This is a genomic window from Sporolactobacillus shoreae (assembly GCF_004684935.1).
Taxonomy (GTDB): Bacteria; Bacillota; Bacilli; order Bacillales; family Sporolactobacillaceae; genus Sporolactobacillus; species Sporolactobacillus shoreae.
On sequence record NZ_SRJD01000001.1, the window covers coordinates 1 to 57,671 of the forward strand.

49 protein-coding genes, 1 pseudogene and 1 other annotated feature (1 of these 51 running past the window's edge) are annotated in these 57,671 nt (G+C 43.4%); of the genes and pseudogenes, 32 read left to right on the forward strand and 18 right to left on the reverse strand.

The genetic code is table 11. The features are described 5' to 3' along the window. The first annotated feature begins 414 nt into the window (after positions 1 to 414). Positions 415 to 2,106: a M3 family oligoendopeptidase gene (locus E4665_RS00005; protein WP_135347098.1), complete on the forward strand. Its 1,692-nt coding sequence runs from the start codon at positions 415 to 417 to the stop codon at positions 2,104 to 2,106. Positions 2,107 to 2,218: 112 nt separating this feature from the next. On the opposite strand, the gene E4665_RS18630 is transcribed toward E4665_RS00005, so the two are convergent. After that, complete coding sequence (locus E4665_RS18630; protein WP_135346749.1) at positions 2,219 to 2,962, reverse strand: lytic transglycosylase domain-containing protein; 744 nt, start codon at positions 2,960 to 2,962, stop codon at positions 2,219 to 2,221. Then, positions 2,962 to 3,552 carry a CYTH domain-containing protein gene (locus E4665_RS00015; protein WP_135346750.1) on the reverse strand — a complete coding sequence of 197 codons (591 nt, stop codon included), beginning with the start codon at positions 3,550 to 3,552 and terminating at the stop codon, positions 2,962 to 2,964. Before E4665_RS00015 ends, E4665_RS18630 begins: the two co-directional genes overlap by 1 nt. Before the next feature lie 255 nt (positions 3,553 to 3,807). Between E4665_RS00015 and yjbM the strand changes: the two genes are divergently transcribed. The 3 genes from yjbM (at position 3,808) to E4665_RS00030 (ending at position 6,354) form a co-directional block, all read left to right on the forward strand. Continuing rightward, positions 3,808 to 4,431 (forward strand): GTP diphosphokinase, encoded by a 624-nt coding sequence (yjbM, locus tag E4665_RS00020; RefSeq protein ID WP_167815067.1) that lies wholly within the window; start codon positions 3,808 to 3,810, stop codon positions 4,429 to 4,431. A 64-nt stretch (positions 4,432 to 4,495) separates the two neighbouring features. After that, positions 4,496 to 5,341 (forward strand): NAD kinase, encoded by an 846-nt coding sequence (locus E4665_RS00025; protein ID WP_135346751.1) that lies wholly within the window; start codon positions 4,496 to 4,498, stop codon positions 5,339 to 5,341. An 89-nt stretch (positions 5,342 to 5,430) separates the two neighbouring features. After that, on the forward strand, positions 5,431 to 6,354 hold the full coding sequence (locus tag E4665_RS00030) for an RluA family pseudouridine synthase (RefSeq protein ID WP_135346752.1): 924 nt from the start codon (positions 5,431 to 5,433) through the stop codon (positions 6,352 to 6,354). Between the two features lie 14 nt (positions 6,355 to 6,368). On the opposite strand, the gene E4665_RS00035 is transcribed toward E4665_RS00030, so the two are convergent. Next, positions 6,369 to 7,532, reverse strand: a complete 1,164-nt coding sequence (locus E4665_RS00035; RefSeq protein ID WP_135346753.1) for an FtsW/RodA/SpoVE family cell cycle protein — start codon at positions 7,530 to 7,532, stop codon at positions 6,369 to 6,371. A 278-nt stretch (positions 7,533 to 7,810) separates the two neighbouring features. Here E4665_RS00035 and fabI point away from each other — a divergent pair, with 278 nt between their 5' ends. Together fabI and E4665_RS00045 are read left to right on the forward strand one after the other, a co-directional pair. Then, the gene (fabI, locus tag E4665_RS00040; RefSeq protein ID WP_135346754.1) at positions 7,811 to 8,587 is read left to right on the forward strand and encodes an enoyl-ACP reductase FabI; all 777 of its coding nucleotides are present in this window, start codon (positions 7,811 to 7,813) and stop codon (positions 8,585 to 8,587) included. A gap of 158 nt (positions 8,588 to 8,745) precedes the next feature. Next, positions 8,746 to 9,045 carry a hypothetical protein gene (locus E4665_RS00045; RefSeq protein ID WP_135346755.1) on the forward strand — a complete coding sequence of 100 codons (300 nt, stop codon included), beginning with the start codon at positions 8,746 to 8,748 and terminating at the stop codon, positions 9,043 to 9,045. A 75-nt stretch (positions 9,046 to 9,120) separates the two neighbouring features. Here the strand turns inward: E4665_RS00045 and E4665_RS00050 are convergent, their stop codons facing one another. Both E4665_RS00050 and E4665_RS18025 read right to left on the reverse strand, forming a co-directional pair. Continuing rightward, entirely contained in the window at positions 9,121 to 9,798 is a 678-nt protein-coding gene (locus tag E4665_RS00050) for a DUF421 domain-containing protein (protein WP_174845421.1), read from the reverse strand. Between the two features lie 311 nt (positions 9,799 to 10,109). After that, positions 10,110 to 10,262: a hypothetical protein gene (locus E4665_RS18025; RefSeq protein WP_167815068.1), complete on the reverse strand. Its 153-nt coding sequence runs from the start codon at positions 10,260 to 10,262 to the stop codon at positions 10,110 to 10,112. A 200-nt stretch (positions 10,263 to 10,462) separates the two neighbouring features. Between E4665_RS18025 and E4665_RS00055 the strand changes: the two genes are divergently transcribed. Further along, positions 10,463 to 11,062 carry a phosphatidylglycerophosphatase A family protein gene (locus E4665_RS00055; RefSeq protein ID WP_135346757.1) on the forward strand — a complete coding sequence of 200 codons (600 nt, stop codon included), beginning with the start codon at positions 10,463 to 10,465 and terminating at the stop codon, positions 11,060 to 11,062. Between the two features lie 326 nt (positions 11,063 to 11,388). After that, on the forward strand, positions 11,389 to 12,003 hold the full coding sequence (locus E4665_RS00060) for an RBBP9/YdeN family alpha/beta hydrolase (protein ID WP_135346758.1): 615 nt from the start codon (positions 11,389 to 11,391) through the stop codon (positions 12,001 to 12,003). 111 nt (positions 12,004 to 12,114) lie between these two features. Here E4665_RS00060 and E4665_RS00065 read toward each other — a convergent pair whose 3' ends face one another. Continuing rightward, positions 12,115 to 12,273, reverse strand: coding sequence for a Fur-regulated basic protein FbpA (locus tag E4665_RS00065; RefSeq protein ID WP_135346759.1), 159 nt, complete (start codon positions 12,271 to 12,273; stop codon positions 12,115 to 12,117). A 265-nt stretch (positions 12,274 to 12,538) separates the two neighbouring features. Here E4665_RS00065 and E4665_RS00070 point away from each other — a divergent pair, with 265 nt between their 5' ends. The 5 genes from E4665_RS00070 to cydC all read left to right on the forward strand — a co-directional run bounded on the left by E4665_RS00070 (position 12,539) and on the right by cydC (position 19,434). Further along, on the forward strand, positions 12,539 to 12,871 hold the full coding sequence (locus E4665_RS00070; RefSeq protein WP_135346760.1) for a MerR family transcriptional regulator: 333 nt from the start codon (positions 12,539 to 12,541) through the stop codon (positions 12,869 to 12,871). Positions 12,872 to 13,468: 597 nt separating this feature from the next. Next, a complete protein-coding gene (locus E4665_RS00075; RefSeq protein ID WP_135346761.1) occupies positions 13,469 to 14,872 on the forward strand; it encodes a cytochrome ubiquinol oxidase subunit I in 1,404 nt (467 codons plus the stop codon). After that, entirely contained in the window at positions 14,805 to 15,872 is a 1,068-nt protein-coding gene (cydB, locus tag E4665_RS00080; protein ID WP_167815069.1) for a cytochrome d ubiquinol oxidase subunit II, read from the forward strand. The genes E4665_RS00075 and cydB overlap by 68 nt, the downstream gene beginning before the upstream one ends. 77 nt (positions 15,873 to 15,949) lie before the next feature. After that, entirely contained in the window at positions 15,950 to 17,683 is a 1,734-nt protein-coding gene (cydD, locus tag E4665_RS00085; RefSeq protein ID WP_135347100.1) for a thiol reductant ABC exporter subunit CydD, read from the forward strand. After that, positions 17,680 to 19,434, forward strand: a complete 1,755-nt coding sequence (gene cydC, locus E4665_RS00090; RefSeq protein ID WP_135346763.1) for a thiol reductant ABC exporter subunit CydC — start codon at positions 17,680 to 17,682, stop codon at positions 19,432 to 19,434. The genes cydD and cydC overlap by 4 nt, the downstream gene beginning before the upstream one ends. A gap of 53 nt (positions 19,435 to 19,487) precedes the next feature. Here cydC and E4665_RS00095 read toward each other — a convergent pair whose 3' ends face one another. After that, on the reverse strand, positions 19,488 to 20,798 hold the full coding sequence (locus E4665_RS00095) for a hemolysin family protein (RefSeq protein ID WP_135346764.1): 1,311 nt from the start codon (positions 20,796 to 20,798) through the stop codon (positions 19,488 to 19,490). A gap of 170 nt (positions 20,799 to 20,968) precedes the next feature. Next, positions 20,969 to 21,157 (reverse strand): YjcZ family sporulation protein, encoded by a 189-nt coding sequence (locus tag E4665_RS18635; RefSeq protein WP_135346765.1) that lies wholly within the window; start codon positions 21,155 to 21,157, stop codon positions 20,969 to 20,971. Positions 21,158 to 21,360: 203 nt separating this feature from the next. Here E4665_RS18635 and E4665_RS00105 point away from each other — a divergent pair, with 203 nt between their 5' ends. Both E4665_RS00105 and E4665_RS00110 read left to right on the forward strand, forming a co-directional pair. Further along, positions 21,361 to 22,260, forward strand: a complete 900-nt coding sequence (locus E4665_RS00105) for an SDR family oxidoreductase (RefSeq protein ID WP_135346766.1) — start codon at positions 21,361 to 21,363, stop codon at positions 22,258 to 22,260. 164 nt (positions 22,261 to 22,424) lie between these two features. Then, positions 22,425 to 23,060, forward strand: a complete 636-nt coding sequence (locus E4665_RS00110; protein ID WP_135346767.1) for a hypothetical protein — start codon at positions 22,425 to 22,427, stop codon at positions 23,058 to 23,060. A 66-nt stretch (positions 23,061 to 23,126) separates the two neighbouring features. Here E4665_RS00110 and pfkB read toward each other — a convergent pair whose 3' ends face one another. Further along, positions 23,127 to 24,056, reverse strand: a complete 930-nt coding sequence (gene pfkB / locus E4665_RS00115) for a 1-phosphofructokinase (RefSeq protein WP_135346768.1) — start codon at positions 24,054 to 24,056, stop codon at positions 23,127 to 23,129. Between the two features lie 371 nt (positions 24,057 to 24,427). On the opposite strand from pfkB, the gene galU reads away from it, so the two are divergent. Genes galU through E4665_RS00130 form a run of 3 tightly spaced genes read left to right on the forward strand, consistent with a single transcriptional unit; the run spans position 24,428 to position 26,778 of the window. Further along, a complete protein-coding gene (gene galU, locus E4665_RS00120; protein ID WP_135346769.1) occupies positions 24,428 to 25,312 on the forward strand; it encodes a UTP--glucose-1-phosphate uridylyltransferase GalU in 885 nt (294 codons plus the stop codon). Positions 25,313 to 25,366: 54 nt separating this feature from the next. Next, the gene (locus tag E4665_RS00125; protein WP_135347101.1) at positions 25,367 to 26,356 is read left to right on the forward strand and encodes a glycosyltransferase family 2 protein; all 990 of its coding nucleotides are present in this window, start codon (positions 25,367 to 25,369) and stop codon (positions 26,354 to 26,356) included. Beyond that, complete coding sequence (locus tag E4665_RS00130) at positions 26,353 to 26,778, forward strand: GtrA family protein (RefSeq protein WP_135346770.1); 426 nt, start codon at positions 26,353 to 26,355, stop codon at positions 26,776 to 26,778. The genes E4665_RS00125 and E4665_RS00130 overlap by 4 nt, the downstream gene beginning before the upstream one ends. Positions 26,779 to 26,828: 50 nt before the next feature. On the opposite strand, the gene E4665_RS00135 is transcribed toward E4665_RS00130, so the two are convergent. Genes E4665_RS00135 through E4665_RS00155 form a run of 5 tightly spaced genes read right to left on the reverse strand, consistent with a single transcriptional unit; the run spans position 26,829 to position 32,359 of the window. Next, the gene (locus E4665_RS00135) at positions 26,829 to 28,871 is read right to left on the reverse strand and encodes a DUF6270 domain-containing protein (protein WP_135346771.1); all 2,043 of its coding nucleotides are present in this window, start codon (positions 28,869 to 28,871) and stop codon (positions 26,829 to 26,831) included. A gap of 55 nt (positions 28,872 to 28,926) precedes the next feature. Further along, a complete protein-coding gene (locus E4665_RS00140; protein WP_206663544.1) occupies positions 28,927 to 29,262 on the reverse strand; it encodes an EamA family transporter in 336 nt (111 codons plus the stop codon). Further along, positions 29,255 to 29,599, reverse strand: a complete 345-nt coding sequence (locus E4665_RS00145) for an EamA family transporter (RefSeq protein WP_135347102.1) — start codon at positions 29,597 to 29,599, stop codon at positions 29,255 to 29,257. Before E4665_RS00145 ends, E4665_RS00140 begins: the two co-directional genes overlap by 8 nt. A gap of 1 nt (position 29,600) precedes the next feature. Further along, positions 29,601 to 31,409, reverse strand: coding sequence for a DUF6020 family protein (locus E4665_RS00150; RefSeq protein WP_135346772.1), 1,809 nt, complete (start codon positions 31,407 to 31,409; stop codon positions 29,601 to 29,603). Next, on the reverse strand, positions 31,409 to 32,359 hold the full coding sequence (locus E4665_RS00155) for a glycosyltransferase family 2 protein (RefSeq protein WP_135346773.1): 951 nt from the start codon (positions 32,357 to 32,359) through the stop codon (positions 31,409 to 31,411). The genes E4665_RS00150 and E4665_RS00155 overlap by 1 nt, the downstream gene beginning before the upstream one ends. A gap of 231 nt (positions 32,360 to 32,590) precedes the next feature. Here E4665_RS00155 and E4665_RS18760 point away from each other — a divergent pair. The 3 genes and pseudogenes from E4665_RS18760 to E4665_RS00165 form a co-directional block, all read left to right on the forward strand. Then, a pseudogene (locus E4665_RS18760) lies at positions 32,591 to 33,088 on the forward strand (glycosyltransferase family 2 protein); the annotation flags it as partial. A gap of 435 nt (positions 33,089 to 33,523) precedes the next feature. After that, entirely contained in the window at positions 33,524 to 36,091 is a 2,568-nt protein-coding gene (locus E4665_RS00160) for a CDP-glycerol glycerophosphotransferase family protein (RefSeq protein ID WP_241654564.1), read from the forward strand. 408 nt (positions 36,092 to 36,499) lie between these two features. Continuing rightward, a complete protein-coding gene (locus tag E4665_RS00165; RefSeq protein ID WP_241654565.1) occupies positions 36,500 to 38,074 on the forward strand; it encodes a hypothetical protein in 1,575 nt (524 codons plus the stop codon). A gap of 46 nt (positions 38,075 to 38,120) precedes the next feature. On the opposite strand, the gene E4665_RS00170 is transcribed toward E4665_RS00165, so the two are convergent. Beyond that, positions 38,121 to 41,639 carry a bifunctional glycosyltransferase/CDP-glycerol:glycerophosphate glycerophosphotransferase gene (locus tag E4665_RS00170; RefSeq protein WP_167815070.1) on the reverse strand — a complete coding sequence of 1,173 codons (3,519 nt, stop codon included), beginning with the start codon at positions 41,637 to 41,639 and terminating at the stop codon, positions 38,121 to 38,123. A gap of 271 nt (positions 41,640 to 41,910) precedes the next feature. On the opposite strand from E4665_RS00170, the gene E4665_RS00175 reads away from it, so the two are divergent. From E4665_RS00175 to E4665_RS00200, 6 genes are all read left to right on the forward strand, one after another. Next, complete coding sequence (locus E4665_RS00175) at positions 41,911 to 43,494, forward strand: glycosyltransferase (protein WP_241654597.1); 1,584 nt, start codon at positions 41,911 to 41,913, stop codon at positions 43,492 to 43,494. A gap of 206 nt (positions 43,495 to 43,700) precedes the next feature. After that, on the forward strand, positions 43,701 to 44,099 hold the full coding sequence (tagD, locus tag E4665_RS00180; RefSeq protein ID WP_135346777.1) for a glycerol-3-phosphate cytidylyltransferase: 399 nt from the start codon (positions 43,701 to 43,703) through the stop codon (positions 44,097 to 44,099). 7 nt (positions 44,100 to 44,106) lie between these two features. Further along, entirely contained in the window at positions 44,107 to 45,321 is a 1,215-nt protein-coding gene (locus tag E4665_RS00185) for a CDP-glycerol glycerophosphotransferase family protein (protein ID WP_241654568.1), read from the forward strand. Between the two features lie 86 nt (positions 45,322 to 45,407). After that, the gene (locus tag E4665_RS00190; RefSeq protein ID WP_277752196.1) at positions 45,408 to 46,583 is read left to right on the forward strand and encodes a CDP-glycerol glycerophosphotransferase family protein; all 1,176 of its coding nucleotides are present in this window, start codon (positions 45,408 to 45,410) and stop codon (positions 46,581 to 46,583) included. Positions 46,584 to 46,733: 150 nt separating this feature from the next. Further along, positions 46,734 to 47,171, forward strand: a complete 438-nt coding sequence (locus E4665_RS00195; protein WP_135347105.1) for a universal stress protein — start codon at positions 46,734 to 46,736, stop codon at positions 47,169 to 47,171. 405 nt (positions 47,172 to 47,576) lie between these two features. Beyond that, positions 47,577 to 49,775 (forward strand): ATP-dependent Clp protease ATP-binding subunit, encoded by a 2,199-nt coding sequence (locus tag E4665_RS00200; RefSeq protein WP_135346780.1) that lies wholly within the window; start codon positions 47,577 to 47,579, stop codon positions 49,773 to 49,775. 190 nt (positions 49,776 to 49,965) lie between these two features. Here the strand turns inward: E4665_RS00200 and def are convergent, their stop codons facing one another. Beyond that, complete coding sequence (def, locus tag E4665_RS00205) at positions 49,966 to 50,523, reverse strand: peptide deformylase (protein ID WP_135346781.1); 558 nt, start codon at positions 50,521 to 50,523, stop codon at positions 49,966 to 49,968. Positions 50,524 to 50,714: 191 nt separating this feature from the next. Beyond that, positions 50,715 to 50,930 (forward strand) — a binding site (T-box leader). Between the two features lie 55 nt (positions 50,931 to 50,985). Between def and tyrS the strand changes: the two genes are divergently transcribed. Together tyrS and E4665_RS00215 are read left to right on the forward strand one after the other, a co-directional pair. Next, positions 50,986 to 52,236, forward strand: a complete 1,251-nt coding sequence (gene tyrS, locus E4665_RS00210; RefSeq protein WP_135346782.1) for a tyrosine--tRNA ligase — start codon at positions 50,986 to 50,988, stop codon at positions 52,234 to 52,236. A 185-nt stretch (positions 52,237 to 52,421) separates the two neighbouring features. Beyond that, positions 52,422 to 52,655, forward strand: a complete 234-nt coding sequence (locus E4665_RS00215) for a YtxH domain-containing protein (protein WP_135346783.1) — start codon at positions 52,422 to 52,424, stop codon at positions 52,653 to 52,655. Positions 52,656 to 52,720: 65 nt separating this feature from the next. On the opposite strand, the gene E4665_RS00220 is transcribed toward E4665_RS00215, so the two are convergent. Further along, a complete protein-coding gene (locus E4665_RS00220) occupies positions 52,721 to 53,413 on the reverse strand; it encodes a metallophosphoesterase family protein (RefSeq protein ID WP_135346784.1) in 693 nt (230 codons plus the stop codon). A gap of 175 nt (positions 53,414 to 53,588) precedes the next feature. Between E4665_RS00220 and fumC the strand changes: the two genes are divergently transcribed. Continuing rightward, a complete protein-coding gene (gene fumC / locus E4665_RS00225) occupies positions 53,589 to 54,977 on the forward strand; it encodes a class II fumarate hydratase (protein WP_135346785.1) in 1,389 nt (462 codons plus the stop codon). 41 nt (positions 54,978 to 55,018) lie between these two features. Here the strand turns inward: fumC and E4665_RS00230 are convergent, their stop codons facing one another. Beyond that, a complete protein-coding gene (locus tag E4665_RS00230) occupies positions 55,019 to 55,522 on the reverse strand; it encodes a hypothetical protein (protein ID WP_135346786.1) in 504 nt (167 codons plus the stop codon). Between the two features lie 332 nt (positions 55,523 to 55,854). Between E4665_RS00230 and E4665_RS00235 the strand changes: the two genes are divergently transcribed. Both E4665_RS00235 and E4665_RS00240 read left to right on the forward strand, forming a co-directional pair. Beyond that, on the forward strand, positions 55,855 to 57,075 hold the full coding sequence (locus E4665_RS00235) for a C40 family peptidase (RefSeq protein ID WP_135346787.1): 1,221 nt from the start codon (positions 55,855 to 55,857) through the stop codon (positions 57,073 to 57,075). A gap of 321 nt (positions 57,076 to 57,396) precedes the next feature. Beyond that, positions 57,397 to 57,671, forward strand: partial view of a hypothetical protein gene (locus tag E4665_RS00240; RefSeq protein ID WP_135346788.1) — the 5' end (the start) only. Its footprint extends 385 nt past the window's final position; the window shows 275 of its 660 coding nt (coding positions 1–275); it begins with the start codon at positions 57,397 to 57,399; its stop codon lies beyond the right edge, outside the window.

Sequence of the window (57,671 nt, forward strand, 5' to 3'; positions counted from 1 at the left end):
ATTTATCAACTTCGGTCGGAGCTGAGCTACATTCTGTGAAACATGAACAAGAAGAGCCGTGTGCGTAAATAGCGCACGCACGGTTCCGTGAGGGGACAGAAGATGTGAATCGCTGTCCTACTCGACAATCTGGCCAATAAAACAGTGCCTTGGATGAGATTCAAAGCGGTGTGAGATGCCCGCGGAAAGCGAAGAGCCGAAGCGTTGATCTAACACCTCGATAACACAGGGTCAATGATTAGGGACCGGGCTCGCCCAGTTTTTCTTAGAATAAAGGTCTAAATTCAAAAGTGGATCAGATGTTTCTCCTGCTTCTGAGATCCGTTGCTCAGTTTAATTTAATTGAAAAATATGGTATGTTAAATAATATTGGAAAGCGTTTTTTTCAGACAAGGCGAAGGGGTGCTGAGAGTGGTGACATTTGAAGATTACAAGTATGAGCGTCCTGATGTGGATGCATGTGAAAAGGCGTTTTCGGCGGCATTTGCTGCTTTCAAATCGGCCTCAACGGTTAAAGAGGCCATCGAAGCGGCAGGCACAGTCAATAAGCTGCGTAAACACCTGGATACGATGTTTAATCTGGTTGAGATCAGGCATACAGTGGATACGAATGATGCTTTTTACAAGGCGGAAAATGATTTCATGGATGAAGCCATGCCTATTTTTGAAGGAAAGACCACTGAATATTACAAACTACTTCTAGAGTCCCCATTCCGGGAAGAACTTGAGAAAGAATGGGGCAGTCAGCTTTTCGCGCTCGCAGAAGCTCAGCTGAAGTCATTTTCGCCTGAAGTCATTCCATTGATGCAGATGGAGAACAAATGGACTTCGAAATATACAAGACTCATTGCCGCAGCGAAAATTTCTTTCGACGGTGAGGAGAGAACGATTGCACAACTAGGGCCGTACACTGAATCGGAAGACCGCGTGATTCGCGAAAATGCTCAGAAAGCCCGTTTCGGTTATTTTGCGGAGCATGAGGACGAATTTGATGATATTTATGATCACTTGGTGAAGATCCGCACAGATATCGCTCATAAGCTTGGTTTTAAGAATTATGCCGATCTCAGTTATTTCCGGATGGCCCGAATTGGCTATGACAAAGCGATGGTCAAGGATTATCGGGAGCAGATCCGCAAGTATGTTGTTCCGGTCGCAACCCGGCTTTATGAACGTCAGCGGAAGCGGATCGGCGTGGATGAACTTAAGTTTTATGATGAACCCTTTAACTTTAAAACCGGAAATGCGAAGCCTAAGGGTGACTCAGACTGGATTATTGAAAACGGCAAAAAGATGTATTCAGAACTCTCTCCTGAAACCGGCGAATTCTTCCGTTTCATGCTGGACCATCATCTGATGGATTTGATCGCGACAAAGGGCAAGGCGGGTGGCGGCTACTGCACCTACATTTTTGATTATGAATCCCCTTTTATTTTTTCAAACTTTAACGGGACATCCGCGGATATTGACGTGCTGACTCATGAAGCTGGTCACGCGTTCCAGGTTTATTCGACACATTCCGACATTCCGGAGTATCGTTGGCCTACCTATGAAGGTGCCGAAATTCACTCAATGAGCATGGAATTCTTCACTTGGCCATGGATGAATCTGTTCTTTAAAGAGGATACAGAAAAAAGGAAGTTTGCTCATCTGAGCGATGCGCTGCTCTTCCTGCCATACGGAGTCAGCGTCGACGAATTTCAGCACGTCGTTTATGAAAACCCCGAACTGACTCCCGCGGAACGCAAGCAGGCGTGGAAGGAAATCGAGAAGAAGTATCTGCCGCACAGAAATTATGACGGGCTGGATTATCTGGAGCGCGGCGGTTTCTGGCAGCGCCAGAGCCATATTTATGAATCGCCGTTTTATTACATTGACTACACGCTTGCACAGGTATGCGCGTTTGAATTCTGGAAAAAATCCCAGGAAGACTACAAGTCGGCATGGAAAGATTATATCCATCTCTGCCGGCAGGGCGGCAGTCAGTCTTTCCTTGACCTTGTTAAAACGGCGGGACTTGTTTCCCCGTTCAATAAAGGCTGTGTGGAATCAGTTGTCAACGCCGTTTCTTCCTGGCTTGACGATGTTGACGACAGTAAATTTTAAAATGAAGTAATAAACGGTCCGGCTGATTTTGTCCAGCCGGGCCGTTTTATATATAGGATGCATCGATCATTTTTTTTGTGTGATGAGCGGTTCCAAAAACAGAGGATTATAGTTAGATGCTGTATTTTTGCAACTTCCCTAAGATATTTCTAACGTACGTCTGCGTTTCAGGGAAGGGGGGGATCCCGCCATATTTTGCGACGCTTCCTGACCCGGCATTGTAAGCGGCCAACGCAAGAGGAATACTGCCGTCATACTTATCAATTAACTGACGCAAATATTTGGTTCCACCTTCAATGTTTTGCGCAGGATCCAATGCGTCGGTGACACCGAGCGCCGCCGCTGTGCCGGGCATGAGCTGCATCAGCCCAAGGGCTCCCGCGGGGCTGACCGCAGCTGAGTTCCCGCCGGATTCCGCAGAGATTACAGACTCAATCAAACGAGGATTGACAGAATACTTTTGGCTCATTTCATTAATGATTTTACTGTAATCTGAAATTTTGTCAGAACCCGCGTTTTCCAGGTCGGAAGAGGTATCTACAGTAGCAGGCAATGTTCCGTTTACGCCTGATGCCAAACTCAAAGGTGAAGCAGATGCCATCTGCTGCCAGAGCAGAGCGTCAGAATCGGCCGTACTGTTTCCTGTGGTCCCTGATGGCGTAGCAGAAGAACCGCTGTTCGGCAGACCACTGTTTATCCCGGTGTCCCGTTGCATCATTAGCATCAACAGGCTTAATAAGTCTGAGAAATTACTGCCCGAAGCTGTGCTTGAAGATAAGAGGTCACTCTGATTTTGGAAACTGTCCATTGCGTTCATTGAAATGAGTTTTGATAAAGTGCCCGGATCAAGTGCCATTAAGCTCCAGCTCCTTTTTCTTTTAATGCTTCATAGAGCCGTACTATTTTACTTTTTGACGGCTGGGGGGAAAGGCCCGATTCAAGAAGAAACGACTGAAATATTGCTCCTCCAGAAATGGGATCCCCCGCCTCATATTCGAGCTCATAATCATGGTGATCCAGATAACTGCTTTGATCGAGAAACAGTTTTCCGTTTTTATAAGGAATTTCTGTGCGTTTCGTCATCAGTTCACCGATATGGAGCAGCTGATCCACGTCAATACCCAGATACGCGATGGCCTGCTCCACTTCGCCCGCCGGCATAATGCCATATTGGATCAGATTTTTGCTCTCATCATCGGAAAGATCCTGATGTGTCTCAAGCACGGCACCGTCATGGGGTTGTTTCAGCGTGAAATCGTGCCGGCCGTTGACATGCCGGATGCGTAAAGCAGATTTTTTGCCTTTAAGCCCGAAAGTCGGTGTGTCAAAATAATCATTGACCTGCTTGAAAAAAGAGGCGTCGGTTAAGCCGAACCTTCGGCAGAGCACGTTAAATTCTTCTTTAGTCAGCATATTTTTAAATTCAATTTCCAGTTCACGTGGCATCCAAAGTACTCCCGTTCATAGGCTCCCAGTTAGATAAGAACCGGAAGACTCGTAACTTCGTATAAATTATGACATAATGATGATGAAGAAACAACTAGTGAAATAATGATTTCTTTGAAGGTGCAGCTGACAGATTTATTTGCATTTTAATCAAGTATAAAATTTAAGAAATTAGAGTTTAAGCACTATTGAGGCTTGGCTTCGACAGATTTTCTATAGAGGCATGCTGTCTCATGAATAGATGGAGTGAAGATCATGGAATGGGATATTTTCCTGGCCCCCTATAAACAGGCCGTTGATGAATTAAAAGTTAAATTGCGCGGCTACAGGGATTTACATGAAGTCTCGGGGAAAAATTCTCCGATCGAGTTTGTTACCGGAAGAGTCAAGCCCGTGCCCAGCATTCTGGATAAAGCGAAACGAAAAGCGATTCCACTTGATCAGCTGAATACTCAGATGCAGGATCTGGCGGGTATACGCGTGATGTGTCAGTTTGTAGACGACATTATGAAAGTGGTCGGACTGATTCGCGGCCGGACAGATCTGACCGTCGTTGAAGAGCGGGATTATATCAGTGAAAAAAAGAAAAGCGGATACCGTTCCTACCATATAGTTGTTCAATACCCGGTTCAGACGGTGGACGGAGAGAAAAAAATTCTGGCGGAAATCCAGGTACGTACTCTGGCTATGAATTTCTGGGCGACAATTGAGCATTCGCTGAATTACAAATACAAAGGTAATATTCCAACAGACGTGAAAGCGCGTCTGATCAGGGCGGCTGAAGCAGCATTTCGCCTGGATGAAGAAATGTCACAGATCCGCGAAGAAATATGGGTTGCGCAGCAGCGCTTTTTACAAAAAAATGCGGATAAAGATTAATCAATTATCGCCGGAGCGGCTATAAATTGGGTCTATTACTGATATGAAGGAGATTACGACAGGAATGAATGATAAGGACGAAACCACTGTTGCAGATGATATTGCCGCGGGAAGCCTCAAAACGTTTGCGATTGAAACCCGGGGAGACTCTTTTTCCAATACACTTCAGGAGCGCATCAAGGGAGATCTGCTCGCTTATCATCTGACCTATGATGAAACAGAACCCGACATCGTTATCTCTGTTGGCGGTGACGGCACATTGTTGCAGGCATTCCACAGGTATTCATACTGCCTCGATCATACGGCATTCGTTGGTGTCCATACGGGTCACTTGGGATTTTATGCGGATTGGACTGCTGAAGAAGTTAAAAAGTTGGTTGATTGCATTGCCGGAGAGAGTTTCAATATCGTGGAATATCCGCTCTTGCGGGTTACAGTCAGTTATAGTGATAAAAATGAACAGAAAACTTATTTAGCTCTTAATGAATGCACCATTAGAAGTAGTGAGGGACTGCTTGTCGCCGATTTAATGATTAAAGGAGAGAAGTTTGAAAGTTTCAGGGGCGACGGCCTCTGCTTCTCCACGCCGACTGGATCAACCGCATACAATAAAGGGCTTGCCGGGGCAATAGTCCATCCTTCACTGGCATCCATTCAGTTGACGGAAATAGCGTCCATTAATAATCGGGTGTTCCGGACGCTTGGCTCTCCACTCATTCTTCCCAAACATCACAGTTGCCAGGTTAAGCCTGTAAATGAGGATCGTTTCATTGTTACGGTGGATCATTTGTCAACACTTCATGAAAAAGTGGAACTGATTGAATCTAGCGTTGCTGAGGAAAAAGTCCGTTTTGCCAGATTTCGTCCGTTCCCTTTCTGGCGGCGTGTGCGTGATTCTTTTATCGGTTGAATACAGAAGAAGAGGGAGGCCCTCGGCTTCTCTGCGTCATTTAAGTAAAGGATGTGAAGTAAAATTCCTGAACCGGGAATTAAAGATCAATGGAAAAAAAGTGCTATCAGCTTGTCAGAAGAATCAATTCGGCGTATCAAGATATTTCGCTTCGTGATTATTTAAATAGAGAGATGCACCTATCACATCGGACGTTGTCTGCCATCAAATATAAGGGGGGACATTTGCTGATTGATGGGGAAGACAGAACTGTCCGCCATATCCTTCGGGAGGGCGAAGTTCTGACGATTGTCCTTCCGCCGGAAATTCCGAGTGATTTTCTGGTAAGCGAGGAAATGCCCCTTGATATAGTATATGAGGATGATTTTTTGGTTGTCGTTAACAAGCAAGCGGGAATTCCGGTCATTCCTTCACATCAGTATCCGTCCGGTACTCTGGCTAATGGACTGCTTGCTTATTTTGAAAAAGAAAATCTTGCGTCAACGGTACATATCGTAAATCGGCTGGATCGAAATACTTCAGGGCTCATGCTTGTCGCCAAACATCGGTTCAGCCATGAGCGATTTTTTAAGATGCAGAAACAAAAAGAAATCCATCGGCGTTATCTTGCTCTTGTCAGTGGCCATGTGAATGATGAGGAAGGTTTGATCGATGCTCCGATCGGGAGAAAGGAGGGCAGTGTGATTGAGCGCGAGGTCGACTGGCTGAAGGGAAAACGTTCGATCACACATTATAAAGTCCTAAAACAATTTTCTGACTGCACTCTTGTTGCAGTCAGACTTCAAACGGGACGGACGCATCAGATCCGTGTTCATTTTTCATTCATCGGCCACCCACTCCTTGGGGATGATTTATACGGGGGGCGGGTAGAGAAAATGGAGCGTCAGGCACTGCACAGTTTTGAACTGAGCTTTATCCATCCCTTCACAGGCGAATTCTTCCATCTGCACCAGCCCTGTCCGGAAGATATGGCGCGACTTGTGGATGGTTCGGTCGATATAACGAAAATCTGAGTTCGTCGGCAAAATCAGGTGAACATCATGTTCTGACTCTGCATACGGATACTTTGAACAAGCCCAATGCAGAGCATGCTGGATAGCAGGGAGCTGCCGCCATAGCTGAGAAAGGGTAGTGTGATTCCTGTGATCGGCATGACCTGTATTGTCATGCCGATATTTTCAAAAACCTGAAACATAATCATACCGATGATACCGGTGCAGATATATGTTCCGAAGGGATCGTGGGTGCCTATAGCTGTTTTCACGATCCTCGATATCATGAGGAAAAACAGCAGAATAACAGTAACCGAACCGATGAACCCAAAGGTCCCGCCAATCACGGAGAAGATGAAATCGGCATAAGCTTCAGGAAGCGAGATAGACGAGTTAAAAGAATGATTGAAGAATTGCCCGGATCCTATTGAATTTAATGACTGAACAAGCTGGTATCCTTCCTGATTCTGATACTGATAAGGATTCTGCCACGCGATAAAACGGTCCTTCTGGTGGGCCTGCAATACGATATTTATTACGGATGGAAACTTAAACCAGCTAATTGCAAAAAATGTCAGAGCCGCAATGATCATCGCCATAATTCCCGTGATATATTTCCAACCGATGCCGCTGACAATAGTCATCGCGAGAATGATACTGAAAATGACAAGTGCGGAGCCAAGGTCAGGCTGCATATTAATTAATAAAAATGGAGGCAATGACACTAGAGTAATTTTTCCAAGAAGCAATAAATCTTCACGGCTGCTTCTGATTGGATTTAGTTCATTATGTCTGTCAATAATGGACGCAAGCGAAATGATCAGAAATAGCTTCATAAATTCTGAAGGCTGCAAGTTCCCGACTCCAGGTAATTTATACCAGCCCCATGCCCCGTTAAGTTGTACAGCAAGCGGGACCGGAAAACCATGTTTCGCCAGCACAAGGCCGAGCAGCATGAAGATACCGATACCATATAAAATCCAGTGCATCCGTTTCAGCCGGTCATAGCCAAACGCTATGACAAGCGCGCAGGCAATGGTACTGATGACATACCACATAATTTGCAGTTTTACTGATTTAAGGCCGCCTCCTCCTGTATCTATTGGCGCGTAGTAGAGCGCAACACAACTGATACAGGCAAGCGCAAAAATAATGAAAAATAAAGTAATATCTAATTTGTATAAAGAGTCTCTGTCCATAATGACGATCCTTCTGTATTGTTATCGATGGTCAAATAAAGCGGCGGGCACTTAAATAATGATAGCCTAATGGCGTAAAAAAAGAAACAAATTATATATACCGTTCAGTTTCAGACCAATTATACTATATTCGTCTGCTCCCATGATTTACTGTGTGCCGTAAACGGTAAATCATTTCGATAAAACATGGCTTCGGAGGAATATAGAGGCCTGCGACTTATGTTTTTTTTCATGGTATAATATCCGTTGGAAAGAAAAGATAATCAGGGGGTCAAATGATGAATTTAACTTTAGAAGGAAGCACCTACGTCGTCATGGGTGTTGCCAACAAAAGAAGTATTGCGTGGGGTATCGCCCAGGCATTGGACAAGGCGGGCGCCCGGCTGATATTTACGTACAATAATGAAAGGTTCCGCGAACCGGTGGAAAAACTCGCAGCCACACTGGAAGGAAAAGACAGTCTTTTCTATCCATGCGATGTAACCAGTGATGAGGAGATTAAAGACACGTTTGCAAAAATAAAGAAAGACGTCGGTAAAATTCAGGGACTCGCGCATTGCATCGCTTTTGCCAAGAAGGAGGAATTGGATGGGGATTATATGAATACGACCCGTGAAGGATTCCTGCTGGCTCAGAACGTTAGCTCCTATTCCCTTACTGCTGTGCTGAAAGAAGCGAAGGGGCTTATGACCGACGGAGGCAGCGTTGTTACGATGACTTATCTTGGCGGCGAACGGGTTGTCAGAAATTATAACGTTATGGGCGTTGCTAAGGCAAGTCTTGACGCTAGTGTGAAGTATCTGGCAAATGATCTGGGTAAGGACAATATCCGGGTTAACGCTATTTCGGCTGGCCCTGTACGCACCTTGTCCGCAAAGGGTATCTCTGATTTCAACAGTGTGCTTAATCTGATTGAAGAAAAAGCACCGCTGCGCCGGTCAATCAGTCCCGAGGATGTTGGAAATACCGCACTTTTCCTGTTCAGTGACCTTTCGAAGAACATTACCGGCGAGACAATCCATGTAGACGCCGGATTTAATATTGTCAGCATTTAAATTCTTGAGGTGACCGACAGCTTTTGTTCCGCATGGGACAGAAGCTGTTTTTTGCTGCCCTCTTTTTTGTGAGGAAGCCCTCCTTGGCTATTTTAGCTGCACCTAATGCGAAATCAATGCATATAGTGTCACGAGAACAATCCAGGAGGAGATATCAGATGTCAGAAGGAAGGAAAAAGGAACCCAAAGTTATCCGTGTAGATAAGTTAATTATAAAGGCAGATGAGGTGATCTTTCAGCCCGAAAAGAATCATCCGGATCTAAATCAGCCGCTGGCACCACAGGAACCACATGTACCACAGGAGCCACACGTACCACACGTTGAAAACCGCCCGCCGATCCAGCGTGACTTTTGGGGATTCCCACTGCCGCCAAGGTTTATTGGACCTGAGAATAGTCCAGAGGCGAACCAAGGTTCAGATGAGAAAGAGGAACATAAAGAGGATCAGGAAAAATAAGGCGTACATTTTCCCTTAATAAGCCGGGACCGGACTTCGGCCCCGGCCTCTTTTATGAGCGAAAAATTCGAGGCTTTATTTTGTCTGAAGGAATAGGCCGTCTTCGTCCCGCCATTCGGCAAGCATGACTTGGCTTGAGTTTTCAATCGAGCGTTTTGCCAGCTCATCTTTAAGCCAATTTTCCGTTTTTCCGGCTTCTTTAAGGTTCTTTCTAATAATGACACCATCACTGATTAAAGTCACTGGGACGGAGACAGCATGAACGGGAAGACTCAGATCATTTCGATTGACTGTTCCATATTCCGGTTTTTTGATGACAGAAACTTTACCGTTTGGTTCAAGTATGGCAAAGCTAATTTCACGTATTGAAAAGATTTCCCGGTCGCGCAGAAGCATTTGCAGGTGATTGATATCCACTTTGTTTTTTTTCAGCGCCATTCTGTCAATGATACCATTTCGAATGACGATTACCGGCTGGCTCTCAAAAAAAGCGCGCGTCTTGTGTAGTTTCAATGTAATAAAATCAATCATATAGATTAATATTCCCCAGAAAAATATCGCGAACAGGACTTTCAGAATATGCGTCTCAGGGTCATAAATGGCGTCACTGACAAAATCCCCGACGACGATCATTGAGATAAAATCGAACGGTGTCGCTTCGGACATTGACGCTCTGCCCATTACTTTAGTAAGCAGCAGCAGGCCGAATAACCCGACAGTCAGTTCGATGGCAATAGATCCTATTGACTCCAATTGTTCCGTCATCCCTTCGGCTGTCCAATGAAGTTGAAATGATGAGCAAAATAAATACAGTTATATCATGTTACGGACATGGAATTTTATTCGGAAGATTGGGTCGAAACAATGGGGAAACCGTATTCTTGCTTTGCGAGACGGATTTGAGCTATGATAGCGATGCGGTCAGTGTCCGTATCTTTCGAGAATGGCAAGACGGAGATCGGGCTGCCAGGCACTCTAATTATGGTTGCCGTCTGTTTCATGGACAACGCTCGATGTAGTTTGATGTTGTGGCCAGAAAACCCTCAATTTTACCCCAAGTCGTTTCACTTCGCCCGCGATTGATGGTACACAGAACGAGGGATGTTGCCTGAAACTTTGCTTGTCAGCCGCTCGAATGGAATGTTGTCTTGCCCATCCTTCACGATCAGAAGCGGATATTTTTTCCTGCGGATTAAATTCAGGCGGAAGATATTCAATCAATGGAAACATCCGGTTTAGGATCCCGCTATTCGATGGCATATTCCTCATTTTCCTGAAAGTTTCACGCGGTGTTCACTTCCCGTAGTGATTTTTACGTTTATCGTAGCATAATATGGACAAAAGGGAGTCTGTACGGCTGAATGTTTTTTAGAAGAAAAAGTGTCAGTAAGAGTCCGCTTTCGGAGGAGGTTTTTATATGAATGAAGATCATTTTTCAAAAAGCATGACCTACGCACCCGGCCTGCCGGAAGGTGCAACCTTTTATTCGGCGCATAAGAAAAGAGTAACGTCCATGGCCATTTCTGCAGCGGTAGAACGGGCGCTGAAGGAAAGGGGTGTGGAGGTTGATGATATTGCTGAAATTGTTTTCGATCTGCAGCGGCCTTTCATGCCCGGGCTGACGATTGAAACATGTGTGGAAAACGTAAAGGGTGCGCTGGCAAAAAGGGAATTGCAGCACGCTATTTTGGTCGGCATCGAGCTTGACAGGCTTGCGGAGCAGAAAATGCTTTCCGAACCGCTTCAATCCCTTATTGATCAGGATGAAGGGCTGTTTGGAGTCGATGAAACGATTGCGCTTGGAGCCGTGTCCAGCTTTGGCAGCATTGCGGCGACTACATTTGGCTATCTGGACAAGGTTAAACCAAAGATCATTGGCAAGCTTGATCTTGCAAAACATGGACGCGTCAATACTTTTTTAGATGACCTCGTGGCGAGTATCGCGGCGGATGCGTCAAGCAGGCTCGCACACCGGGTCAGGGATGAGGAAGAAAAACGTCTTTCAACGAATAATTAAGTTGTATCGAAACGGGTTCGGATTGTTCGAACCTATTTTTTATTTTGGCTTTGTTAACTTGTCTGTTGTTTTTCGCCCAGGAGTTCGCTTTCCGCGGACGATCCGTGAGCCTCCTCGCTCGTTACCCTCGCTGCGAGGCCAGAAGGCTCGCTGATCCCGCAGGAGTCTCGCGCCTTCCGCTCCAATCAACGGAGGGGCAAAAGCAACTTAAAATTTAAACTTAGCTTAGTTAATTGACGAGGGTATGCTATAATAATTTCAATTCCTAGTAAATTGATTAACAAAGTATAATTATAATCGTTTACTCTATGATTGAGGTGCTGGAAATGACAAGCTTTCTGATTTTGCACGGTTTTGGCGGAAGCACTGACGGACATTGGCAGGAGTGGCTTAGTGAACATCTGTACGAAAAAGAATTGAATGTGTATTTTCCTCAATTCCCTGACTGGAACCGTCCTCGGAAATCGGTCTGGCTTCAGGTTCTGAATGACACAATAAATCGGATCCCCGAAGACGAAAATCTTGTCGTTGTTGCGCATAGCCTGGGCTGCATCCTATGGCTTCACTATGCAGCCCAGAAAAAGAGGAGACATGTCAATCGCGTGATCCTTGTATCGCCGCCTTCAGACTCGCCCGGGCCTGACACTCTGAACTTTTTCTTCCCTGAGGAATCAGAGCAGAAACATCAGGCTGAAGAAGCGATCCAAAGCTTCTATCCATTTCCCGCCGACAAAAATTCCCTTTCAACTGCTGCAGGCAAGACGCTAATCATAGTCTCTACCACTGATCCTTTTCTGCCCGGATCTTCTGTCCTTAACTTTCGTACATATAACGTGCCGATTATTTTGCTGCCTGATATGGGTCATATTAATGTCCGCTCCGGTTATGGTCCTTGGCCATGGATTTTAGAGGCTTGTTTGCATCGTGCCTTTCCGTTCTGAATGTTGAATGTATGATTTTTAAATAAAAGGTCAGATTTTTCCGGATTGTGAAATCTGCCGGGACGCAACAAAGCCGGTGGTACAATCCACCGGCTTTGCCATGCCCCCTGTTCAATTAGCCTTTGACAAATTGAAGTAGGTGCTTTCCAATTCCCTGAGAGAGAGTTCATAGAGCTGCTGGTTTTTTGATTTATATATGCCAAGATCCAATAGTTTTCCGATAATCACGTCTTTTTCTTCCTCATTGTTACTTGCAAACGGTTCATGCATGTGCAACTTCCCCTTTATCCATTTAATCTTCCCGAAGTTCAGGCAACGGTTAAAAGGTGACTGATTCCTTAGATAGGTTAACAATTCCAAGTATGGCCAGATCAGATTTCATCCTACCAATCACATATTTATTTTACTGTGGTTGATTAAGAAAATCCATCACTGTGTCGCCTTATCTAACATTAATATTGTGATTCATCAAAAAATGATGTAATATTATCTTACAACAACGAAACGGTTTAAAAGGCGAGAGGAGGAAACGTGAATGGCAGCACACTCCCAGAAAGACGCTTATCTCTATAAAAAGGTGATTTCTATCGGTACGGTTTGTGAACTGACGGGTCTCAGTGAAAGGCAGATCCGGTACTACGAGAAAAGAAAACTCATTTTTCCCGAACGTGCGGACAAAGGAAATCGAAAATATTCATTTTCCGATGTGGAAACCTTGATGGATATTGCCAATAAAATGGAAGACGGCATGCAGACCTCAGAACTCAGAAAAGAGATGCAGAATAAACAAAGCAAACGGTATGACAGCAAACTTCGTGAAAGAATGATTAAGGGTCAGCTGAACGCTTATTTTAACAAAAGAGATTGATGAGCACCAGTATCATACAATGACTCACGGCGGTCGCAGAAAAAGCGACCGCTTTTTCTTTTGACAATCTGAAAATAGAAACAAACGCGCGGTAACCATTCGAAAAGAAACTTTGAAATGTTGTCTTCCTAAGGAAATGGCGCTGTTAATCAAGGATAATACTGATCCATACAGTCACCGGATGAAGATGGGTTAAAGGTAATCTAACAGAAAAAGGCCAATTTTCAATTCTTGTATGTCACAAATACGACACATTATAGACAATAATTAGTCACTAAATTGGCACTTTACGACCACCGTTACCTGGTAAAGAAGTTGTAAAGTAATAAATGAAGTGTGACATCTGTTACACTTGGCATGGATTACTGAAATGAGCGCTTGAGTCAGAGCAGAGAGGGTTTTCCGGATCAAAGCATTAAATCTTAAGTGGTGAAAAACTGAAGAGTGATCGCTTCCAATCCGGGGGGCTGTGTAATGCTTTTCCCCTTTCGGGCGTCATGACAGAGCAACATGCGAGGTTTGTAAAGTCAGCATTTATAACCGCTTACATAGCGGAACGACCATTCCCACGACTACACAAAGAAAAGGGGAGAATGTATGGATGTATTAAGTTTGGCGAGATTTCAGTATGCGGCAACAACTATTTTTCATTTCTTTTTTGTGCCATTATCAATCGGTCTGGTCCTGATCGTATCGATTATGGAAACGATGTATGTTGTCAAAAAAAATGACATTTACAAAAAAATGGCGCAATTCTGGGGGAAACTGTTTCTGATTAACTTTGCGATTGGCGTAGTTACAGGTATTCTCCAGGAATTTCAGTTTGGCATGAACTGGTCGCAGTATTCCAGATTTATGGGTGATGTTTTCGGGGCTCCACTGGCCATTGAAGCGTTGCTCGCGTTTTTCCTTGAATCAACTTTTATCGGAATCTGGGTTTTCGGGTGGGATCGGCTTAAAAAAGGTGCCCATCTGGCCTGCATCTGGCTTGTCACTGCAGGTACAAGCCTGTCGGCGTTATGGATTCTGACAGCTAATTCATTTATGCAGCACCCTGTTGGTTTTGCGGTTCAGAACGGAAGAGCAGTGATGACCAATTTCGGTGCGCTACTGGCTAACCCGCAGCTCTGGGTGGAATTCCCGCACACAATATTCGGGTCGTTTGCAACGGGAGCTTTTGTTGTTTCCGGAATCAGTGCTATCGTTTTGTTAAAGAAAAAAGATATTGAGTTCTACAAAAAATCATTCAAAATTGGTATCATTGTTGGACTGTCATCAGGAATTCTCCTTGCGTTTTTCGGTCATTTCCAGGCACAGTACCTTGTACAGACACAGCCGATGAAGATGGCTGCGAGCGAGGCGCTCTGGAAGGACAGCGGCAGTCCTGCTGCTTGGACAGTTGTTGCTAATATTAATACAAAGGATCATCAGAATAGTGGTGAAATTAAGATTCCGTATTTGCTCGATTATCTGTCTTACGGCACATTCAGCGGCAATGTCAAAGGCATTGACACGTTGCAGAAAAAATACACAGTCAAGTACGGGAAGGGTAATTACATTCCTCCAGTTAAGACCACGTTCTGGAGCTTCCGAATTATGACAGTCATGGGCGGCATTTTGTGTCTTCTCGGGATTGTCGGAGCGATCCTTCTTTGGAGAAATAAGCTTGTTGAGAGCAAATGGTTCCTGCGCTTGATGGTTGCTGCAATTGCTGTCCCATACATTGGCAGCACCACGGGATGGCTGATGACCGAGATCGGCCGGCAGCCCTGGACGGTATTCGGCTTTATGCAGACAGCCGCCAGCGTTTCGCCAAATGTGTCGGCGGGTGAGCTTTTGTTCTCGATTATCGCTTTTATTGGAATGTACTCCATTCTTGGTGTTGTAATGATTTATCTGTTCAGCCGGGTGATCAAGCAGGGACCATCGCTGAATGCTGAAGAGACGACACATTCTGACGATCCGTTTGACGGGGAGGCGTATCACGTTGTTACTGAGTGAGTTGTGGTTTCTATTAATTGCTGTTCTGTTCATCGGTTTCTTCTTTCTTGAAGGGTATGATTTTGGCGTGGGCATGGCCACACGCTTTGTCGCAAAAAATGATTTGGAGCGGCGCGTGCTGATTAATACGATCGGACCTTTCTGGGATGCCAATGAAGTCTGGCTGATTACCGCCGGAGGTGCAATGTTCGCGGCGTTTCCTAATTGGTATGCCACACTTTTCAGCGGCTTTTATGTACCGCTTGTGGTGATGCTGCTTCTATTGATTGCACGTGGTACGGCTTTCGAGTTCAGAGCGAAGGTCGCTCATCCGAAATGGGGAGAAACCTGGGATTGGGCTATTTTCATTCCAAGCCTGCTTGTCCCATTCCTTTGGGGCGTGGTATTCTCTTCACTTGTTTATGGGCTTCCTATTGACAGTAAGATGAATATGCATGGTGTGTTTTCAAGCTTTGTCAACCCGTACACCGTCCTCGGCGGTCTTCTGATAACGCTGCTTTGCCTGTATCACGGGCTCGTTTATCTATGCCTGAGAACAACAGATGATTTGCGTGATCGGGCGCGGACGCTTGCAAAACGAATTTTCTGGATCCTTGCGGCGGCAGCAATTGCTTTTGTCGTGGTCACCTTCTTTGTAACTGATCTGTTCACTCGCAGAGGCGGGTGGCTGTATCCGATCTATTTGCTGGATGTTGCCGCGTTGATTCTGTCCGTTCTATTTCTTGGTAAAAAGCGGGATGGTTGGGCTTTCGGAATGAATGCAGGAGTCATTTTGCTTACCGTTGCCTCTTTGTTCATCGGACTTTTCCCGAGAGTCATGGTCAGCAATATCAAACCGGCCTATGATCTGACGATTTACAATTCGGCGTCAGGTTCGTATTCACTAGGTGTCATGACAATTGTCGCGGTCACGCTTTTGCCTTTTGTTCTCGGCTATTCGATCTGGAGCTATACTGTTTTCAAAAAAAGGGTTTCGAAGAAAGAGCATCTGGAATACTAATTATGATTTGATAGAAAAGAAGGGACGTGAACGCTTGGCATCCTGACAAAAGTCGCGGATTTCTGCCAAGCTTGTCTATGGATCGCGAGATTTTATCTTACCAAGGTGCCAAATTGCTGTTTGCTTTAATTTCTTTTCTGACTTTGATTGAGGGGCTGTGTATCATCGGGCAGTCGGTTTTTCTTGCCGGACTTATTTCCAGCCTTTTTTCAGGGCGGTCTTTTTTCTCTGAGGGAGATCAGATCGTTCTTTTTTTTATTGCCGTCACTGTCAGATATTTGTGTGTTTTGCTCATTCGAACAGCAGCTTATCGCTTTGCCGACCGAACAAGTTCCGATATGCGACGGATTTTTTTGGACAGGCTGTTTCAGGTAGGGCCAAAAGCAGTAAAAAGAGAAGGAACGGGCACTCTGGTTTCTCTCTCTCTGGAAGGTGTTTCACAGGCGCGTCAATATCTGGAGCTGTTCATTCCGAAATTGGCCGCGAATGGAATCCTTCCCGTTATGATTCTTGTTTTTGTTTTTCTTAAAGACCCGATTTCAGTACTTATACTTTTGATTACAATGCCTGTGCTGATCCTGTTCATGATTCTTCTGGGACTCGCTGCGCAGAAGAAAATGGATGACCGCTGGACTTCTTACAGGATTTTGTCCAATCATTTTCTGGATTCACTCCGTGGTCTTCCCACATTAAGGTATCTAGGCTTGAGCAAAATCCACGCGAAAAGCATTGAGCGCGTAAGCGACAGGTACAGGAAGATGACAATGGGGACGCTCCGCCTTGCTTTTTTGTCTTCATTTGCTCTGGACTTTTTTACAATGCTTTCCATCGCCTTTGTGGCTGTATCACTCGGTCTCAGGCTTGTTGATGGCCATATTCTCCTGGATCCGGCACTCACTGTCTTGATCCTAGCCCCGGAATATTTTCTCCCCGTCCGCGAACTGGGACAGGATTACCATGCGACGCTTGACGGAAAGGAAGCGGCTCATAAACTTAGCCATTTAAACAATCATCTCCAAAAGGAGCCGACGAATGATAATGCGGTTTCTTTTCCTGAAAAAGAGTGGGGCACTGGGTCGACGATGGTATTTGAAAATATTTCTGCTGCCTATAGTGACGGAAACGGGAAGGAAGCACTTAAAGGTATTTCTTTTAAAATTAATGGTTTTGAAAAAATCGGTATTGTCGGTGCAAGCGGCGCGGGCAAATCGACGTTCATTGACGTGATCAGCGGTTTTCTTAAACCATCTTCAGGATGCGTCACAATAAATGGAAGTCAGGTCACGCTTGAGGACAGCGACTGGCATGACCAGATCACCTATATTCCACAGCATCCTTACCTTTTCAGTGGATCACTTAAAGAGAACATAGCGTTCTATGCACCGCAAGCGACAGACAGTGAGATACATTCTGCGCTTCAGGCTGCCGGTCTGGAATCTCTTGTCGATCGCCTTCCGCGAGGGCTTGAAGAGAAAATTGGCGCCGGCGGACGTACGCTGAGCGGGGGACAGGAACAGCGTGTTGCGCTGGCGCGCGCTTTCCTTTGCAACAGGCCGATCCTGCTACTTGATGAACCAACGGCGCACCTTGACATTGAGACAGAGTATGAGCTGAAGGAGACAATGATCCGGCTCTTCGAAAATAAACTTGTTTTCATGGCAACACACCGGCTTCACTGGATGGATCAGATGGACCGGCTGATTGTCGTTGATGACCATACAATAAAAGAATCCGGCACTCAGGATCAGCTGATTTTGAAAAACGGGACTTATGCGGCACTCGTCCGCTCTCAATTGGAGGGAATTCTATGAGCGACTGGTTTTTTCCCTATCTGAAAAAATATGGGCGGAGACTTTGCCTGTCGGCTGTACTGAGCGTCTTAGCACTGGTGTGCGCTGCGGGACTGCTTTTCACATCAGGCTATCTTATATCGAAGGCGGCACTCCGGCCTGAAAATATCTTGCTGATCTACGTTCCGATTGTCGGTGTCAGAACTTTTGGCATTTTTCGGGCGGCGCTCCAATACGCCGCGCGTCTCACCAGCCATGACGCAATACTGCGCATTCTCTCCGAGATGCGCTCACAGCTGTATGCCAGGCTTGAACCTGCAGCTCTGTTTATCCGTTCCAGGTTCAGAACTGGAGATATACTGGGGGTACTCTCGGATGATATTGAACATCTTCAGGATGTTTATTTGAGGACAGCCATTCCAGGAGCCTCCGCGGTTGTAATCTATGGTCTCTGGATTGCACTCATAGGCTGGATGGACAGTCTTTTCGCGCTGTTTATGGGTCTGTACCTGATTATCCTCCTGATCGTTTTTCCGCTGCTGTCACTCTTGAGGACTGAGAAAAGCCGTAAACTTTTTTCTGAAAACAGGCACCTGATGTTTGAAAAGCTGACCGATGCAGTCCTCGGTTCTGCGGACTGGATGATGTCGGGCAGGCAATCCTCATTTCTCAGCAGCTATGACCAATTTGAGCGCCGAACAGCCTTAATTGAAAATCGGCTGCACGTGATCAGAAGGTGGCGTGACTTCTTCAGCCAACTGATTATTGGAGGCAGTGTCATTGCTCTTTTGTACTGGGCGGGAAGTATGTCGGCTGACGGGCACATGTCTCGGACATTGATTGCCGCGTTTGTTCTCACTGTATTTACAATTTCAGAATCGCTGATTCCGGTTTCCGAAGCCGTTGAACGAATTCCTCAGTACAAGGAGGCGTTTACCAGACTGTCTCAGATTAAAAGTGCTATACCTGGAGAATCGGAGAAGAAGGTTGGTGAAAAATGGACGAGGACGGCAGACAGACTGGATATTCATATAGAGGATCTGTCATTCAAATACAACGATGATGACGACTGGGCTGTTAGAGATGTGGCATTTAATGTAGCTCAGGGTGAGCGGGTTGCATTGATCGGCAGGAGCGGTGCCGGTAAAACAACTTTGATTCATCTGATCTATGGCGCACTGAAGCCGGTTCGGGGTAAAGTTTTGATTAACGGGGCTCCTGCGGATTTTATTGGATCGGATCTGTCGCATCAGATCTCTGTGCTGAATCAGAATCCACATCTTTTTGACACATCGGTGCTGAACAATATCGCGCTCGGAAATGAGCATTCTACAAAAGAGGAGATTGTCCGTGCAGCAAAGCTTGTCAGACTGAATGAATTAATTGAAGCACTTCCTGAAGGTTATGACACACAGATGCATGAAGCAGGCGACATTTTTTCAGGCGGTGAGCGGGAACGGCTGGCGCTTGCACGAATTCTGCTGCGAAACTCGCCGGTTGTGATCCTTGATGAGCCTACCGTTGGTCTTGATCCCGCTACGGAAAAGAATTTGCTTCAAACGATTTTTAAGACGCTTGAGGGTAAGACTCTGATCTGGATTACTCATCATTTAGTTGGAGCGGAAAAAATGGATCAGATCATTTTCATGGAAGAAGGAACAGTACGTATGAAAGGGACACATGAGCAGCTTTTCCGCGAGAATGCCAGATATCGCCGCCTCTATCAGCTTGATGTTCCCGAACATCTGAAACAGGCAATAAAGAAGTATTAGTGCATACAAAAAAATGTTGGCCTGATGATGATCCATATATGTCATTCATTAATTTATTGCTGCTGTTCATGCAGCGTTTTTTGTCTGCTGATCTTTATTTTTTTGATCTGATGGGCATCCATTTCAGTAACTTCAAAAGAAATATGATCATGTTGCAAAACGGATCCGGTCTTAATATTTGGATCTTCAGCAAGCATCCAGCCGCCAATCGTGTCCAGCCCTTCTTCTTCGATATCAGTCTGAAACTGGGTGTTGACGTGTGAAATCAGAAGCTTGCCGTCGACAATGGCCTGATCCGCATTGATGCGCCTAATGAGAGGTTCTTCGCCTTCATCAAACTCGTCCCGAATTTCACCCACAATTTCTTCCAGAATATCTTCAACCGTCACGATTCCTGAAGTGCCGCCGTACTCATCAGTGAGTACGGCCAAATGCATACTTTCTTTCTGCATTCTTTCAAGAAGCGAACGGATCGGTGTTGTTTCTATAACAGAGAGGATCGGACGAATATATTCATCCAGTGAATGTACTTCTTTCGTTAATATATCTGTGAAAATATCTTTAATATTGATCATGCCAATAACATGGTCTTTATCTTCTTCGACCACTGGGAACCGAGTGAATTTTTCCTGGTGAAGAATTTTAAGTGATTCTTCGAAGGAGTCTTCTTTGTAAACACAAACAATTTCCGTCCTCGGCACCATAATCTCCCTAGCTGTCCGCTCATCAAAATCAAAAATGCGGTTCATGTAGCGGAGTTCACCTTGACTGATTTGCCCACTCTTAAAACTGTCAGACAGAGTTAGCCGCAGTTCGCCTTCTGTCAATGCCGAATCATGGGCAGCATCAGGATGGATGCCGAAAAGCCGCATGACACCGTTCGACAGGGAGTTAAGCAGCCAGACAAAAGGGAACAGCAGGCGGTGGGTCCAGATCAGCGGATAGGCGATCATTAAAGTAATCTGCTCAGCCTTCTGAATCGCTATCCCTTTTGGAGCCAGTTCACCCAGAACGACGCTGAGCATGGTCACGACAAAGAAACCAACCAACGTGGACAAAGTCACAATAAAAGTACCGTTCAGCCCCATCCACTCAAAAACTGGATGAAAAAGGTGAGCGACCGCTGGTTCTCCGATCCAGCCAAGCAGCAATGCTGTAACTGAGATACCCAGCTGGGTTGTCGAAAGATATGAGTTCAGATGATTGACAATTTTTTTTGAAGCCCTGGCCCGTTTGTTTCCGTGTTTCATCAATTCGTCCAGTCGGGTTGTTCGGATTTTTACGATGGCAAACTCTGCAGCAACAAAAAAAGCCGTCAGCAAAATTAATAAGAGTACAGTCAGCAGCCCAAGGGTATTGTCCAAATGGTTCCCATGCATCATCAGGTATGCATGGGTGTCACCTCCGCTTTTTTTTATCAGGAAAAGCTTAATAATTATATTATACAATAAAGGGGGCTTAATATTGAACGGATATCTTCAGAAGCTGAAAATGCCCGGACGGAATCAATCCGCCGGGCATTTTTGCCGGACACTCAGCAAACAAAAGCAGCGCCAACAATGATTAACAGGATGAATAGAACTACAATCAGCGCGAACCCGTTGCCACAACCGAAGCCGCCTACAGGATATTGAGGGTATCCGCCGCAACCGCAGCCACAGCCGTCGCTGACACCACCATAAGCAGGATTTGACGGATAGCCGCCGAAACCAAAATTGCCCATTCAGGTCACTCCTTTATCTCGAGATATGATATTCTATGATTTCCGCGGGCAAATGGCTATGATTAAATGTCCCGTCGGCAAGAGATGTGCTTTCGCCTATTTTTTCCTGAACCCGTGCTAAAGAATGATTCGTTCGGGCATGAATAAAATGTCATGAAATCATGTGTTGAAAAACGGGCCCGGCCCTAAAAAGGATGATGCCAATGTATCCGTATTACCCAATGTATGGTAAAAAAATGGTGACGAAAGAACAACTGCTTTCTTTTCCTGATCAGCATCAGAAACGGATGCCGGGTTTTGAATTTGAAATGAACCCGCTCCCAATATCGGAAAATCCCGGTTACCAGGGAAGCCGGAAGCTGATCGGAAAAGTGGCTGTAATTTCAGGAGGAGACAGCGGCATTGGCAGGGCTGCAGCTCTGGCGTTTACAAAGGAAGGCGCAAAACTGGCGATCATTTATCTTAATGAAGATCAGGACGCAGAGTGGACGAAGCAGCGGATCGAAACGTTAGGCGGTGAATGTCTGCTTATCCGGTCGGACCTGAGAGACCCGGACGCATCGAAACAGGCGATCGCACAAACGGTCGAACACTTTGGCAAATTAGATGTAGTGGTTAATAACTGTGCCGTTCAATACGTCCAGCAGAGTCTGTTGGACATTAGTGACGATCAGCTTCTGACTACTTTCCAGACTAATATCTTCTCATTTTTTTATGTGACAAGAGCGGCGCTTCCGCATCTTAAATCCGGTAGTTCGATTATTAACACAGCTTCTGTAACGGCATATCGCGGCTCGAAAGACCTGATCGACTACTCCGCGACAAAAGGGGCCATTGTATCCTTTACTCGTGCGCTCTCACAGAATCTGGTGGGTCAGGGCATCCGTGTGAACGCTGTTGCGCCAGGGCCAATATGGACACCGCTCATACCGGCAAGCTTCGCGGCTGAGAATGTGGGGACCTTTGGCACAGATATGCCGATGAAAAGGCCAGGGCAGCCATTTGAACTTGCCCCGACCTATGTTTATCTTGCTTCGGATGATTCCAACTATGTGACCGGACAAGTGCTGCATGTCGGCGGGGGAGAGATGGTTGAATCCTGAAACCATTAAGGCGACGAATTCGCGATGGGTCCATTTAACCATTTCAAATCAGGAAAAAGGGTTGTAATAGGATGAATTGCGGTCTTTTTTGAAAAACATCATCTTGACAACAGGAAGATGTTCGATCAGTCTTGATTCAGATGGTTTTTTAGGGGGACTGAGATATGGGGAAAATGGATGAACAGATCATTGTGGTCAAAAGAGCTTTACTTTTTGGTGATGGGATATCGAACGACCTGACCTTTCAGGGAACAGAAAAATCTGAAGCATCAGTTGATGAACTGGAAAAAAGAATGGCGGAATACTATGAGGTGATGCGGCGTGGAGACGCGGAGGCAAATCCCGCATACAAACAGCCTATTCCTTACGCTCTATTGCGCAGAGGGAATCAATATTTTACATACGAGAGGCTTGGCGGAGGCGGAGAACAGCGCCTTCACGGCAAATTATCAATCGGTGTTGGCGGACACATGAATAAAGTCGAAGGGGCCCAAAGCTTCAAACAAGTCCTGTCGGTTAACCTGCACCGCGAATTGAACGAAGAACTGATCATTAATGGGGCGGCGGAATCTGAAATCAGGGCAATCGGCCTGATCAATGATGATGCAACAGATGTTGGCCGCGTTCATATAGGCCTTCTGGTCGCCATTGACTTTCCCGAGTCGGCATCTGTTGTAGTCCGTGAAAAAGATAAGCTGGAAGGAAAATGGCTCACATTATCTGAACTACTGGGCAAAGAGACATACGGAAGACTGGAAAGCTGGTCGGCATTCGCCGTGGACTTGCTTGCAAAAAGATAATTACAGAAAAAAGAACCAGTCAGAAGCAACGCGGGTGCCATTGCTTCCGGCTGGTTTATTTTTGCTTTATCTGATTTTCTCAATATGAATTTTTGGGAGGAGCTCCAGATAGTCGTTGATAATAACATGAGCTGTTTCGAAGGTCATGGCGTTCGCTGCTGAAAGGGCGATGGATCGGCGCAGCATTTCTTCAGGAGAAAGCCGATCATGCAATGACACGCTTAAAGAGGCTACCATGGTGTCTCCGCAGCCGACGGTGCTTTTTACCGGGATTTCCGGAGCTTTTCCGCGCCAGACACCGTCTTGGCAGATGAGCATCGCGCCCTCTCCGCCCAGTGAAACAAGAATATAAGGCAAGCCGTCCTTAACTTTTTGTTGTGCGAAAGCAATGATTTCTTCATCCGTAGCTTGATCTTTGCCCATTAACTCGGTCATTTCCCGGCGGTTGGGTTTGATCAGATCAGGGTTTTCACCGACCCCAATATGAAGCCACTTCCCTGATGTATCCACTATCACGTATCTGCACGAATGCCGAGCAGTCCGAATCAAATGGCGGAAGTAGTCCTCACTTACGCCATCAGGCACGCTACCGCAAATGGTCACAGAGTCACTTTCTTCAGCGAGAATCCTGAATTGTTTCATGAGGGACAAACATTCATCATCCGTGACGGAAGGACCTCTTTCAAGCAGCTCGGTGCGACTGCCATTCTGTTCAAAAAGCTGGATATTTGTTCTTGTGGATCCATGAATCGTGATAAAGCGATTTTCTATTTTTTCATCTTTAAAGCAGCGGATGAAAATGCCGGCAACATCTCCGCCTAAAAATCCTGTGGCGGTAACCTGACAGTCAAGATCCCGGAGAACTTTGGCGACATCGATGCCTTTCCCGGCGGCGGAAGCAGACAGAAGACGGACCCGGTTGGTTTCCCCGAGGGTTATGGCATCGGTTTCAAGAAGTTTGTCCAGTGCGGGATTCAGTGTTACGGTTGTTATCATTGTTCATCATCCCTCTCGTTCGGCATGTTGAGGTATCATTTCCTCAGCATCAGTATACAGTCTTTACCATAGCCGCGAAAATGATCGATGTATCGGAATAACTTCAGACAAAATAATTTTGCTGAATGGCCGGGGTCAGCAAAATGGATCGAAGATGCAAAAGTTAATTACTGAGCCTAAAAAAAGAATATTTTTAGATCTGATTTGAAAAGATTTTGACCATTCCTTTAGTGATAGCGGAAATAAGGTATACTTATATATGTGGAGAAAACCGGCCATATTTGTCCTGTAAATCGTAAAAAGCTGACGGTGCTCAAGCGGATTACTTTCTTTTTTACCGACGAGGCGCCATTATTCGAGGGGTGACAAGAATGCAAAGAGTACGCAAAGCAATTATTCCCGCCGCAGGGCTGGGCACGCGATTCCTTCCTGCGACCAAAGCGATGCCTAAAGAAATGCTGCCGATTGTGGACAAGCCGACAATTCAGTATATTGTTGAAGAAGCGGTCCGATCGGGCATCGAAGATATTATTATTGTCACGGGCAAAGGTAAACGGGCGATCGAGGATCACTTTGACAACGCGTTTGAGTTGGAGGAGATTCTGAAAAGTAAAAAGAAATATAATTTGCTTGATAAAGTCCGGCAGCCCTCAAAAGTTGATATTTATTATATTCGTCAGAAGGAGCCCAAGGGTCTCGGCCACGCGGTCTGGTGCGCCCGAAAATTTATCGGGAATGAGCCGTTTGCAGTTCTGCTTGGCGATGATATCATTGAGAATGATCCACCATGCCTAAGGCAGATGATGGATCAGTTTGAGAAGGTGCAGTCGAGCATCGTCGCCGTCAAGGAGATCCCCGAGGATCAGACCAATCGGTACGGTATTATTGACCCGGCGAGTCAGACCGGCAGTTTGTATGATATTCGGGGGTTTGTAGAAAAACCTCCTGCTGGTAAAGCGCCATCTAATATCGCGATTATCGGACGCTATATTTTGACTCCCTCCATTTTCGATTTTCTTGGTCAGAAAGAGATCGGATCCGGTGGAGAAATTCAGCTCACTGACGCAATCTCAAAGATCAATCAAAAAGAGAAAGTCTATGGTTATGCTTATCAGGGAAAACGCTATGACGTCGGGGAAACACTGGGCTTTATCGAATCAAATGTTGAAATGGCTTTATCCCGCGATGACCTCAGGGGAGAAATGCTTCACTATCTGGATCGTTTGCAGAAACGCATCACTTCAAAGAAATTGTAAAAGAAAAATGTGCTCAAAAAGAATTGAGAAGACCGGGATGATGATAAAATGGCGATGGATGGAACCCCAGCAAGGTTAAGCATTGTCGTTCCCTGCTACAACGAAGAAGCGGTTTTGGAAGAAACGGTGAGGGAACTTACGGAAGTAATGAATCGCTTGATCCATGATGGGAAAGTAAGCCCACAAAGTATTATTCTTTTCGTTGATGACGGAAGTGTTGACAAAACATGGGCAATTATTGAACAGAAAACTCTGGATAATCCTTATGTCCAGGGGTTGAAGCTTAGCAGAAATTTCGGGCATCAGAGCGCGCTTATTGCAGGGCTTGAAACAACAGGGGAATTTTCTGATTGTGTCATCTCAATCGACGCAGATCTTCAAGATGATGTCGCGGCGATTGATGAATTTATAGATAAATATCATGAAGGCTGTGATATTGTCTACGGAGTTCGAGATAAACGGGACACGGATACATTTTTTAAAAAGAATACGGCACTGGCATTCTACGGTCTGATGAGAAAAATGGGCGTGAATCTTGTGCCTAATCATGCGGACTACCGCTTAATGAGCAGAAGAGCGTTGCACGAACTGATGAAATATCAGGAGGAAAATATTTTTCTGAGAGGGATTGTGCCCCTTCTTGGCTTTAAAAGCGCGAAGGTTTATTACAATCGAAAGGAACGCTTTGCGGGGGAGTCGAAATACCCTTTGAAAAAAATGCTGGGATTTGCTATCGACGGCATTACGTCCTTCAGTGTTGTTCCTATTAAACTGGTTACAAGTCTCGGCTTTGTTTTTGTATTAATCGGTGGCTTTATTGGCATGTACGCTCTGGCCGTTTGGCTTCTGAATCATACAATCAGCGGCTGGACTTCGCTGATTTTGTCTATTTGGGTCATTGGCGGGATGCAGCTGATTGCGATTGGTGTGATCGGCGAATACATCGGTAAAATATTCAAAGAAACAAAAAACCGCCCCAGATACACCATTGAGTGGGACACAATCACGGAAGATAAAAAAGTTAAAGGACAAGTTAACAGATGAGTGAACATTCTCAGGCACTGCAACAAGGAAAGAGGCCCGCGGCAAAAAAACGGGTTCTCCTGATCCGGCAAGTATTCGCATTTGGGCTGGTGGGAGTTCTCAACACTGCTGTTGATTTCCTTGTTTTTATGATACTGACTCATTTCCTAGCTGTATTTTATATGATCGCCCAGATCTTTTCATATGGTGCAGGTATGCTGAACAGCTATGTTCTAAATTCAAAAGTGACCTTTTCATCGTCACTAAAATCCGGCACACGATTTATTAAATTTGTCATTCTCAATATCAGCGTGCTTGTGATCACACTGATTGTCATGCACAACCTGACCTTTCTTCCCCTTTACATCAATAAATTGATCAGCACGGTTGTTGGTTTGGCATTTAATTTTGTGTTGAGCAAGCTGTGGGTGTTCAAGGCTTAACATCTGCCAGTGAACGAAAAAGGCTGCGGAAATTCCGCAGTCTTTTTCGTTCACTTTCGTTCTTTTTGATCTTGATCCAGAATGATCTCGTCCAGTTTCAACATGAATTTTTTGTAATAGTCTGGTTCAAAGTGGTTGGTCGATTGTCCAAAGGGATGATTGTACTGCCCAATATATCCGTAGTGATTCAAATCAATTGTATGAATATGAGGAAGCCGTTTCAGCAGATAGGATTCCATAAACTGATAGAACATATTGCTTCTTTTGTAAAGGTCCAGTTGGTCGGTAAAATAATGAACCTGACGATTTTTATCATAGTATCGGTTTGTCATGCGCGCTTTCTGAAGAATGATCCGTTCCTGAGGGAAGAACTGTACGATTTTTTCAGCAAAACGATCTACAGCCGGACACCAGTAGTTGAGTAACTCTTCTTCATTATCGTGGGAAACAAAATGTGCCTTACCATCGATCGACTGTAAAAATGCACGGTTTCTTAAATAGAAGGTTCCAGTAATGATATGCTGATCATCGAACACAACGAGGTCACGAACTGCATCCGGGTAGAGATCCAACAAGAAATATTCGGCCTTCGCTTCTGATAGACGGGTAAAGAAATTCTTTTCGAAGTCACAAGAGATATATTCTTTTTCAGCTGGTTTTTTACCTTCGAAAAATTGCTCAGGAAAAGGAACCGGTTCGCTCATCAGGCTGGGGATGCTGGAATGAAACTGAGTATACACAAGATCATACTTTGACTTATATCCGGGATTAAAGTAAGGATTTGATCCAAACGCGCCACGTGTATAACATGTGCCGAGAATAGCCAGTTTGACAGGCTCCATACGATAAAGATTGGCAGAAATGTGATTAACGATCTCAATCTTGAGCGGTTCGTGAATTTTCCCCATCACTCTGGCATCAAGATTATCCTGCAATTCAATAGATCTATTTTCAGGAGGCAGTTCATTTTCAATAAATAGTGGCATCCAGGTCAGTACGCCTGTTTTTGAATCTTTAATTTCGATCATCGTTCTGAACTGAAGGCCCTTTTCTATCTTGTAGAGATTTTTCAAACGATTCAGAGGAATGGAGAGGTCAATCGACGTCAAATGGCGGTCGACTGAACCAATCAATGAAAATCCCTGAAAGTGATTCGCCCATATTTCCTGATCGGGCTCAATTTTAAATCCCTCGATTCTTCGATGAGCATTAGAGGCACATGAAAGAACGAGTTGTCCATTGCTATCAAAGAAACATTTTTTTAGGCTCAGATACTCAGGTATCCGCTTCACCCAAAGACCCACACATTTTTTTCTGTTGATGTACAATTTAGCTTGATAAAATGTGTTTTTAGACAGAATCGAATAATCATCATCAAGCTTTGCTTGATCCCCGATAGGAAGATACAGCGAATCCCCATCGTTCTCAAGCTTGATGAAGAGATCCCACACCTCTTCATGGCAAATCATTGAATCTGGGAAAACAGATTGTTTGTTGAACGGGCAAGACCAGCTATGATCGGAGTTGACTTCTATTGGAAAATCAGTTTCAGATTGATAAAGAATTGAATTCTTATTCTCTCTTTTTCTGACCGAAAGAAACGCATGGGTAAACTGATCGATTTTAATTCCAGTAATTTGTCCTTTGAATCTGAAAATGTTTTCTTTTTGTGATACGCCGGTCAATTCTGCTTTCACCTGATCATTTTTCTTAACTGAAATGGACAAGGTGTGGCGGGAATTTTCATAAAAAGTGATCATCAGGAACCGTTCTGTAACCCTATAGCTTTCGAAGGTTTTTGATTCTGAATGAATTTCAATTTCTTCTTTGTTGTGATCACAGACAAAAAAGCAGTCCCACAAATCCAAGGGGTTCTGCAACGATGAGAGGAGCTGAAGATCAATCTCGGCTGAAAAATTACCCCATTTTACAGTACAGGGTATTTTTATATCCCTGGGAATGAACAGGTCATTTCCCTTAATCCGTTCTTCCAGCATTAGAAACCCGTTACCTGTTCGAAGCCGGCAGCTTCCTTTGATTATCAATTTATCTTTCCAAAGCATGTCCTTTATGCGTAAGAGTTCAGCGGTCATGAGCCTATCCCCAATTGTTTGTTTGATTAACCCCATTTTACCACACTGAAAAAAGTCAATTGAAGTGAATCACCAGCAGGCAGGCACCAAGCAGGATGAGCAGGACTCCCGAGATTTTTCTCTTGTTAATTTTTTCTTTGAGAAAGAAAAAAGAGAAGATGAGGGTCCAGATATAGGTGACGGCTGTCAGCGGATAAACAATGGTGTAAGGGAGCAGCTTCAGTAGCCAGATATTGAGAAGTGCTCCTGAAACATAGAACAGGCCACCGACGCCCAGATTTACGACAAAGTATAGTGAAAGGCTTAACCCTCTCATCGTGCATCGCTTGAAAAAAAATCCTCCTAGAGATCCGAGCATGGTCATGACAATGAGGAGTGCTGTTTCAATCATCGTCTCCGCCCCCGATCAGCGATGCTCCGGCAATGATAATGAGAATGCCAATAATCTGTAGAGCACTCAGAGATTCGCCAAGAAACAGACTGCCAAGAAAGATTGAAAAAATATAACCGAAACTAAGCAGTGGATGAAGAACGGACAGATCGCCGAATTTAAAAGCGGCGATCATCAGAACGGCACCACAGAAATAGAGCAGAAAACCGATGATAAAATAAAGATCAGGCACAGTGTGCGACAACTTCCAAAGCATTTGACCGGTCGCAGTAGCTAATGCTGCAACGATGATCAGCACGATGCCTGTGCGATTTTTGGCAATAGAATGCAGAATCATTTTAAACACGTTTTTCACGCTTTCCGGCACATAAAGTGGCCAAGAAAAGGAATGGAATGAAAAGCAGATAATTACTGAACAGGTAGCGCGGATCCTGAGCCGGTATGGCAGCGGCCATTGAGCCAAGGTTAAGAAAAGCCGGCACCGCTGCAAGGGAAAGTTTCCATCCGCCTTTAAGCACAACAACAAATAGGAACAGAATGCTCAGATAAAGATAAAGGGCCGGCAGTACAAATATTCGAGCTATACCCTTGAGAAAGAGATCATTATAGCGGCGGATCGAAGATGCAAGAAAATGATTGGCATGCTGCGTTCCATACAACGAATAATGGAATGATTTGTATTTTACGTGATCCTTTTTAATGGTTCTTGCTGACAAGAAATAGACAGGCCGGTAATTGCTGAACGCTTTGTAACGGAATACCGGGCGCATCTGACTCTGGGGAATGTTGAGCTTATAGACAAGCTGTTCCATACTTAGAAAAGCACTGGTCGCTTGTTTCGGATTCTGCAGAACAATCCCCGCCCAATTCTTTACGAAACCGGATGGATGGGTTCGTAGATACATTTTATTAAATCCCTTATGAAATTTTACTGGGTCAACCTGAGATGGCTGATACACATGCTTCCATTTACTTTCAGGAAAAATGTGATTGAAGAAATCCTGCTGCGATGCGCTCATCTTTCCACTATCTTTGATAATCCCCCCAATTTGCTGGATCGGAATGCCCAGAGATTCCGTTTTATCCGCCGGGTAGACGTGATAGTACTTGAAAACCGGTCCGGTAACGATCAGAAATGTAATGACGGCAGCAATAAAGACACCGTACATACGCCAGTAATTTTTTCTGAAAAAGAATGGGAAAATAACAATTGTGACAAGAAGTACAGGAAATCCATTGTGCCTGAAAAAAATCAGACCGGCGACTGATAAGTAGAGTGCAAACAGGTGTGCATAAGACTTCAGCCATTGTCCCTTGGTGTGAATAATCAGGATCAGCATGGTTGTCAGCCACAGAAGAAAATAACAATATAGAGTATCCTTCCAGATAATGACTGAATAGAGAGCATCTAGTGGAAAGAAAGTAAGAAAAAGCCAGCCAGCGATGAGCAGCCAGCGGTTTAGGCCCAGGGATTTGAAAGCATAGATGACGTATCCGACAATCCCACTGATTATCGTGAATTGGAGAATGACAAAAGCCGCAGGATTATCCCATATTTTTGTTGTCAGCAGGATGATCCAGGTCATCATGACCGGATGCCAATCGTTGAAAAAAGTAGAGTGGGCCTGCTGCCATTGGTTCACCGAATCAATGACGAGAATACCCGGATAAAACGCCCAAAAATAAACCAGTGACAGGACAAAGGGCAGAAGCGCGTAGATGAAGATATAACGTTTCTTCGGAACAGATTCTGCATTTCTTCTTGAGAAAGTCAGTATCAGCCAGGCAATTGCGAGAATAAAGAAGAACACAAAAAGAAATGCAGCGAGAGTGAAAACTGCTGCAGTCGGCAAACTGTAATTCCAAGAATGGAATTGTGAAGGCTTAAGCGCAACAGTCATGATCCCTGCAAGAAAAATCAGGCAAAGCCAGACGAAAACCTTTGTCTTTTTTAGCAACATTCGATAAGGTTCGACAAACCGACCGCTGACGGTTCCAAAGCTCATCATAGCTCCCAATAGAATAAAGAAGAATAACGGAATCAAGTGTGTACTCTGCAACGAATGAGTATAAAAATAGGCCCCTGTTCCAACAAAGAGACCAATCAATAGGTTAAGCGCCAAGTACAAAGTCATTTTTCTGTTCATTACTTTATGACCTGCTTTTCTTCATGTTTCAACGAATCATGGATCTGGTGCAATGCCACTTCGTATTGCTTCCGGGCGTTATTGACTACTGTATCAAGAATCAGCCCGCAAACGAACGAAAGCATGGCCATCAGGACAAGCCCGACTGCAAGAATCGCGGATGGCACTTTGTAAATATAGTGATATCTGACAAATTCCAGAACGACCGGGCTACCAACGACCAGCCCAAGCAATGCAAGAAAACCTGCCCAGAGTGAAAAAAAAGTCAGAGGTTTGTAATCCTTAAAGAGTGTGAAAATAGTTCTGATGACCTTAAGTCCGTCACTGAACGTATTCAGCTTGGATTCGCTGCCACTCGGGCGGTCGCGATAATCAATCGGCAATTCCCGGATTTTGAACCGTTTGTCAAGGGAGTGGATGCTCAGTTCCGTTTCTATTTCAAAACCTGTGCTTGTTATAGGAAAAGATCGGACGAAAAATTTGTTGAATCCGCGATACCCGGTCATAATGTCATTAATATTGCTTTTATAAAGCCGGTTGATCAAATTTTTGACCAAAGTGTTTCCAAAATTATGGAACGCTCTCTTATTTTCATCCTCATAAGTGCCGTTTGAAAGACGGTCACCTATGGTCATATCCGCGTCCCCGCTGATCAGTGGATCAAGCAGCGTATGCACTGCTTCCGCAGGGTATGTGTCGTCACCGTCAACCATAATGTAGTAATCCGCGTCAATGTCGAAAAACATGGAACGGACCACATTACCTTTCCCCTGGCGTCTTTCTTCTGAAACGTGAACGCCTTTTTCCTTCGCAATCATTTTTGTTTTGTCGGTAGAATTATTATCATAAACATAAATATCTGATTCGGGCACTTCACGCCTGAAATCGTCGATGACCTTGCCAATGGTCAGTTCCTCATTATAGCAAGGAATCAGTATAGCGACTTTCATCCTGTACACTCCCTGTTTTCTCCATTATCTATCGTTTCGTATTATAGATTATAACATGCCCTTATCATGAAAAAATGTATATTTTTGATATCTGTTTGAGATGGACTCATTAATGTTTTATAATGACGAATAGACGTGAAATATTTATGAACACTTTATGCCGGAATGTGACCGGCAAGTAATTAATGCAGTCCTGACTTGATAAAGCATGAGAAAGAGGTATTGTGTGGTATGGATTTACCAAAGATCAGTGTTGTTGTCCCCATATATAACGTTCAGCAATATTTGGAGGCTTGTCTGGATTCATTAGTTGATCAGACATTTAGTGAAATTGAAGTCATTATGATCAATGATGGTTCTACTGATAAAAGCGGCGAGATTATGCATGATTATGCCGATAAGTATGAGAACTTCTTTGCTTATGACAAGCCGAATGGGGGGCTGGGACAGACAAGAAATTACGGTATGCAGTATGTCAGGGGACAATATGTCGCATTCGTGGATTCAGATGACATCGTTACATTTGACGCCTATGAAAAAATGTATGCCTTGGCTGAAGAAACCCATTCAGATATTGTTGTCGGTAATGTAATGCGCTTTAATTCGATAAAAACATATCCGTCAACCTTACATCAAAGAATATTCACAAAGAAAAAGTTAAAAGCGCATATTACTAGGGACCCTGAGCTTATCTATGACACAACTGCATGGAACAAGCTTTTCCGGACGTCTTTCTGGGAAAAAAACAAATTGGCCTTTCCAGAACACATGCTCTATGAAGATATTCCGGTGACTATTCCCGCGCACTACTTAGCAAGCTCAGTGGATGTTCTTGATGACGTGGTCTATTATTGGCGATCCAGAGATTTTGGTGATCAGTCAATCACTCAGAACAGAACCGATATTAGAAACTTGAGGGATCGTTTAAAAGCTGTTGGAATGGTGAACGATTTTTTTTCAGAGAATCACATTGAGGGTTCTCTTCTTGCTGAAAAAGATTACAAGATACTGAATACGGATTTGCTGATCTATCTGAATAAGCTTAATGAAGCGGATCAGCAGTACGTCCATCTTTATATTAGTGAAGTTTCGAAGTATCTTGAAAAAGTCCCGCAAGAAGCACTTCTCAAACTTTGGCCGATCGATAGAATGAAATATTACTTCGTGGAAAAAAAGGATAAGAAAAAAGTTCTCGATCTGTTGAAGTTTCAAAAAAACAAGGGAGTGGCCAAACAAAAGTTAATGCGCCATGACGGCCACTATTATGTGACCTACCCTTATCATAATCTGGTGCCTGAGTCTTTGCTGATCATTGACAATAACCTGCAAGTTCAGCGGAAGACGAGAGTAGCTGAATGGCAGGGAGAAAATTTAAATCTATCTGGTTTTGCATATATCCAAAAAATTAATTCAGCTCATAAATGGAGCGTAAAAGTACGCTTTGCCCTTGTTAATGAAGACACTGGTTCAAAGATTCCAATCCATCAATCCCGGTTGAAACGAAACATAGCAAATACAGTACAGCATGGTGTGTGGGCAAGAAAAAAATATTTGCCCTTCTTGTTTGTCAATAACTATAATTGGTCAGATGTCAGTTTGTCTATTCCATTTAACAAAAGTGAATTTTCCAATCTGCCGTACGGACGTTATTTTATTGAGGGAGTTATTGAAGCGGGTGGGCTGACCCGAACTTTTACTGTAGGTTCTCCTGTAAAGGGTAAGAGTGCAAGGCCGGACTCTTTATTCCAGTCGGATAGCATCATTCACTTGACATACGGAAGCAATTGGGATCTTCACATCATTAAAGAAAAAATTGTTCATAGTGTTGAAAAGATTAAGGTTGAAGAATCAGCACTGCAGATTTCAGGTCAAACCGACCAACCAGATAATTTTCGTGGCCTTCTTTTAAGAAAATGGAGAGGGGGTTCATATTTAAAATTTTCTGGATCGGTGGGTCAATCTGCATTCAGAAGTGATGTCCCTCTTTCAGTTTTCCAAAATGATGACGGGTATGGCGGATGGAACGTTTTTCTTAAATCAGCAGAGGAAACTCCAAAACCACTTACCTTTTCAAAAGAGAACGAAACAAAACTTGATATTGGCTTTGCGGAAATAGTGGTCAAAGCGAACAGCCAGGGTCATATGTTTTTTAAAGTACGTCACCACGGTGCTGAGTTACTGAAAATAGATCATAGTGGGGAAAAAATACATCTTAGGATTGCGGGACCTTTTAAATTAAGTAACAATAGCTATTCTGAGACACGTCTTCTGTTTCGCTCGGCGGACTTTGACAGGTTCTTCTTTCTTCCCGTCAATCAATCTCAATCACAGGATAAGTATGGGCGTTCTATTTATGATGTGATGATTAACCTTGACGGAGAAGCGGGACAGGAATTCTTGAAACACAATGTTTTTAATCTATACTTCACCATAGGTCAAGAATCAGAAGAAACATTTGAACAATACCCGATTTATTCGGATGATTTGTCTCTTAGAAAAATTGCTTATGATCGGAAGGACTATGAATTCCGGCAGGATAGCAATCAAACGACCCAGATAAGTGTATCCGCAAAATGGGGATGGATTGAACGCGGAAAGTTGCGGCGGGCTGTTCTGAGAAAGCTCTTTTATCCTGCTGTACGTTTGCTGCCTCTAAAGCGGAAAACGATTGTCTTTGAAAGTTATTGGGGAAAAAGCTTCGAGTGTAATCCGAGGGCAATTTATGAATATATTGATAAAAATTACCCTGAATATGAGACGGTTTGGGGATTAAACAATCCGCTGACACATATAAAGGGACATGCCAAAATAGTGAGACGGCATTCGCTGAAATATTATTATTATTTGGCTCGGGCAAAATACTTTGTAAATAACGTGAACTTTCCCGTTTTTTGTCGTAAGCGAAAAGGGGCGGTCGAGCTGCAGACCATGCACGGTACCCCGTTGAAAACATTGGGTTTTGATGCTCCAGGTGAAGTTAAAAAGGGTAAAGACGCGGCCGATTTTTTGGCCAAGAACAGTCGATGGGATTATCTATGTGTACCAAGCAATTATGTTGCGGAAGTTGCTGCAGGAGCTTTTAAACACCATGCTGAAATTGTTAAGTCCGGGTATCCGCGCAATGATAAGTTATTCTTTGATAATCGTCCTGAGAAAATAGCCGAAATTAAAAAGAGGCTAGGTATTCCATTGGACAAAAAAGTCATTTTCTATGCACCAACTTGGCGAGTGCAAAACTATTTCAAATTAGAGTTGGACCTGTTGCGACTTAAAAAAGCTGTGGGCGATGATTCCGTACTGCTGATTAAGTTTCATCATTTTGTTTCATCGTCTGTGCATCTTGATCAAGAGGAAACGGGAAGTTTCATTTTCAATGAATCAGATTATGATGACATTCGTGATCTCTATTTAATTGCGGATGTTTTAATCACGGACTATTCTTCAGTTATGTTTGATTTTGCTATACTGAACAGGCCGATATTGCTTTTTACTTATGATCTTGAAAATTACCGTGATAATCTTCGCGGCATGTATTTTGACATTATCAAGGAAGCACCTGGCCCTATTTGCATGACCAATGATGACTTGGTTCGTGAGCTTCAGTCGATTGATCAGTTTAAAAGTAAGTATGGAGACAGACTGACTGCATTCAGAAATAAATTCAACACTTATGATAAGGGTACTGCAAGTGAACAATGCGTTAATGTGTTGATGGAGAAGACTGGACGATGATCTCAGCCTTCATTTGAAGGATCACAGCTTCGCCAAGGGCCAACTTTGTCCTTTTGTTGATTGAGCTGAAGGTGTGCGGGAACAGCGGACCAGACTCAAAGATTACCAGCTTAAAGCGAGTGGAGCGAAAAGTAACAGACAAGCTTTAACCAGAACCAAACCAAAATATCAGACTCGAATTAATGAAACGTCCCCTTTCTATATGGTTAAAGGAAAGGGGACGTTCTACAGAAAAAACACTAAAGTGAGTGTGGGTTATCTTGATTTGTTAAATATGAAAAATTTCCCATGATTGTGGTGCCTAAGATACAAATTGAGGTATAGTACACGTGCTTATTATTCTTAAAGTCAGCCTAAGTCAGCCTTTTCTTTTGGATGAGAGAAGCGAAGAAAAGAGTGTGCGTCAAAATGTCTATAAATGATAATAGAAATTTTTTCAGAAAATTAATTTTGACACTATGGAGCAATCGTTTTGTTGTTTTTTTATCTCTTTATTCATTTTTTATTATGCTTTTCTTTACGCAGTCATCTCCTTTTTTTGCATTAAATAATTGGGATGACGCAAATGCTTTTTTCACCGTTGGAAAGGGAATGGCTCATGGACTTGTCCCGTATAAAGATCTTTTTGAACAAAAAGGACCTCTGCTCTATGCGATCTATGAATTGGCTTACCTGATTTGGCATACGAGCTTTTTCGGGGTCTATCTACTTGAAAGTTTGGCCATGTTCTTCAGTCTGTTCCTGGCTCATAAAATTGCCCAATTATATCTTCATCGAATGTCATCGGCACTTGTGTCACTTTTCTTCCCGATACTGATTTTGAACCAGCCTGCTTTTTATTTTGGAGGAAGTGCAGAGGAATTTGCCATTCCTTTTCTGATGCTTTTTCTATATCTCGTTCTGAACCATTTTAAATTGTCTCACGATAAACCGTTCAGTTACAGGTTTTATATCACAATCGGTTTGATCGCCGGTTGCCTTCTTTGGATCAAATTTACTTTTCTCGGAGGCTGTATTGGTTTTTATATAGCATTGTTCGTTATCCTTGCAGGCAAGCGAAAGTGGAAGGAACTGCTTCAAGCATTGGCTTTCACAACGATCGGACTGATTCTTTCAAGTATGCCATGGCTGATTTATTTTGGTGTGAATCATGCGCTTGTTGATCTCTTCAATGTCTACTTTAAGTTTAACCTGTCAACCTATTCTTCACAGCTGACTATTCCGGATAAACTGATAAACAGTGCTCTGGCTATAGGAGCAACTTTAAATAAAAATGTTGAAAGTAAGATCATGTTTTTAATCGGGATGGCTGATTTTTTGCTCACATGGAAGTATTTCCGGTCAAGTGCAGAAAAATGGATCCTGTTCAGTATTACTGTTGGGTTACTCCTTGGCGTCTATATCGGGGGTAGAGAATACGTTTATTATTTTCTTATTGTGACACCCCTGACTCTGTTCGGGCTCATTGCAATCGGCTTGTTCCTTCAAAAATCAAAACAGTTAATGCCCTATGAAAAGAATAAAAAGGGAAGGTGGCTGGTGCTTCTCTTTTTTTCAATGGTTACGATCTATCTTTGCTTTGGTTACAATACCAATATTCAATATTCCAGATTCCTTGAAAAAAAAATACCGGTACAAAAAAAGTTTGCTGCAATTATTGACCGTCAGAAGACCCCAACACTTCTTAATTATGGTTTTCTGGATGGTGGATTTTATTTAGCAGCAAACATCGTTCCGAATGTCCGGTATTTTGAAAAACAGAACATTGACCATAAATTATACCCTGAGAATATGAATGCTCAGAATCAATATATCAGAGAGGGAAAAACTGAATTTGTCGTTATTCGATTAGAAAGACATTTGAATTCGGAACGTATCAATATTCAGGGCATTCAAAAGACATATCATGTTATCGCGAAACAGGTTCAAAAATTGAACGGGAGACCCATTCTTTATATTTTGCTTCAAAAAAATGTAAAATAACCGTTTTAACAACTTCCGCATGTTTGATTGTTCTTTAAGGATGACATCATTTGCTGTGTTGGCTTAATAGGCGCTCAACGGCTTCTTTAGAAGAATCACCGCGGCCGAATGTACAAAATTTATTATAAAAATTGGTATATTTAACGTTGTATTCCGTTGATTTCGGCAAAGTGAGCACATTTTGAACTAATTCTTTGGTATTCATGACTATTGGGCCTGGAACAGTTTCTTCGTAATTTAAATAGATACCACGCAGATCATTTTTGTAATATTCCAGATCATAGGCAAAAAATAGCATTGGACGCTTCAAATGTGCATAATCAAACATAACAGAAGAATAATCGGTAACCATCATATCCGAAATTAAATACAAATCCTGGATTTCCGGATAAGCGGAAACGTCATAGACAAATTTCTTATAATTTTCAATATCAATTTTACTTGATACAAAATAATGTAAGCGTAGTAAAATGATATAATTTGACGCAAGTTTATCTCTCAGCAAGTCAAAGTCAAGTTGCAGATCGAACTTTCCCTGTTCTCTGAAAGTTGGAGCGTACAGAATGATTTTCTTGTTCAATGGTAAATTAAGCTTTTGTTTCATCGCCTGAATGGCATCGGCGTTATTCTGTTTATATAGGCTGTCATTTCTTGGAAACCCGCATTCCACATAGCTTCGCTTATAGCGATAAGCCCTTTTTGTAATCTCTGTCATATAAGGGCTTGGGGATATCAAAAGATCCCACCTGCCTGACCTTCTAAGCAATCCGTCCTGCTGGCTTTTTTTGCTGTATGCAGGTTTCTCATCAAATCCCATCGTTTTCATAAAGGTCCCATGCAGTGTCTGCATTTCGATCTGACCTTTTCTTTTGACATAAAAATTCGGAAAGTTGCCATTTTCAACAAAATACTTTGCAGTGGAAAAATAATAAAAGTAACGCCAGCTGTTTTTTCGTATCGTTATGACATCCTTGGGCACTGGAGTATACTCGTTATCAAAGAACCAGATATATTTAAATTTGCTGCCATATGTTTTCTTTATATACTCATAGATGGCTTTTGGATTGTCATTAAATGACCGGCCCCAAAAACTTTCGAAAACAATATTGTTTCTTTTAATTGGCAGAAGCCGCATCATCGGGTACAGATACAACTTGACGAATTTCTGCCTTCTTTCTGATCGGTCTACAAAATCCCATGTAAGCTTTGTGTGAAACAAAAGCGAACCGTGGGCCCCTTTTCCTGTACTGAATTTTAATCGTTCGAAAAAGACAGATTTAGAAGGTGCGTGCAATAAGGATGGTGAATAAATGACCGGTATTTTGTAAGCGAGAATTTCTCCTTGATTATTTTTTCCCTCAACCTCAAAAAATACATGCCAGTCACCAGTAGCATACCATTTAAAGTGACCGCTCTTATCCAGACAATTTATCGTAAGTGAGCGCGTTTCGGTGCTTTTTCCCTGTGTATCAGGTAAATTAATGATGACTGGGGGAGTGTCGCCTTGTGGTTCAAAAATAAGATGCTTTGCAATGACTTCATACTCTACCTTATCAGGTAATTCAGGAAGGATAATCTCAATTTCCATTACAAGGTCTTTAAAAACAAGTTTGCTTAACATCGGGTGTTGATACTTGGAAACAGTAATAGTCAGATTTCCTTGAGAAATTTCCGTCCACACATTGCGGCCCTGAAGTGTAAAAATAGTACTGCCAGACTTAAGACAGGCTTTAGCAGAGTGAGGAACAATCTCTCCTGAAAGTCGGTACCCTAAGACCCAGGATCCATGATTAAAGTTCATCTCTCCAAGTTTATGTGACGGTATTGAGGCTATGAACCGGTGATCATCAGTATAAGCGACTTCTAGGTCACATGTGATATCCTGAGATGAAGAAGTATTTAAACGAGAAAGGCATAAATTGTCAATCTTCCGTTCATATTTTCCTTCAAGTATCAGTAAATCGTCTTTTGTATCACATCTTGTAATCAAGACATCAGGTTTGTAAATATCGATGGCAAGATTCCATTCTCCATTATAGTTTACATTCCACGCTTGATCACCGATTAATTTAAAACCGGCTTTGTTACTGCCCTTCAGCGGATTTCCAATACGTACAGTTTTTGTGATTCCCTGAACAGTCAAAGTTAAAAACACTGCCCATTTTCCATTTTGAAGTATGCTAAAACATTTTTCAGAGTCAATGTTGATAGAAAACAATGACCAATTATAATTGTAAACCCTTGAGAAGGGATTTATTTTGCTTTTCTTTGATGTTCCCCATTTTCTCGTAATGGATTTGTCTCTGCCCAATATCACTGGGATATCTGTTTGAATTTTATTGTTCAGATTAATGACATGCGCAGACATTTTCACCTTACTCTGACTTTTCGAATCAAGCCCTTCAATAAAAGCATGGCCGGAAATAGTCAGCGTTTTCGTGCTATTCCATCTAACCTTGTGTATTTTTGAAACAGCTCTTAGAGCATCATCAACACAAACTGGATACTCTTCTGCGACTGCTGAAGTTTTATATTTCTGATACCAATGCCCTTTTTCTTTGTATGGTTTGTATGAGAGAATTTGATTTTTAGACAAACTCATCAGCTCAAGAGCGTCTGCCATTCTATTCTGAATCACAAATTGATAGGCTAGAGAAAGGTGGGATGGAATTTTCTTGAATAAATGAACATCTATGCGTGACAAATCTTGGCAGATCATCTTTCGGAGGCGATCACTGGAATCCGTATTGGTACTATTACTTATTAATGCTGGGTAGTCAACCGTCAAATATTTCAAATGGTTTTCTTCGATTAGTTCATCCGAAGCATTCTGCTGTTTCAAGAAATCATTAAGCGAGTGCATTGTTTTCAAATGATCAAAAAGAGTCTCTATATTTTTATTAGTGTCAGTCAAATCGCTATCGAACACTTCTTCGATTCGCCAAAAATAAACTGTATCCTGCACAATGTCAACGGTTTCTGCCAGAAAATGAGCCGGAATGGTGACCTGCATTTCTTCGGCTGGAAGGTGTTCAGGAAAAACAAATTGATTTTTTTCCCAGAATGAGCGTTTAAAGATTTTATTCCCTATGGTTGTGTCATACAGCAGTGATGGATTTCTTGAGATATGTGTTTTTTCACATGAGTCAGAAGCAGATTTACTACTCATCCAGTATTTTACATTTTTTTTCGAGTTAAACCGGTTAATACCACCGATAACAATATCTGAATGGGTATGTTCGGCCATTCCATACATTATTTCATAGGCACGGGAACCAAGGTAGTCAGAACTGTTCACGAAAGCGATGTATTCTCCTGATGCATACTGAATGCCTTTATTCCAGGCTGCGCCGATACCTTTCTCTGCTATCTTATGAATCGCTTCGAAATTTTCATATTTTGTAGCGTAAGTGTCCATAATTCTACTTGTTTTTTCATCAGATCCATCATCAATCATGATGATCTGAATAGCGTTAAGGCTTTGATTAACTAATGATTCCAAACTCTGTTCTATGTATTGTACACTGTTATAGCAGGGTACTATGACACTTATCTTGTAATTCATCCATCTCTCCCCTTGCATCATTCAATGTCATCTATAGCATTTTACATCATCTTAACATTAATTTTAAAATTTAATAAGCCTTTTTAGAGGAAACGAACAAGGTATTGTATTCGTATAGTTTGTTGTCAAGGTGATTGATTTGTGTGGATACATTGTCAAAGTGTCCATGTTTCTTTAAAATAATCGATAGCAGCAAGGGACAGGTTGCCTCAAGTGTCATGCATAATCTCAGTCGATCCCTTCAAAAAAAGAGGAAAGTGAATGATTGATTATGAGTTCAGCTCCAAAAATCAGTGTTATCGTTCCTATATATAATGTTGAAAAATATCTGAAAAAGTGTCTGGATTCTTTAGCCAGTCAAACACTTAAAGACATAGAGGTCATTCTGGTTAATGATGGCTCGACAGATCGCAGCGGTGAAATCATGCACCAGTATGCGGCTAAATTCAGCAATTTCTACGCCTTCGATAAAACGAACGGAGGTCTCGGGCAGGCGAGAAATTTCGGTGTGACATTTGCTAAGGGGAGATACATAGCTTTTGTTGACTCTGATGATTTTGTTGAACCGGCCGCATACGAGAAGATGTATTCAACGGCTGAACTGACCCATTCCGATCTGGTGATCGGAAATGTCATCCGTTTTAATGCCTATAAGAAATTTCCCTCAGTTTTACATCAAAAAGTATTCAGCGGAACCAAACTGAAGACCCATGTTACTCGCGATCATGAATTAATTTATGACACGACAGCTTGGAATAAACTGTTCAGAACGTCATTCTGGAAAGCTAATCATTTTAGCTTTCCAGAAAAAATGCTTTATGAAGATATTCCGATAACTTTTCCGGCACATTACCTGGCGACAACAGTCGATGTCCTCGAAGATGTAGTCTACGCCTGGAGGTTCAGAAGCTTCGGAGATCATTCGATCACTCAGAGCAGGACAGATATCAGCAACCTTCGTGACCGATTAAAAGCTATCGATATGCTGAATAACTTTTTTGAGGATCAGATGATCACCGGGGAGCTCTGTGAAGCCAAGGATTATAAATTGTTAAGTACAGACTTTTTACTTTATATGAATAAGTTGCCCGCTGCGGATTCTGCATACGCCGATTACTTATTACACTATGTGACTGAATATCTGAGGGAAGTTCCGGAGAAGGTTCTGCTCCGTTTGCAGCCCATCGACCGTATGAAGTATTATTTCGTTAAAGAACAGGATAAAGAAAAACTTTTCCGGCTCATTAATTTTCAGAAAACAGCTGATTTCCGCAGACGGAGAATTATCGGGAGAGCGGATGGGCATTATTACGACGATCTTCCTTTTCATGATCTTGTTCCTAAATCTTTTCTTCAGATTGAGAACAATCTAAAAGTAGTGCAACGGACAAAGAAGATTTTCTGGGACCATAATGAGCTGGTTGTTAAGGGTTCTGGTTTTATTGAGAAGATCGATGTGCTGCGCAAAAAAGATGTCACAATGAAGTTTTCCCTGATCAATGAGGCGACGGGTGAGTGTATCCCTATCTCTCTAACACAATTAAAAAAATCCAGAATTAATACTGTCAGGGCGGCGATATCCGGAAGAATACGAAAGCCTCACTTCGATCTGGTCTATCATTATGATTGGTCGGCATTTGTGGTGCGAATTCCATTTGATCGGCATCCTTTTGAAGATCTCTCATCAGGGACTTATACGATCCGGGGCGAAATCAACGCAGGAGGGCTTAGCCGTTCATTTATAGTAGCAGGCAAATTAGGGGAAAAAGATCTTCTTCAAAACATAGGGAAAAGGGATAAAATAATCCGCGCAAAATCTGGCGGAAGCGGAAAATTATATATTGTTAGGGAATAAAGTTTTCACGGATGCGAAAAAGAGGGATTAGATTCACCTTGTGTATTGAGGACATCAGAGCCAATTGAAATTCGAAACACTAGGAATTATAATTATGTAATAGTTAATTTCAGACAGAGATTTTTTATTATCATGAATTCTGAAGAGATTTCACTTAATGGAGTATCTGCTTTCTGAGAATTAAAGAAAACCGGGAGAGATAATTAATGAAAAAAGTCTTAACATACGGCACATTTGATCTGCTCCACTATGGTCATATTAACTTGCTGAAACGTGCCAAAGAGCTTGGCGATTATCTGATTGTCGGACTGTCTACGGACGAGTTCAATGCCTTGAAGCATAAAGAAGCTTATCACAATTATGACCACAGAAAACTGATACTCGAAGCAGTCCGTTATGTTGATCTCGTGATCCCTGAAAATAATTGGGAGCAGAAGATCGACGATGTCAAAAAGTATGATGTTGATGTATTTGTCATGGGCGATGACTGGAAGGGGAAGTTTGACTTCTTGAAAGATTACTGTGAAGTGGTTTATCTGCCCCGTACGGTTGGTATTTCGACAACTAAAATCAAACAGGATCTTTTTTCTGTCAAAAATGATTAGAGAATGGTTGGTCAGCGCCTATCTTTATTTATTCAAGATCCTGTTCGTACTAGCGAAGCTTTTTCCTCAAAAGGAAAAAGTTTCTTTTGTTGTTTCGTTCAGTGAGAACACGAAATATCTTGCCCATGAGTTTGAAAAAGAACAGTTAAAAACGGAACTTGTTTTTCTGTGCAGAGGAAAATGCATTGCCGATTTTTCAGGGGGAAAAGGGACAGTCATTCCTTTTGAGACATCTGGTTTTTTGGACATGGCACGATCCGCTTATCACCTTGCTACATCGAAAACCGTATTTGTCGATAATTATTTCGGCTTTCTTTCGGTTGTTAAGTTTCGCAAAGAGGTTCAATGCATTCAGATCTGGCATGCAGCGGGGGCGCTCAAAACGTTCGGACTTGAGGACAAATCTATAAGCATGAGGACAAGAGGGGCAAACCGGCGTTTTGCTCAAGTGTATCAGCGCTTCGATAAAGTAATCGTTGGTTCCGATATTATGGCAGAAATATTTAAACGTTCTTTTGGGATTACTGATGATCGAATTCTTCGGACAGGGATTCCAAGAACAGATTTCTTTTATCACCTGAAAGCAGAGGATCCAGTCTTTCATGATATGACGGCTATGTCTCAGTCGGGAAGTGATGAGCAATATGGACTGGCTTCTGAAGTGCAGACTTTTATCGATGGTCCGTTTGCTTCAAAAAGGAAGATCCTTTACGCTCCGACATACAGGGACAATGAACGGAATACCAACCAGCTTCACCTTGACATCGATCAGATGAAAAATGAATTAGGCGCAGAATATGTCCTTCTCCTCAGGCTTCACCCGGCTGTCCGGGACGGTTTCGTGATTCCTGATCAGGATCAGGGCTTTGCTTTCGACTGTTCCTCATATTCCGATATTAATCAGCTACTCTTAATCAGTGATATTCTTGTGACGGACTACTCATCTATTCCAGTTGAATATTCCCTTTTAAATAAGCCGATGATTTTCTTTCCTTACGATCTGAAAGAATACGGAAGGGAAAGGGGCTTTCAGGCAGATTACATGGATTGGGTACCAGGACCTGTCGCTTTCTCAACTACTGATTTGATCAAGTTGATCCGGCATAATTCATTCGATATGAAGCAAGTCGCTGCATTTTCGTCTCAATGGAACCGATATTCCAAGGGCTTTTCCAGCAGAAATGTTGTCCAGTATGTGATTAAAAGTTGCGGACTGCGGTAATCTGAGCAGCTACCAGAAAGGGAATATAGCCATTCATGCGAAAAAAAAAGAAGATCCTTCGGTTACTCCATACGATGATAAGCAATATGGCAATTTGGCTGGTTCAGAATGCCTATCGATTATTATTCTGGTTTTTCGGCAAACTTCCGGCAGATCATAAACTGGTTATCTTCGAAAGCTTTTTCGGAAGACAGTACAGTTGCAATCCCCGGGCAATTTATGAACATATGAAGAACCATTGTCCTGAATATCGGCTGATCTGGATCTCTGAACGCGGTTACGAAAAAATTTTTGATGCACACCAGGTGCCGTATGTCAGACGCTATTCTTTGCATTGGGTGCTTTTGATGTGCCGGGCAGGATATTGGGTGACGAATATCCGTTTTCCGAAGTGGTTCCACAAACCGGCGCATACTATATATCTACAGACATGGCATGGAACTCCTTTAAAGAAACTGGCTCTGGACACCGAGGAATATTTTCTTGGCGGAACGACCGTTGAACAATACAAGAAAAATTTTGTGAAGGAATCAGGCATGTGGGATTATCTGGTCTCCCCTAATCGATATTCTTCAGAGATTTTCACCCGGGCATTTGGCTTTAATGGCTCGATGATCGAAACAGGCTATCCGCGCAATGACTTTCTTTACCGGGCGAATGATCATGAGACGATTGAACAGATCAAGGAAAGGTGTGGCCTTCCGAAAGACAAGAAAATTATTCTCTATGCGCCGACATGGCGAGATGACCAGTTCTACACAAAAGGGAAGTATAAATTCAAGCTTGATCTTGATCTGAAACAAATGAGAGCGGCGCTCGGTAAGGACTATTTAATCATTATACGGCTGCATTATCTGATCGCCGATCAACTGGATCTGTCCGGATATAGAGGGTTTGCCTATGATTTTTCCCGTCATGAGGATATTAGAGAACTTTATCTCATCAGTGATCTCCTCATCACAGACTATTCATCCGTTTTCTTTGATTATGCAAACCTGAAACGACCGATGATTTTTTTTACATATGATCTTGAATCCTATAAAAATCATTTGCGCGGTTTCTACTTTGACTTCGAAAGAATGGCACCAGGCCCTATTGTTAGAACGACCGGCCAGGTCATAAAGTCTATACGGGATATTGAAGACACCGGTTTTGCGGTCGGCAGCAATTTTGTTCCGTTTTTTGATCAGTTCTGCGATCTTGAGGACGGCCATGCTTCAGAAAGAGTCGTTAATCGCGTTTTTAACCATCAATCGTCATGAACCTGTTTGACAAGGAAGCTGTAAAAAAATGTTCAATAAATGTTTCTTTTTTCTGAAAATAAAACGCTTACTTTCTTTCAAAAAGTGGTATAGTAAGAGTGTAAGGAAGATTGATGGTAATCATTATTGTCAGGAAGGTTGGTGGTGAGCATGTATGAAATTCTTGTACCTGTTGACGGATCTGCTCCAGCGCTGCGTGCAGTCGATCAGGCTGTTGCAATTGCCGAAGGGAAGAAAGATGTCGAGATCACATTGATTTATGTAAGTCCGTCTCCTGTCTATTTTCCTTTCTATTCAATGGTTGGCCCGTCACTCGATGCGGATGTTAAGGAAGTCGAGGAAAAAGAAGGCAATCAGATGCTCGATGACATTATTGAAAAAGCGTCGGAGCACACAAACGTAACATTCAAGAAAAAACACCTATATGGCATTGCTGCACAGGAAATCTGTGATTTTGCCAATGATACAAAAAAAGACCTGATTGTTATGGGCAACCGTGGTATGGGGGCCTTTGGACAAGTTATTCTTGGGAGCGTCAGCAACAAAGTTTTGCATCTGGCTAATTGCCCGGTTATGATTGTTAAATAAAGGGCTGTGTTTAAATTCGATGTTGTTTTAGCCCCTCCGTTTGTTGGAGCGGAAGGCGCGGGACTCCTGCGGGATCAGCGAGTCTTTTGGCCTCACAGCAAGGGTACCGAGCGAGGAGGCTCACGGAAAGCGAGCACTTGGAGCGAAAAACAACAGATACGTTTAATAAAACAAAAAGCAAAGAGATTTATTTGCGAAGGAAGTTGTCCTCTGCCGAAATAAAGTTCGGCAGAGTTTTTTTTCATTTGATCCTGGGAATTAACTTTAAAAAATTTTTTTATTTTGCGCTCAGATACTTGAAAGTCAAAAAAGGTCAGACTATAATAAAAGCATAAGGTCAAAGATGGTCAAATTAATCAATGATCATTATGATTCTTGGAATAAACCATAAGGAGGCATGATCCCATGCTTTGTGATGAATGCAAGGTTAATCCCGCATCTATCGAAATGAATGTTATCGTAAACGGACAGCAAAAGCATCTTCATTTATGCGAAGAATGCTATTCAAAAATGAGAAATAATTTAAATATGTCGTCTTTTTTCCAGGTCGGCGGATCACCTTTTGATGATCTTTTTAGAAGCCTGATGCAACCTTCATACGCAGACAAGGAAAATAAGGCACAAGAGAACGGAATGTCGTTTGACGGCGCCCAAGGACAGCCAATGGGAGGCAGGGGTGGCCGCCGCGGCGGTTTCCTGGAATCGCTCGGACGCAACCTGACTGAAGAGGCGAGAAAGGGAAAAATCGATCCTGTAATCGGACGTGACCGTGAAGTGCAGCTGGTCATTGAGACGCTGAACCGAAGAAACAAGAACAACCCCGTCCTGATTGGTGAACCGGGGGTCGGAAAGACGGCTATAGCAGAAGGACTGGCGCTGAAAATTGTGGAAGGCAAGGTTCCCGCAAAACTGGCCAACAAGGAAATTTTTTTGATTGACGTTTCGTCACTCGTTGCTGGAACAGGTATTCGGGGACAATTTGAACAGCGTATGAAACAGATGATGACAGAACTGGAAAAACGTAAAAATGTCATTGTCTTTATAGATGAAGTCCATTTGCTTGTCGGTGCCGGATCTGCTGAAGGCGGTTCGATGGACGCGGGCAACATTCTGAAACCTGCGCTCGCCCGTGGTGAATTGCAGATCATGGGCGCGACGACCCTGAAAGAATACCGCAAAATTGAAAAAGATGCGGCATTGGAACGCCGATTCCAGCCAATTATTGTTAACGAGCCTACTCAGGAACAGACCATTAGAATCCTGAAGGGCATCCAGTCGAAATATGAAAAATACCATCACGTTCATTATACGGATGATGCGATCCAAGCCTGTGTTGCCCTGTCTTCTCGCTATATTCAGGACCGTTTCCTGCCGGATAAAGCAATCGATCTGATGGATGAGGCAGGCTCGAAAATGAATCTGAGCCTGACACCAGTTGATACTGAAAGCGTGAGAAAGAAGATTGAGGAAATCTCAGCCGCAAAAGCTAAAGCAACGAAGAATGAACAATTCGAACAGGCGGCGAGACTCCGTGATCAGGAGCATGCTTATCAGAAACAGCTTGAACAGTTGGAGAAAATTAAAGCGAACGGCTCAGAACCGCCTGTAACCGAGAAGGAAGCAATCGTCGAATCGGATCTGATTCAGCAAATCGTTGAGACGCGCACAGGCATACCGGTCCGCAAATTGCAAAGTGACGAACAGAATAAGATGCGTAACTTGGCAGATCGTCTCAATGCGAAAGTCATTGGTCAGAAGGAAGCTGTAGAAAAAGTAGCCCGGGCCATCAGACGAAATCGTACGGGTTTCAGAAAAACGACCCGGCCAATTGGCTCGTTTCTTTTTGTCGGACCGACAGGCGTTGGCAAGACGGAACTGGCGAAAACACTGGCTTATGAAATGTTCGGAGACCGGGAAGCGATGATCCGTCTTGACATGAGTGAATATATGGAGAAGCACTCGGTGTCCAAACTGATCGGTGCGCCTCCGGGATATGTCGGACACGATGAAGCCGGACAGCTGACTGAAAAAGTCCGCCGCAAACCTTATAGTATTATCCTGCTTGATGAAGTTGAGAAGGCGCATCCTGATGTGATGCACATCTTCCTGCAGATTCTGGATGACGGGCGTCTGACCGACAGCCAGGGCAGAACCGTCAGCTTCAAGGATACAGTCATCATTATGACGAGCAACGCAGGCATCAGCAAGGGAACCGCGAGAGTCGGCTTTGGCTCGGACAGCAGCCGCGAGGATATGATTAAGCAGCTCGAAAATTACTTCCAGCCGGAGTTTCTTAACCGATTTGACGCCATTGTCAAGTTCAATGCTCTGACAAAGGATGATCTGATGTCCATCGTTGACCTGATGTTGAACGATATCGAATCGGCAGCCGGAAAACAGGGGCTTAAGCTGACGGTTACCGATTCAGCTAAAAAGAAACTGGCGGAGCTGGGATACAATCCTGAATTTGGCGCCCGCCCGCTTCGCCGAGTGCTTGAAGAACAGGTAGAAGATAAGATATCCGATCTGCTGCTTGATAATAATCAAGCCAAGTTGATGACAGTAGACGAAAAAGGCGGCGATATTCAGGTTTCCGCTGGATAATGAAATGAAACATGAATAAAAATGGAGGACCGATGGCAGGTCCTCCCTTTTTTCATTGGCTTTGTTAAACGTGTCTGTTGTTTTTTCGCTCCAGAAGCCTGCGCACCTTCCGCCCCAATCAATGGAGCGACAAATTCAACAGTGAATTTAAACATTACCTTTTTTTAATAACTGAATCTGGCAGTAACATTCAATGCTCTTCCTGCTGTGCCACATGATCCGGGATCTTAAAGGGGTCTTCTTTATTGATATGGTCAAAGAACAAAATCCCGTTCAAATGATCGATTTCGTGCTGAACAGCAATTGCCGGGTACCCTTTCAGCCGAAGTGTTACAGGCTTTCCTTCAATGTCAAAAGCTTTGACTTTAATCCGCGCATGACGCGGAACATAGCCAGACACTTCTCGGTCAACGGAAAGGCAGCCTTCTCCACCTTCGAGATAAGTATTTTCCACAGACTCACTGATGATTTTCGGATTGAAAAGCATGTATTCGTAGTGCTTGCCATCATCATCATCCATAAAAATGGCGATCATCCGCTTGCTGATAGCAAGCTGGGGTGCGGCAAGTCCAATTCCTGCGCGAAGATGATATTTTTCAGCGGTTTCTTCATCCTGGCTGTTCTTTAAAAATTTCAGCATTTCTCTGAGTTTGTTTTTCTCTTCATCTGTCGCAGGCAGGGATACTTCTTTTGCGACCTGCCTGAGAACCGGATTTCCTTCGCGTATAATATCATCCATTGTAATCAAAGTTATTGCAACTCCTTCAATGCTTGATCTTAATTCATCTATTCCTAGTGTATCATTAAATGGCCGCCATGTTTACGTTTGTGTCCGTGACAGGGTTATTTTTTGGGTGATAAGTAACGACATTTCAGGATTTTTCAAGTGGTTTGACACTTAATGAAAAACGTGGCAAAATAACAGTTACACCCATATGATGATCAACAATGACGGGATTCAGTAGCAGCTGTGTCAGTATTTCAGAGAGCCGGCGGATGGTGCGAGACGGCAGCAGGCAGCTTATTGCGAATTACCTCCCCGAGTTTCTTCTGTGAATCTAAGTAGCAGAGGACGGCATCGAGATGTCGTTAATTGAATCAAGCGGCTGCACATGCGGCCAGAAGGATGGTACCGTGCGTAAAAGCGCTCCTTTTCGGAGGGCTTTTTTTATTTTGTTTTTTTTTAGCTGACAAAAAAGGTGAGGATAAAATGGATATTCTTGATGATTTGAAATATCGCGGCCTGATCAACCAGGTGACTGATGAAGAGGGCTTAAGGGAAGCACTTAAAAAGCCTGTGACTTTTTACTGTGGATTTGATCCGACAGCGAGCAGCCTTCATGCCGGGAATCTTTTGATTATTGTTATTATGATGCGCCTTCAAAAAACCGGACATCATCCGATTGCACTGGTAGGTGGCGGTACAGGAATGATCGGTGATCCGAGCGGGCGTTCAACCGAACGGCAGCTGAATACAAAAGAAGTGGTGGACGGTTTTTCTGAGAGCTTGAAGACACAGCTCTCACGTTTTCTCGACTTTGATCACGGGACGGCAACCTATCTCAATAACAGCCAGTGGCTGGGCAAGTTGTCCACCATTGAATTTTTGCGGGACGTCGGAAAACATTTTCCACTAAATTACATGCTTTCGAAGGAATCCGTTCAATCACGGATGGAGGCAGGCATATCTTTTACCGAATTCTCCTACATGCTGCTTCAGTCATTTGATTATTTGAATCTGTACGAAAATCAAGGCTGTACACTGGAAATCGGCGGCAGTGATCAATGGGGGAACATTACAGCCGGTCTTGAATTAATACGGAGGAAAGGTCATGAAAAACCGGCATTCGGTCTGACATTTCCGCTGATCACAAAGAGTGATGGCACGAAATTCGGTAAATCGATGGGCGGAGCGATCTGGCTGGATCCCGAGAAAACAACGCCATACGAGTGGTACCAGTTCTGGATCAATGCTTCAGACGACGATGTTGTGAATTACTTGAAATACTTTACTTTCCTTTCCAGGGATGAAATTGAGGTACTTGCGGATGAAGTCAGGAATCATCCGGAGGAGAGAAAGGCCCAAAAAACGCTCGCGCGTGAAATGACCAAATTGGTTCATGGTGAGAATGCGTTGACCGAAGCTGAGAAGATAACCGATGCACTGTTCAGTGGTGATGTTTCCCAACTTACAGCCGCTGAAATTCGTCAAGGTTTCAGAGCTTTTCCAACTTTTGACGCACCTTCCAAAGAGCCGGTCAAACTTGTTGACCTGATTGTCGAGGCGGGTGTCGCTTCATCAAAACGGCAGGCACGGGAAGATATCGGAAATGGCGCAATCTATGTGAACGGCGCGCGCAGAACTCAACTTGACGATGTGCTGACCGAGCAGGACAGAATTGATGGACGATACATTATTATCCGCCGAGGAAAGAAAAAGTACACGCTGATCAAATACTGAATTATTCTCATTTCGTACTATCTCAACAGATTTCGACCGTTTGTTAGACGAGTACTTCTGTTATTGATATACTATGGATAATCATGTCTCACAGTTCAGGAATTCTACTTAAGTAGGCTACCTGAATTCAGATTTTCATGAAAACGATTCAGCATATTTGTTGTAAATCCAGGGAGGTAAAGAAGATGGGTACTGAGAAGTGCGAAAAAACATGCGGCTCTGTTGGGGCTAAAGAACTTTTTATTGGCGGAGTCATTGGCGGATTAATCGGAGCGGCAGCAGCGTTACTTCTTGCTCCGAAGTCCGGTGAAGAAATCCGGAAGGATCTGCACATCAAAGAACTGGTTGCGAATGGAATTGATAAAGTAAAACAGACAGCTTCAGACTTGGTTAAAAAAGATGAAGAACCTTTCAGCTGAAAGCTGTTCTGATCGTGATGTTTAAAAGCTCTTCCGGAAAGTGTTTTCTTCCGGAAGAGCTTTTTTCACACAAAGTAAGTTGCTTTTGACGGGAGTTCAAGGCAGTTAAGCCGTCCGCCGAATACACAACCTCCATCGATGCCGATAATATTGTTATCTCCAAAATAAATATCGGGAGAAGGCTGAAGGTTCACCGTTGGCGTATGACCGAAAATTACGGTTTTGTCACCTCGGTAAGCTGTGAAAAAAGGCTCCCTGATCCATAATAGAGTTTCTTCATCCGTGTCTTCAAGCTTTTTATCAGGATCAACGCCTGCGTGAACAAAGATATAATGTTCTGTCTGGGCATATACATTCAGCCGCTTAATCCATAACAGATCGTCATTCAGTTCATCGGGAAGCTTCAGACTGTCGCTTTCAATGTTATGATAAACAGTTTCAAAATCCAGTCCGTAGCTTGACAGCGTATTTGCGCCGCCGTTTGCGGCCCAATGGGCAACGGATTCAGGTTTTCGACCGATCAGAGCTTGTTCCATCATGGCCTCGTGATTTCCTTTGAGGACAATCGCCCCTTTTTTTTCCAGCTCACGGGCCTTGGCGACAACCGCTCTGGGATTCTGCCCCCTGTCGATATAATCTCCCAAAAGGAAAAGAAGATCTTCCGTTTCATTAAACGATGCTTTCTCAAGCAAGGCGTTAAATGCATCAATTTGGCCATGCATATCACTGATCACGAGCAAACGTCTGACTGCCTGCAATAAAACTCCCCCACTTTCTTTTACTATAATAGACAAACCAACAAGGGTTATGCAACTATGATCTGATGCACGGAGAAAAACTTTATATTCAGATTGATAAATAGCTATAATAGTAGTGAAAACGAATTCAGAACAATACTCATTTGAACGATGGACCTTAGAAAGGATGAGCGCGATGGAATTTCGTGTGGAGCACGATACAATGGGCGAAGTGAGAGTGCCCGCGAACAGACTTTGGGCAGCACAGACCGAAAGAAGCAGAAATAATTTTCATATCGGGTGGGAGAAGATGCCTCTTGAAATTGTTAGAGCTTTTGCCATCCTGAAAAAAGGCGCTGCGCTCGCGAATAGGGAACTGGGAAAACTGGACGCGCTCAAAGCGTCGGTTATTGCCCGGGTCGCTGATGAAATCATTTCAGGCAGATGGGATGAGGAATTTCCATTAATGGTCTGGCAGACAGGAAGCGGCACGCAATCAAACATGAATGTAAACGAGGTCATCGCGAACCGCGCCAATCAATTATTAGAAGAGGAGGGGTCGGATCTACGCGTCCATCCTAATGATGATGTCAATAAATCTCAAAGTTCAAATGATACGTATCCCACCGCGCTGCATATTGCCGCGTTGCTTGCTGTCGAGAAGCAGATCCTTCCGTCGCTTGGTCTGCTGGAAACAACGCTGAAGAAAAAGTCCGAACAATTCAAAGACATTGTGAAAATAGGGAGAACACACCTGCAGGATGCAACGCCTCTGACACTGGGTCAGGAAATAAGCGGCTGGGCATACATGCTTGAACGATCAAGAGTCATGATTCAGGAATGCAGCGGCTATTTAAGAGATCTGGCAATCGGCGGGACTGCTGTTGGAACGGGTCTGAATGCGCATCCTGAGTTTGGAAAAAGGGCTGCCGAGAAAATCAGTGAAATCACCGGTGAGAATTTTCAAACGTCTGAGAATAAATTTCAGGCGCTGACGAGCCACGATCAGATTGTGACTGTACATGGCGCTTTAAAAGCGCTGGCAGCTGATCTGATGAAGATTGCCAATGATGTGCGGTGGCTTGCGAGCGGCCCACGGTGTGGTATTGGAGAGCTGACTATTCCTGCGAATGAACCAGGAAGCTCGATCATGCCGGGTAAAGTGAATCCAACCCAATGTGAAGCAGTAACGATGGTCGCCGTACAGATTATGGGGAATGACGCGGCTATAGGAATTGCGGCCAGTCAGGGGAATTTTGAACTTAATGTGTTTAAACCGGTCATCGGCTATAACTTTCTTCAGTCTGCCCGATTGCTTGCTGACGTCATGCGGTCCTTCAACGACCATTGCGCCGTAGGCATCCAACCGGAACGCGGAAAGATTGCTGAGAATCTTCAGCGCTCACTGATGCTTGTTACCGCCCTTAATCCTTATATTGGGTATGAGAAAGCCGCGAAAATATCAAAAACGGCGTATCGTGAAGGTCTGAGTCTGAAAGAGGCCGCAGTGAAACTGAAACTTCTGACCCCAGAACAATTTGATCAGTATATAAAGCCGGAAGAAATGACACGGCCCAGAGCTTAAAAATGAAAAAAGCCCCCGGGGGCTTTTTTTGCATGCTTAGTTTAATGGGCCTGCTGTCGCTTCAGTCGCTGTTCATTACGGCCAATCTGTCCAACGAGTGACGGATACCTGAAAAACAGCATGGAATACCGTCCGAGCAGGAGGCCGGCGATGAAAATAAAATAGATAATAAAACTTGATGAATCATTTAGTGATGATGCCAGTGACAACCAGTCTACGAATAAGATTCTCATTAAATAACGGATCGGGATTGACAGAAACCAGACAAGGACGGCCATTGCCGAACCAGAAACATACCATGCCCCGTCATGATTCACGAGTGGTGTGAAGCGTCCCTGAATCATTCCGAGAGCGAATGATAGGGTGAGTGACACTACAATCATGCACCAATCGGCGGGAGTAACAGAAGCCATAAAGGAAAGAGCGCAGGCCGCGTACAGAAGCAAGGCCACCGGCTGCCGATACAATCTTCCTGTGAGCGGTTTTTCTCTGAGCTGATTAAGAAATACTGTAAAGATAATCAGCGTTCCCGCGAGAACCAGCATGTAAAATCACCCCCGTTTCTTCCCTAACTTATGTTTGCTTCGTTTTGTCCTATGCCGCCCAATAGAAAACAGAATTGAAAGAATTCTTTAAAATATCATAAATTACAATCTTGTTACAGATGTTTTCCCCTTAAAAAAAGGTTTTATTTATTAATGTTACATTTTTGTATCATGGCGAAATATAAGCTTAATATCTGTCAAAAAAGGCTGATGCTATAATAAAAAAGTCGATTGTTTGAGTATAATCTCGATTAACATCGATATTACCAATTAATCAGAATCAGGAATACAGAGAAAGATAACGAATGTCTTGGGGAGGACAAACGCTGATCATGAAAATGAATAAGAAGAACGTAGCAGTAACAATAGCTCTGACGGCCGGCCTGACATATACTTCTGTATTACCGAATGTTACATATGCAAACACATCACTTGACCAAATAAATAGGCAAAGATCTGCGCAGCAATCAATAAGCGCTCAGCTAAGTGCCCAGCAACGTGCGCTGCAAGCTGATCTTCAGTCTATGAATAAGAAACAGCTGCAACTTACCGGTGAAATAAGCAAGGGCCAGACTGAGTATAACCAGACAAATGACACTATTCAGGCTCTTAAGTCTGAAATCAGTGTGATCAAGAAAAGGATCGCTGAACGAAAAGCGCTTCTTAACGAACGTCTTGTTTCTATCTATAAAAACGGTGGTTCTGTAAATTTTCTTGAAGTTCTTCTTGGATCAAAAAATTTCGGAGATTTTCTGGATCGGACTAAGGCACTCTATACAATTACTTCACAGGATCAGAAAATAATAACACAGCAAAATAATGATCAGATTGCTGTAAGCCAAAAGAAAAAAAGTGTTGAGAGCAAGCAGGCGGCTAACGTTGCAAGGCTGGAGAAACTGAAGAAGAATCTGGCTGATGTCGAAACACTTCAGAAACAGAGGAAAATAGCGGTAGATGCTTTAGCAGGAAAACAAAAAAATGTATCTCTTCGATTGACAGCCCTCGCGGGTGCAGCTGCTAACATTGCACAGGCAGCACAGAACGTGAGCCTGACATCCTATTCGCCATCCTCAAGCGTCAGCAATTCTGGTTCAAGCTCCAGTCAGTCGGGGAGCAGTGATACAAGCTCTGCCCCAGCCGCTCCATCATTCAATATTTCCGCTTCAGCCGCGACAGGTGGCATTTCTGGAATTCTCAATTATGGAAATCGGTTTATCGGCCGTTCGAGCTATGTTTTTGGAGCGGCAAATCCATCCACAGGTCAGTTTGATTGCTCGGGATTCGTTCACGCAGCTTTTGCGGCTAATGGCATAGGGGTCGGACGAACCACGGACGCTCTTGTCAGTACAGGAACTCCCGTAAGCTATTCTCAGGCAAAACCAGGCGATTTAATCTTTTTTGACACCTACAAAACGAACGGCCATGTTGGGATATATCTTGGCGGCGGCCGCTTTATTGGATCCCAGGATAGTACGGGAGTTGCCGTTGTCAGCATGAGCAATCCATACTGGCAGTCACATTTCAGCGGTGTGGTTCGCAGAGTGTTGAATTGATCAACTAACTGGAAAAAATATTAATACCTTTAGCACAGGAGCAGATCCTGTGCTTTTTATTTCTATTGGGCATCCTCTCAAAGGAACAATTGCTTATCCATCTAAGCTAATATGACATTTGTCACCTGTTATTTATGATGTGGAGGACTTTTTCCATTGTGATTTCGCGGGTACACTGAGTTTATGGAGAACAGTCGCTGTTTCTTTAATCCTTTGATGAAGGTGGATGCCCAAGTGAAGTGTATCCCGTTGGTCAAACATTTTTTAAGTGTATTCGTTTATTTTAAAGTCAATTTTATTTTCACGTTAGGTGTTCCTGTCGTGTCTATAATCTTCACATTAAAAGATCAGATTTTCCGGTATTCTCCGGTTCAAAGTTCTTTAGAAGCAGTCTTGTTCTGGACGGGCTATATGATTGTACTCTATGCCTTGATGAGTAGTGGTCCGGCATTAGTGTTGCTTCGTGAAGATCAGTTTTTGAAAATGTTTATTTTTATTTCTGAAAACAAGTGGATGCTTGTTGCGTCTAAGTTTATTTCTCAGCTGATCATTCTCTTACTCTCTTCATTAATATTGAATATACTGTGCAGCACACT

Bases quoted from the DNA above. Each gene is read 5' to 3' on its own strand.
- E4665_RS18630 (WP_135346749.1), bottom strand. From the start codon at position 2,962: ATGGCACTTGATCCGGGCACTTTATCAAAACTCATTTCAATGAACGCA.
- E4665_RS00015 (WP_135346750.1), bottom strand. From the start codon at position 3,552: ATGCCACGTGAACTGGAAATTGAATTTAAAAATATGCTGACTAAAGAA.
- yjbM (WP_167815067.1), top strand. From the start codon at position 3,808: ATGGAATGGGATATTTTCCTGGCCCCCTATAAACAGGCCGTTGATGAA.
- E4665_RS00025 (WP_135346751.1), top strand. From the start codon at position 4,496: ATGAATGATAAGGACGAAACCACTGTTGCAGATGATATTGCCGCGGGA.
- E4665_RS00030 (WP_135346752.1), top strand. From the start codon at position 5,431: ATGGAAAAAAAGTGCTATCAGCTTGTCAGAAGAATCAATTCGGCGTAT.
- E4665_RS00035 (WP_135346753.1), bottom strand. From the start codon at position 7,532: ATGGACAGAGACTCTTTATACAAATTAGATATTACTTTATTTTTCATT.
- fabI (WP_135346754.1), top strand. From the start codon at position 7,811: ATGAATTTAACTTTAGAAGGAAGCACCTACGTCGTCATGGGTGTTGCC.
- E4665_RS00045 (WP_135346755.1), top strand. From the start codon at position 8,746: ATGTCAGAAGGAAGGAAAAAGGAACCCAAAGTTATCCGTGTAGATAAG.
- E4665_RS00055 (WP_135346757.1), top strand. From the start codon at position 10,463: ATGAATGAAGATCATTTTTCAAAAAGCATGACCTACGCACCCGGCCTG.
- E4665_RS00060 (WP_135346758.1), top strand. From the start codon at position 11,389: ATGACAAGCTTTCTGATTTTGCACGGTTTTGGCGGAAGCACTGACGGA.
- E4665_RS00065 (WP_135346759.1), bottom strand. From the start codon at position 12,273: ATGCATGAACCGTTTGCAAGTAACAATGAGGAAGAAAAAGACGTGATT.
- E4665_RS00070 (WP_135346760.1), top strand. From the start codon at position 12,539: ATGGCAGCACACTCCCAGAAAGACGCTTATCTCTATAAAAAGGTGATT.
- E4665_RS00075 (WP_135346761.1), top strand. From the start codon at position 13,469: ATGGATGTATTAAGTTTGGCGAGATTTCAGTATGCGGCAACAACTATT.
- cydB (WP_167815069.1), top strand. From the start codon at position 14,805: ATGCTGAAGAGACGACACATTCTGACGATCCGTTTGACGGGGAGGCGT.
- cydD (WP_135347100.1), top strand. From the start codon at position 15,950: ATGGATCGCGAGATTTTATCTTACCAAGGTGCCAAATTGCTGTTTGCT.
- cydC (WP_135346763.1), top strand. From the start codon at position 17,680: ATGAGCGACTGGTTTTTTCCCTATCTGAAAAAATATGGGCGGAGACTT.
- E4665_RS18635 (WP_135346765.1), bottom strand. From the start codon at position 21,157: ATGGGCAATTTTGGTTTCGGCGGCTATCCGTCAAATCCTGCTTATGGT.
- E4665_RS00105 (WP_135346766.1), top strand. From the start codon at position 21,361: ATGTATCCGTATTACCCAATGTATGGTAAAAAAATGGTGACGAAAGAA.
- E4665_RS00110 (WP_135346767.1), top strand. From the start codon at position 22,425: ATGGGGAAAATGGATGAACAGATCATTGTGGTCAAAAGAGCTTTACTT.
- pfkB (WP_135346768.1), bottom strand. From the start codon at position 24,056: ATGATAACAACCGTAACACTGAATCCCGCACTGGACAAACTTCTTGAA.
- galU (WP_135346769.1), top strand. From the start codon at position 24,428: ATGCAAAGAGTACGCAAAGCAATTATTCCCGCCGCAGGGCTGGGCACG.
- E4665_RS00125 (WP_135347101.1), top strand. From the start codon at position 25,367: ATGGATGGAACCCCAGCAAGGTTAAGCATTGTCGTTCCCTGCTACAAC.
- E4665_RS00130 (WP_135346770.1), top strand. From the start codon at position 26,353: ATGAGTGAACATTCTCAGGCACTGCAACAAGGAAAGAGGCCCGCGGCA.
- E4665_RS00135 (WP_135346771.1), bottom strand. From the start codon at position 28,871: ATGACCGCTGAACTCTTACGCATAAAGGACATGCTTTGGAAAGATAAA.
- E4665_RS00140 (WP_206663544.1), bottom strand. From the start codon at position 29,262: ATGATTGAAACAGCACTCCTCATTGTCATGACCATGCTCGGATCTCTA.
- E4665_RS00145 (WP_135347102.1), bottom strand. From the start codon at position 29,599: ATGATTCTGCATTCTATTGCCAAAAATCGCACAGGCATCGTGCTGATC.
- E4665_RS00150 (WP_135346772.1), bottom strand. From the start codon at position 31,409: ATGAACAGAAAAATGACTTTGTACTTGGCGCTTAACCTATTGATTGGT.
- E4665_RS00155 (WP_135346773.1), bottom strand. From the start codon at position 32,359: ATGAAAGTCGCTATACTGATTCCTTGCTATAATGAGGAACTGACCATT.
- E4665_RS00165 (WP_241654565.1), top strand. From the start codon at position 36,500: ATGTCTATAAATGATAATAGAAATTTTTTCAGAAAATTAATTTTGACA.
- E4665_RS00170 (WP_167815070.1), bottom strand. From the start codon at position 41,639: ATGAATTACAAGATAAGTGTCATAGTACCCTGCTATAACAGTGTACAA.
- E4665_RS00175 (WP_241654597.1), top strand. From the start codon at position 41,911: ATGAGTTCAGCTCCAAAAATCAGTGTTATCGTTCCTATATATAATGTT.
- tagD (WP_135346777.1), top strand. From the start codon at position 43,701: ATGAAAAAAGTCTTAACATACGGCACATTTGATCTGCTCCACTATGGT.
- E4665_RS00190 (WP_277752196.1), top strand. From the start codon at position 45,408: ATGGCAATTTGGCTGGTTCAGAATGCCTATCGATTATTATTCTGGTTT.
- E4665_RS00195 (WP_135347105.1), top strand. From the start codon at position 46,734: ATGTATGAAATTCTTGTACCTGTTGACGGATCTGCTCCAGCGCTGCGT.
- E4665_RS00200 (WP_135346780.1), top strand. From the start codon at position 47,577: ATGCTTTGTGATGAATGCAAGGTTAATCCCGCATCTATCGAAATGAAT.
- tyrS (WP_135346782.1), top strand. From the start codon at position 50,986: ATGGATATTCTTGATGATTTGAAATATCGCGGCCTGATCAACCAGGTG.
- E4665_RS00215 (WP_135346783.1), top strand. From the start codon at position 52,422: ATGGGTACTGAGAAGTGCGAAAAAACATGCGGCTCTGTTGGGGCTAAA.
- fumC (WP_135346785.1), top strand. From the start codon at position 53,589: ATGGAATTTCGTGTGGAGCACGATACAATGGGCGAAGTGAGAGTGCCC.
- E4665_RS00230 (WP_135346786.1), bottom strand. From the start codon at position 55,522: ATGCTGGTTCTCGCGGGAACGCTGATTATCTTTACAGTATTTCTTAAT.
- E4665_RS00235 (WP_135346787.1), top strand. From the start codon at position 55,855: ATGAAAATGAATAAGAAGAACGTAGCAGTAACAATAGCTCTGACGGCC.